Below are 57,671 nucleotides of genomic sequence, written 5' to 3' on the forward strand. Positions count from 1 at the left end.
ATTATAGCATAGTTTTCCCGACATGGCAAAGTGCAGTGACTTTTTGATACCTTTTATATTGTTCTTCCCATAAGGGGCGTTCCTGCGGATGGTATTCTGTGATAGAAAAAGAATTCTTAAGAAGCCGGGCAGCTTCTTTTTCATTTTCGATATATCCTAAGGAGCGGAACTGAATGAGGGCGTTTCCGATGGCAGTTGCTTCTATGGGACCGGTGGCAACGGTTTTGCCGGTAGCATTAGCGATATACTGACAGAATGCTTTGTCTTGTGAAGCGCCTCCTAAAAGATGTACAGTATCTGTTTTATGCCCGGTGATCTGCTCCAGTTTTTCTATACTTTCTCTGTATTTAAAAGCCAAAGATTCCATCACTGCACGATAAAATTCTCCGGGGCGTGTGAGAGGAGGCTGCTTAGTTTTTATACAGTATTGGTTTATCGCTTCCTCCATATTTTCGGGGGAAGCAAAAAGACTATCATCCGGATCTATCAGGCAGGCAAATGCGGAAGCTTCGTCTGCAGCTTTGAGAAGCGTAGCATAATCGTCGGGCAGACCGTTTCTTTTCCAATAACGGCGTAGCTCCTGAATCAGCCACATTCCCATGATTGTTTTTACAAGTTTGACTTTTCCAAAAGCGGCGCCTTCGTTGGAAAAGCCGTTTTGATAGACGGTGTCTGTAATGACGGGGTGATCTGTCACCATACCGATAATGGACCAGGTGCCTGAATTGATAAAAATATAGTGAGGATCTTCTGCGGGCACTGCGTGAGCGGCAGAAGCTGAATCGTGCTGTGCTGTGGCGATCAAGGAAAGTTTTTTGCCGGAGGGGATACCAATCTGGCGTTTGATCTGCGGCAGTACATCCCCTTTATGTGTACCTGTCATCACAATTTCGGGAAAGAGTGAAGGGGACAGATGTAGTTTCATCAATATTTCCGGGCATAACTGTTGGTGTGCAAGATCATATAATTGTGTGGTGGAAAGGCTCGTATATTCCAGACTTTTTTGTCCTGTAAAAAAATATCCCAGCACATCGGCGAGCATAAGGAATACATGCGCATTTTCGAAAATCCTCGGATTACGACGTTGTATGCCCAGGATCTGGTACACCGTGTTATACCACATATCTTGTACTCCTGTTAAGGAGAAAAGTCCTCCTTTTTTAAAGAGAAGCACAGCCTTTTGTATCATTCCTTTCGCCTGTGCGTCTCTATATTGATAGGGAGGAGCGATGCATTCATCTTCTCCGTCCAGAAGCGCAAAGTCCACACCCCATGTGTCGATCCCAAAAGCTTCAGCAGAATCTGTTATGCGAAAAACTTTTTGCAGTCCGGTTAAAATTTCTTGGAATAAATAAAAGAGATCAGTATAAATACGGTCTTGTATGTGGATCCCTTCATTAGAAAAACGATGGACCTCTTCTAGATGAAGCGTATTATCTAGAAGTGTTAGCAGAATGACGCGTCCGCTGGATGCGCCCAGATCTACGGAAATTACACTTTTTTTCTTCATGGATAGTTTCCTCTTTTTTATTTCTGTGGTGTTTTTGATATGGATTTATAGAGTTCTGAAACAGAGTGGAACTTTTCTGCTTTTCCCGGGACAGGAAGCGCGCGTTTTTGTATGACAGTATCCAATTGTGCCACTGCTTTTTCAGGTATTGGTTTGAAATTGCCCAAAAGCTCTGCGATTACGACAGATTGCGCCATACATTCCATCATCTGCATCATCTCTACACCGTCTGCCGCGCCGTTAGGACTGCACATCAAAGCACCGTGGTTTTCCATAAGGAAACCGTTTGAATCTTCGATCACCTGGTCGAATTGCAGGGAGAGGGCTTCTGAAACCGGTGTTTCGTAGGGAACCATCAGAAGAGGACCTACCTCAAGTACCGGTTCCGGGAGTACAGGTTGGGCGAGCAGTGAAGACTTGGCGATCGCAAATCCTGTGAGAACAGGAGGGTGTGCGTGAACAACAGAACGGATGTCAGGACGTTTAGCCATGATACGCACGTGAAAAGGGGTTTCGCCGGTAGGTTTTTTTCCCTCTGGAGCGAAAACCGTCTCTCCATTCCGATTGACGATACAGATGTCTTCAAAACGGACAAGGCGTTTTGGTGTCTTTGTAGGTGTGATCAGGATAAGATCATCTTCTGTGCGCAGGGAGAGATTCCCTCCTGCAGAAGTAACGTATCCTAATTCCGCAAGTCTATGGCTTGCGTCTATCAGTTCAGTGATTTCTTTTTCGTATTTTATTTGCAAATGGTTCATAGTAGATTCCTTTCTTAATCGAAATATAATAAAAAAGTTTGTGCCGGAACGCATTCACTTCTTCTGGAAGTGAGGGGGACGCGGATGAGGCGGCATTCCGGCACAAACTTTTTTATTTCAGAGGTTCTGGTCCTAATTCGACTTCTCCTAATGTTTTTACTTCAAAACCGTTTTTCTTAAATTCTTCGTAATCAAAAGCTTCCAGTTCATCATAAGCGAGTTTGTGGAATTCATAGAAGTTTTTCCAGTCTTCATAACCATCGCCCAAATTGTGCTCTAAAAATGCGTCGGCCATTGCGATTCCGGTCTGCGGAGCTACATAATGTGCGCCCATTGCCATTACGTTACAGTCGTTGCCGGTGATACAGCGCAGTGCAGAAGGAACACTTTCTACAACAGCTGCGTGTACGTGCGGACATTTGCTGGCTGCAATATGGATGCCCATGCCAGTACCGCAGAAGATCAGGGCTCTTTCAAATTCCCTTTCTGCGATTTTAGCGCCGACTTTCAGACCGATGCGATGGAACATCTCTGGATTTTCTTCGTCTTCTGTCTTTACCCCGATGTCTGTAACGGTCCAGCCCTTTGCCTTTAAATGTTCTACAACTGCATTTTTCAAAGGAACTCCTGCGATATCCGCGCCTACTAAAATTTGTTTGTCTTTTACTGTTTTCATAAAGATACCTCCTTATAGTTTTTATTTTTATTAGTTTCTTTTTTCAATTGCTGTGATCATATCCAGGCGATTCTGGTGGCGTCCGCCTTCGTATTTGGCGTTTAACCATTCGTCTACGATCATTTTAGCCAGTTCGATCCCTACGACTCTTGCGCCAAATGCCAAGATATTCGTGTTGTTATGCTGTTTTGAAAGTCTGGCAGAATAAGGTTCACTGCATACACATGCCCGTATACCATTTACTTTGTTGGCGCTCAAGGATATGCCGACGCCTGTTCCGCAAATAAGGATGCCGCAGTCCACTTCGCCGGTGGCTACCAGATTGGCCACTTTTTCACCGTAAACAGGATAGTCGCAGCGTTCCGGTGAATGTGTGCCTACATCTGTGACAGCGATACCCTGCTCCTGCAGATATTCTTTAATCTTCAATTTCATTTCAAGGGCAACGTGGTCGTTTCCAATTGCGATTTTCATAATCTGTTCCTCCACTGTTATGATCATATATTGTTTTTGAATATACCGCACATAGCATCCTGCTCAATACGTTCCAGCATACTATAAGCCATATGAAGATCGCTTCCAGATACGACTACGCCATGTAAAGGCATGATACAGCCGATCGGATAGGTTTCGGCAAGTTCTCTTCTGTTGTCCCAATACTTGTAGATTTCTTCATGCAGGTTTTTCGTGTATGCTTTTGTGTAAGGGATACACTCTACGGGGCCTCGTTTCATTGTGGCTTCCGTAATGTTTGGTATCGGCTTGGATTGTGCCACATATACCATGCAGTACTGCGGATGTGCGTGGATAGTAGCCTTGATATTGTTGAATTTTGTAAGGAGAAGGACGTGCATATATCCTTCCCGGGAAAGCTTTCCGGTTCCTTCCAGAATATCCATATTGGAGTTGATCAGAAGAAAATCTTCCGGCTGCAGTTCGCAGAAATGCCTTTCTGACATCAGGGAGGGAGAGATAAGGATACGGTCATCATCTACCCGCACGGCAAAATTTCCTCCCGCGGCATTGGTGAGGCGCCGGTCCCACATATAATGTGCGACTTTGCACATATCCTCACGGTCTTTTAAATAAGAAATTCCAGCCATAAATATCATCCTTTCTGAGTGTGAAACATAAGTTATTGTATATATTCCAAAAAGCGCTGTGTGTTTCTGTTGTCTGTAGTGCGAAAACCGACCGGATGAGGAGATTTCGTATACATTCCGTGAAAATCGCTTCCTCCGGTTGCCAGCAAGTCATAAGAAGCGGCAATCTCCAGACAGGTCTTTGTTACATCTTCCGAGTTCTTATAGTGCATACATTCGATCCCATGGATTACTTTCTCGCGAGCAAGACGGCGTATAAGGTCCACAGAATCGAATTGTCCGGGATGTGCGATCACAACGATTCCTTCTGCCTGGTGCATCACGTCGATCACTTCCAGAGTATCCGGGTAGTGGATCGGAACATAACAGGAGCCCTGCTTTCCTATCAATTCACCGAGCAGAGGACCGAAAGGGTGGTTGGTGATCCCTGCGTTTGCCAACGCCATCATAATATGGGACTCGAAAATAGATGCGCTGTGCCTGGAAAGATCAAGCACATCCTCTGTCTGCACGGCAGGATAAAGTTTTTGGATTTTTTCGGCCATTGCAAGTTTGGCTTCCCGGCGCCGTCTTGAGGTTTCATCTAGAACTGGCTCCAAAATAAGCGGTTTTTTTGGAGCGTAGCATAGAACATGAACCGGACGCCCGGTAAAAGGATCTTTTGTTGTACATTCCACGCCGGGAACGACTGTAAGAGAAGTTCCATCTGCATAAGTGCAAAGGCGGGAAATGCCGTTCATGGTATCATGATCTGTCAGAGCGATCAAGTCAAGTCCCTGGCGCAGTGCATATTTCCCGATCTGCTCCGGAGTGGCGGAACCATCTGAAAATATGCTGTGACAGTGAAGATCACCTTTCATAAGAAACACATCCTTATTTTTCTTTTAACATAGCGAAGAATTCATTCTCCAGTTCTTTTGGCGCATTTAGGTATTGATACAGATCGGGATTTTTCAAGAATTCTGTATATACCGGAACGTCTTTGTAAATTCCCAGTTTTGGACTGTCTGTCGGTACAACGATCTTAGGTTCGCATGCAAATGTGTAATTTGGATTTTTCTCGATCTGATACCCTGTCTCTGTGTGGTATACATAAGCGCTCATTCCGTGGCTTTGTTTTACACTGTCGTAGTAGTTCATACTGTTGACGGAGACGAGGTTGATAAATACCAGGGTTCCTTCACCGATATTTACTGTACAGTGTCCGTAATCCGGTGGGATGACAACGGTCTCTCCGGCGTGTACTTCGGCGAGAAGAAGATCGTTTACGGTCATAGGGCCTTCTTTTTTGTAATCATCGACACGCTGCATAACAAAGAGCGCAGTTCCACTGATCACCTGATATAGTTCGGGGAAGCTGAATGTTTCACCGGGGATTGGAAGGTGAAAGTGACCAGCGGTCTTTTTACATTCTTTTCCGGCATATCCCGGCAGGATAACGGTAGAATCATAGCGTAGAGCTACATCAGAAAAGGCTGTGCGTGTCTTATCGCTTACGATCGCTTTGTAAAAATCGTAGTATGGATCATCTGTCTTTTTGTAGTCCGGATCAGCCAGCAGACCTTCCATTTTGTCGGAATATTTGCGGGAGTAGTCTTCCCAGCGTATATCAGAAGAACTGCTTACAAGTTTTCCTGTTTCTTCATCTAATGCGATCGGCATGCCGAATAAAGTTAAATCTTTCATTTTTTCCTCCTAATTTTTGATACTTTGTCGGGCGAAGCCTGCCCGCCTGTAAGGCATGAATTGCGGGATGCCCGAATGGGTATACTTTGTCGGGCGAAGCCCGCCCGCCTGTAAGGCATGAATTGCGAGATGCCCGAATGGGTATACTTTGTCGGGCGAAGCCCGTCCGCCTGTAAGGCATGAATTACGGGATGCCCGGATGGGTGTATTTTGTTGATACTATGATAAATGCGTACTATGCATGGCTTTAAAGCTCTTGATAGAATTTTACGGCCTTTGGATATTCTTCCGGTGTATAAGCATTGAATAATCCGGAAGTTCCCAGTACGAGGATGTCAGCGCCGGCCTCGACCAGTTTCGGAGCAGTTGTTTCTTTGACCTGTCCGTCTACCATGATCTCTACGTCTTTTCCTGCGTCTTTGAACATGGCGCGTATCTTGCGTATCTTATCGATCGTAGCAGGGATCAGTGTCTGTCCTGCAAATCCCGGATCTACTGTCATGACACAGATCAGATCGATGAAATCCAGCATATAGGTAAGCTGAGAAATGTCTGTAGCCGGATTGATAGCAAGACCTGCTTTTTTCCCGAGAGATCGTATCTGTTTGAGAGCACGGATAGGATGTGTGAGTGTTTCAATGTGCATCGTGATATATTCGGCTCCACATTCCGCAAAGTAATCGATATATTCTGTCGGATTGGTGACCATGAGATGTACATCCAGTGGTGTGGATGATATTGCTTTGATATCTTTCATAAGATATCCGTTTAAACAGAAATTGGGAACGAAGTGACCGTCCATGATATCAATATGATAGAGGTCGACCCCGGCCTTATCCAGACTTTCGATTTTTTCTTTCAGTTCCATTGTGTTGATACACATAACGGAAGGTGATACTTTGTTCATTGTTTGTCCTCCTTAAAATGTTTATGATTTAATTTATTCCACATATAAATCCCTGCGCCCAATATTCCGGCGAAGGGATGATTGGACCCTTTTATGAAATCCAGCGAATCCGCCGGATAGGGTTTTCTGGTGTAAGTGTAGATTTTCTGGCACAGCTCCTGGTAGGGGAAATCCTTCATATGGACAACGCCGCCGGAGAGTATGATGTGTACGGGATCTAAAATATTGATCTCTGTAGACAAGGCTATGGCCATGAAATCCAGATATTCATGGAGTGCAGGCGTTTGCTTATAATAGGTAAAGATGTCTGCAAATGGAATAGCAGGCATGTATGTATCATGTAGCCGTTCTAATGCGCGGCCGGCACAGAAAAGTTCGATACAGCCTTTATTTCCACAAGGACAGGATGCGGCCTTTCCATAGACGGGAATGTGTCCGAGTTCTCCTGCCACGCCATTCTTTCCGTCTAAGAAACGTCCGTGTATAAAAATCCCATTTCCTAATCCGGTCCCTACATAGAAGGAGACGATACAGTCGGCATTTTCTAAGTGCTTTTGCCGCATATCATAAGAAAGCAAAAGCAGCACATCATGTTCTGCTACGACAGGTACGTGGAAAACTTCCTTAAGGGGCGCTGCTATATTCAGATCTGTAAAGGAAAGCAGGTTCGGACAGGATATGACCTTTTCCTTTGCGTGGTCTACTGTTCCGGGGAAACCGATACAGATTCCCTTCATATGATAAGAAGGGTAAGAAACAGTAAAATCTGAGATGATCTGTCCTAAGATCTCTATCGGTGAGCCGGTTTCAAACATGCTGCGGCTGCTGTATTTTAAGGGCTCTGCTATGAGAGTACCATCTTGTAAGATTCCGCCGATCCTAAAATTCGTTCCTCCTATATCAATACCGATCACATAGTCTTTTGTTTCAGCCGATATGTTCATAAATTTCCTCCTTCCTTCTTTCATTCGTGCACATTATAACACCTTACGGAAGGATAAACAATAAAAACGGGCAATAAACAGTCAAAAACGGAAATTATAACAAAAAACATAGAAGGGAAATGTGAAAAATTCACAAAAACAAAAGACATAAGCAAAAAATACTTGAAAAAATGCATAATAAGATTTATTATTAAGCCATAAACAAAAATAAACAGCACAAAACAAAAATAAAACAACAAAAACGTGTGTGATTTTGAGAAGGAGTTGTCATAATGATATGCACCGTAACCGTTAATCCGGCAATTGATAAGGTAATCTACCTTACACGGTTCAACAGAGATAATACGAACCGAATCAAAGAGACCAAGGAAGTTCTCGGAGGGAAGGGGACACATGTATCTGTAAATTTAAGTATTTTAGAGTGTGTGAACAAAGCATTTGGCATCGACTTTGGAGAAACGGGACGCAGGATCGAAAGTCTCTTGGAAAAAGAGGATATTGAAATGAAGTTCCTGCATTATGATGAGGGCGAGTCGAGAATGAATTACGCACTGATCGAAGAAGACAAGACATGCACACTTATCAGTGAAAAGGGAAAAATTGTTTCAAAAGAACAATGCCAAGAATTAATAAGGAAAATATACGATGAAGTATCGGAGGGCGATATTCTCATTTTATCGGGAGATGCGTCCAATACAGAAATTCCTTTGATCTATGCAAATATAATAGAAGCGGTGGCTGACAAGAAAGTAAAAATCTTTTTAGATGCCAGTTCTGAAAATCTGACAGGTTCGTTGAAGTGGAAACCTTTTCTGATCAAGCCGAACGAGGATGAATTGTCTCAGATTTTAGGAAAAGAGATAAAGGGAGAAGCGATGATCCTGGAAGGACTTCAAAAGCTTTCACATACGGGGATTTCGTGTATTGCAGTATCTTGTGGAGGAAACGGTTCTTACATATGGTATCAGAATGAGATATACAGAGTACATCCGCTGAAAGTGAATGTGATGAATACGATCGGATGCGGAGATGCATTCCTAAGCGGGATGGCCTATGGTTTTGAGAAAGGATTGGAGTTTACAGAGATCTTGAAAATCGCGGCTTCTGTATCCTCTGCGACGGCAGAGTCAAACAGCACGGTTGGATTTGACAGAGAAAGAGCCCGTGAGCTTAGAAAAAGGGTGAAGATCGAAAAGCTGCAGATGCATGATAAAGCGACGATCAGAGAGAACATTATATGTCGGCGAGACATTTAATGCATAAAAAATTATAAGAAAAGGAGAGAAGTATTATGAAAAACAAAGTAGTACGCAGAACCTTAAGCGTTCTGGCTGTCAGCGCAATGGTGCTTGGCATGGCAGGATGCGGCGGCAACAGTTCATCCGGAGGAGACAATGCTTCCAAAGAAGGCGGCAGTGATGAAGGAAAGACGATCGGTATATCCATGTGTGCGATCGAGTCACAGATGTGGGCAGAGTATCAGGATTCCATGCATAAAGCATGTGATGAGGCTGGTGTGAAGTATGCGGAGTCTATCGCAGAGAACGACGTACAGAAACAAAATCAGCAGATCGAAGACTTTATCTCTCAGGGTGTTGACGCGATCATTATCGCACCGGCAGACGGAGACGCAGTCGTATCAGCTATCCAGAAATGTAATGAAGCCGGAATCCCGGTTATCATGGCGAACCGCGCGGCTGGAGAAGGCGCAGAAGTATTCGCTACGATTTCTTCCGATAATAAAGAGATGGTAAAACGTGAGATTCAGTATGTGGCAGAGAACGCTCCGGAAGGAACGAAATATAAATGCCTCGAACTGGTAGGAAGCCTGACGGATGTCAATGCGATCGCAAGACAGGAAGGTTTTGAAGAAGCTATCGCAGAATATCCGGATATGTTCGAACTGGTTGCTACAGTTCCGACAGAGTGGAAAGGTGACCTGGCTCTGACAGGTGTACAGAATGCATTTGCATCAGATGATGACATCAACTTTATCTTCAGCCCATCCGATGCGCTTCTTCCATCTATTCAGTCAGGTTTACAGCAGCTTGGCAAATATGCAAAAGTGGGAGAAGACGGACATATCACACTTGTTACATTTGACGGCGCTGCAGATGCGGTAAACGCGATCCGTGAAGGATATGTAGATGTTGTTTCTGTACAGGACGCTACAGAACAGGGCAAGCTCTGTGTACAGGCTGCGCTCGATGCGATCGACGGAAAAGAAGCTTCTGATTATACAGATCCAGGATTTGAAGTAAGTACTGAGAATTGTGATACAGATTATGCAGATTTCAAAGGATATTGATCCTCTGCTGTCTAAATAGCAAAAGTGGAAGTGCCTCAAAAGGTTTCCTTTTGAGGCACACTCTATAAAAAGATTAAGGTGGGTTTCAACGTGAGTATAAAGAAGAGTTTAAAATCTATTGATGCGATTTTCTGGTTTGTGGGAATCTTTTTTATCATTTCTCTGATCTTCGTACCCGGCTTTGCACAGTTTTCTGCGATTAAAAGCCTGTTGAGCCAGACTTGTGTCCTGATGGTTTTGGCATGCGGCGTACATCTTACCGTACTAAACGGAGGTGTGGATTTTACCAGCGCGGCACTGCTTGCCCTGACTACGGTCGTGGGCGGTTCTATCATCAGTACAGGCGGCGCTCTGGGCGGAAGCGGTCTGGCAATTTTTCTGGGGATCGTGGTCATGCTCTTGTTAGGAGTAGGCTTTGGTATTATCAACGGTTTTTCGGTCGTTACTTTTAAAATGCCGTCTTTTATCGTAACAATGGCAACGCAGATGCTTGTAAACGGGCTTGCGGTCGTATATACGGGCGGCTCCAGTGTGACGGGAATGCCGGCGGCATTTGGCAATTTTGGAAACGGCAGTTTTTTTGTTGTACCGTATATTTTGATCATAGCAGTGTTGGTAGCAGTATGTATACATATTCTTCTGACGAAGACATTGCTTGGAAGACAGCTGTACGCGGTGGGAACGAATCCCAAGGCGTCTTTGATATCCGGTATTTCTACAAAAAAGACGATCTTTAAGATTTATGTTATCAGCGGATTATGTGCAGGGATCGCAGGCGTGATTGAATTGGCTTATATGCAGAGCGGTTCAGTTAACTATGGAAGTACGATGTTTAATGACATCATGGGCAGCATTATCGTAGGCGGCACAAGCCCGCTTGGAGGAAGAGGTAAAGTTATCAATACGGTAATGGGCGCGTTTCTTATCACAATGATAGGCAGTGTGCTGAATATCCTGAATGTACCGTATTATATGATTACTTTGATTAAAGGTCTGATCATTCTTGTTGCTGCAAGTCTTGATTTGGTTAAGACGAGAAAGAGCCTGGCGCAGTAAAGTGTGTCCGTAATAGGATTAAGACTACAGATTGGAAGTGAATAAGATGAGTGAAAATATTTTGGAATTAAAAGGGATTACAAAATCATTTGCGACCGTCAAGGTGTTGAAGGATATTACCTTTTCTTTAAAGAAAGGCGAGATATTAGGACTCGTAGGAGAAAATGGCGCCGGAAAATCTACGCTTATGAATGTGCTCGGAGGAATCTACCAAAGAGACGGCGGTGACATACTGCTGGATGGTAAGAAATTTGAACCACTCAATCCCAAAGTGTCCAGTGACGCAGGAATCGCGTTTGTTCAGCAGGAACTGAATTTATTTACAAATTTGACGGTTATGGAAAATCTCTTTATCACAGAGATGAAGAAAAGCAAGATTGGAAGTATCAATAAAAAAGAAATGAAGAAAATTGTCCGGGAAAAGATGGAGGAGCTTGGCGGAACAGGAATCTCACCGGACGATATCATAGGAAATCTTTCTATGGGGCAAAGACAGATGGTGGAGATCACCAAGTCGATCATGAAAGATTCCAGGATCATCATATTTGACGAGCCGACGACGTCTCTGTCAAATAAGGAAAAAGAAAAATTGTTTGAAATCATGCACAAAATGCAGGAACAGGGAAAATCTATTATTTTTATTTCTCATATCTTGGAAGATGTGTTTGCATATACGGATGAGATCGCAGTCTTGCGTGACGGAGAAATTATCTCCCAGAGGAAGACGAAAGAGGCAGATCCGAATACGGTCATCAAAGAGATGGTAGGCCGTGAACTTACGAATATTTATCCTGTTTGCGAAAAAGAAATCAAAGATATTGCATTTGAGGCGAAGAATATTTGTCAGAATGGAAGATTTGACAATCTCAATCTCCATATCAGGGAAGGCGAGATCGTGGGTATGTTCGGACTGATGGGAGCCGGGCGTACGGAACTGCTTAGGTGTCTGTTCGGGTTGGATGAGATGGATAGCGGCGAACTGTACTATAAAGGGAAAAAGATCGCGCCGATCAATCCGCAGAACTGTATTAAGAACGGTATGGCGTTTATTACAGAAAACAGGCGTGAAGAAGGACTTTTGATCCCGAAGACGTTGAAAGAAAATATTGTACTTTCCAGCTTGAGAGAACATAAAAAGAATGCATTGTTTATGAGTGCGGCAAAAGAAAAGGAAAGCACGGATAAGATGGTAAACAGTCTGAACGTAAAAACCTTTGACCCAGGAAAACAGACGGCGGGAACACTTTCCGGAGGAAATCAGCAGAAGATCGTATTTGCAAAATGGGTTTTGCGGGAGCCGCAGATCTTTCTTTTGGACGAACCTACCAGAGGTGTGGATGTCGGAGCTAAATATGAGATCTATACGATCATACAGGAATTGGCAAAAAAGAATTCTTGTGTATTGATGGTTTCTTCAGAAATCGAGGAACTGATGGGCGTATGTGACAGAATCCTGGTTATGAGCAACAACAGGATCACAGGTGAGCTTACGAAGGATGAATATGTTCCGGAAGAGATCATGAAATTTGCAGTGGGAGGTGTCAAATAATGGAGAAAGCGAAAAAGCAGCCGTCTACAGTCGGGGCAGGTAAGAGATTTGTCGATCTGTTCTGTACATACGGGTTGTACTTTATTTTCATCGTGCTGATCATATTTTTTGCGGTACAGCGGCCAAATTTCTTCTCCGTGAGCAATTTCCTTTTGATCTTGAAGTCATCTTCAGTTTTGGGCATTGCTGTTGTGGGTATGTTTTTTGTTCTGATCGTAGCGGGGATCGATATATCCGTATCTATGAACATGTACTTTTCCGCAGTAGTCGGGGCAACGGTTTTGAATAGTTTGGGAATGCCGCTGATTGTATCTTTTCTGGCTGCCGGTTTAAGCGGCCTGCTGATAGGATGTATCAATGGCTTCTTTGTGGCAAAAGTAAAGATTGTTCCCTTTATCGTAACATTGGCTACGTATTCGGTGGCAAAAGGGTTGGGGCTGTTCTTTACCAATCAGCAAATGGTATTTTTGGATAGTTCGGTCATGACACTGGCAAACGCAAAATTATTTGGAATATCTGTGTTCGTATTTATTTTCCTAGCAATCGTCTTGATCGCACATTTTGTATTGACTTCTACACAGTTTGGACGACAGCTGTTTGCCTGTGGGAATAACCTGGTTGGGGCGAACAAAATGGGAATCAATGGTCCAAGAACAGTCTTTCTTGCCTATGCGATCTGCGGAGCCCTTGCAGGTATCGCAGGAATGCTGAGCGCCTGCAACTTAAGTGTGATCAATCCAAACTTTGCCCAAGGAGATGAATTTGTTGTTATCTCATCATCTGTCATCGGCGGAGCCAGCCTCTTCGGAGGAAAAGGAAGGGTACTTCCCGGAGCGATCATCGGTATTGTAATGATCCAGGCGATTATCAACGGACTCACTATGATGGGCGCGTCTGCATATTCCTATACGATTTTCAGAGGAATCATTATTTTTATCGCAGTTATGGTGGATAGCATTAAATTTAGTGGTGAGATAAGATAATTATGCCGCAAATCCTTTTTATGCTGTATAATGTTAAGTATCAATTTTAAGCTATGGGAGAAATGCGGATGAGAAAGAAAAACTATAGTATTGAACGGAAAACAAAGATACTTAAGACCCTGGAAAAGGATGGGAGAGTAGAAGTGGAGACGCTTGCGAAAGAATTAAACGTCAGCAAAGAGACGATACGCAGGGATTTAAGAGAGATGGAACAGGAGGGACTTTTAAAAAGGACCCACGGCGGTGCTGTAAGTATAAACAGTACACAGCAGTCTCCGGAGTATCCATATCTGATGCGTGAGATCCAATGTCTGGAAGAAAAAGAAAGGATTTGTAAAAAGGCGGCATCGTTAGTGAAGGACGGAGATACAATATTTATCGACAATAGTTCTACGAATATCTCTATTTTGAAGAACATCAATCCGGAGTATTCTGTAACTATCATAACAAATTCTATACGGCTTCTTCTTGAAAGTACAAGATATGCCAATGATAATTTTGTTTTTATCTCTTTAGGAGGAATGTTCCGTCATAAGAATTATTCCTGTGTAGGAGATATTGCTAATGAAATGTCAAATAAATTCCGGCCGAGCAAGGCATTTTTGTCTTGCTACGGTGTGGATACAGAAGGCGCGCTGTTTGACAGCAGCATGTATGAGATCGAAGTGAAAAGAAATTTGATCCGTCATGCCGGAGAGGTGTATATTACAGCGGATCATACAAAGATCGGGCGTAAAGGCGGCGTGCAGCTTTCAGAAATATCAAAGGCAGATTATCTGATCTGTGACCGCGCGCTTACAGAGGAAGAACAGAAAAATTTGGATATGCAGAATGTAAAAGTATTGGTGGCAGATATTTGAGAAAAGGACATGTCGGGATTGGAGAGACATGAAATATCTGGGATTTGACTTAGGCGCCAGCAGCGGGAAGATGATGCTGGGGGAATTAGATGGAGCACGCTTAAAGGCAGAAGTGATCCATCGTTTCCCTAACCGCCAGATCCTGGCGGCAGGCGGTTTGTACTGGGATATCCTCAATATATATTCAAATTTAAAAAATGGAATAGAAAAAGCAGTTTATGAGTCAGGCGCGGAGAAGTTGACACTGGGACTGGATTCCTTCTGCAATGATTTTGGTCTTGTCGATCGAGAAGGCAGGCTTGTCAATCAGGTATATTGTTACAGGGATGAGCGTACAAGGCGCAAAGCACAGGAAATCTACGCAAAAGTCTCCCAAAAGGAACTCTATATGGAGACCGGAAGCCAGACAGCGTTGTTTAACACAGTGATACAGATGGCGGCTATGGTGGAAGAAGGAGAAGGGTATCTCCTTGAAAAGTGCAGGCATGCCCTGATGCTGCCAGATCTGCTTGCATATTTTCTGACCGGAAGGATGCAGACAGAATATACGCTGGCCTCCGTGACGCAGATGTTGGACTGGAGGACAAACAGCTGGCATAGCGGGATTATGCGGCGGCTTGGAATTCGGGAAGATATTTTTCCTAAGATCGTGCCGACAGGTACCTCGTCAGGTGTCTTAGAGGGAACTAGGGTACCGGAGTTAGCCGGCGCTTGTGTGCAGGTCGTCTCAGTCTGTGGACATGATACGGCTTCGGCGATCGCTGCTCTTCCGACGACAAAGGAGCATGTTGCCTATATCAGCAGTGGAACCTGGTCTATCGTGGGGACAGAGGTGGAAAAGCCAATCCTGACGGAAGAAGCATTTCGTCTTAATATTGCGTATGAAGGTGGGATCGATTATCGATACCGCATGATCAAAAATGTGATGGGATTGTGGATCTTGCAGGAGTGCCAGAGCGATTATGCAAGGCGGACAAGAGAAGAATGTTCCCATGCCTATACTGCATACGAGGCGGAGAAGGCGCCGGCGAGACGCTATATGATAGAGCCGGATGATGCGAGCTTCTATATGCCAGGGAATATGCTGGAGAAAGTGGCGCAGTATTGTGAGAAGACTGGACAGGGAAGACCAGAGACATTTGGGGAGATTGTGCGTGCCGTGATGGAAAGCCTTGCTATGAAGTATCGGTATATGCTGGAAAAGATGGAAGAGATCCTGGGTTATCGCCTAGAGGAGATTTATATCCTGGGAGGCGGAGGCCAGAATCGGCTGCTCGATCAGCTTACGGCAGATGTCTGCGGCAGAGTAGTCTATGCGGGTCCTTATGAAGCTGGGCTTGTAGGAAATTTAATGGTGCAGATGCGCAGTGTTGGTGAAATACAAAGCTTGAAAGAGGGACGCCAGATGATCCGGGACTCATTCGAGATCGCAGAGTTTGTGCCGCAGAAGCATGAACTGTGGGAAGAAAGCTATAGTCAGTTTAAAAGGCTGCTTGAAATGTGAGAAGGGGATGCTGGTGACAGCCTGAGGGCTCGAGCCATGCATTCCTTTTTCTCATTCAGCAGCAATGCGGCGGATTGACCCGCCGCATTTTGGAAAGGAGTGCGTTAAAATGGAAAAAGAAATCTATGAAAAATTAAATAGAGTAAGAAAATTGATGTGTGAGGAAAATCTAGAAGCAATCCTTCTTACTTCTACGCCGAATTTCTTCTGGATAACAGGCGGAAAAAATGGTTTTGTAGATAAGGCAACACAGGATGCGGCTGTGAAGGTACTGATCACAGCGGATAAAGCATATGTCATCTGTAATTCCAGTGAAAGATATCGGGTGATGGAAGAAGAACTGACAGACGAAAGTTTTACATTGATCGATTTTTTGTGGCATGAGGATGAGGCAGAGATTTTAAGACCGTATCTGGAAGGAAAACGGGTGGGAAGTGATTCGGGAATCTACGGAACAGAGAAAATCGGAGATAAAATACAGAAATTAAGATATGTGCTGACAGATGAGGAAGAAGCGCGCATGCGGAAAATCGGATCAGAATGTGCACAGATTTTGGAAGACTGTGTGCGGGAGATCCACCCGGGTGAGACAGAATTGGAAGCGGCTGGGCGAGTGACAGGAAGGCTAGTGGCAAAGGGATACCAGGTACCGGTCTGTCTGGTTGCTTCTGATGAGAGGATGTATAAGTATCGCCACCCGCTTCCCACAGAGAAAAAGATCGAGAAATATGCAATGATCGCAATCTGCGGACAGAAGTACGGTTTGACGATCTCCATCAGCAGGATCATAAGCTTTGGACCTGTCCCTGAGGAAATACAGAAGAAATATGAGGCACTGCTGAAAATCGACGCTGCATACATTGCACATACGCTGCCCGGTGTCCTATCTAAAGATGTGCTGGAGAAGGGATATGAAGCGTATAAAGAACAAGGATATGAGCAGGATTTCCATTTACATCATCAAGGAGGTGCTCTAGGGTATCTGACGCGGGATTACTGTACGAATGAGAGGACAGAGGAAGTAGTCTATGCACATCAGGGATATTCCTGGAATCCGACGATCGCGGGAGTGAAGCTGGAAGATACGTATATCATCCAGGAAACCGGACAAGAGATTGTATCAGATACAGGAAACTGGGTGTATCGTGAGATTACTGTAGATGGCAGGACTATCCGCCGCCCGGATATATGGATCCAAGAAGTGAAATAGAAAAGAGGGGAAGGCAATGTCTATAGAAACGGAAAATTACAGGATCGTGAAAGAGCAAGAAGAAAGTTTAAGATTCGGCCATTTTGATAATGAGGATGCATGGAAACTTGGAAATATCATTGTAGAACAGGCTCGTGCCAAGCAGGTTGCTATTGCGGCGGAGATTTGGATAAACGGTTATCAGGTATTTCGTTATGGATTTCAGGGAACGAATTCGTTCAATGATATTTGGCTTAGAAGAAAGGTAAATACAGTGAATATGCTGCATCGCAGTTCTCTGCGAGTACACTATATGCCTTATGTGGGAGAAGACGATATTTATGCAGACGGGCACTTGGATGCATCCGTATATGGCAATATGGGCGGAGGGTTTCCAATCTTTGTGAAAAATGTAGGTGTTATCGGCGTTGTGGCAGTATCCGGGCTTACACATACGCAGGATCATCAGATGGCGGTGGATGGGGTTGCCGCTATGTTGGGGATTTATGATCTGGAGAAGGTAAAGGAGGAAGAATAAATGGGGAAATCCTATAGAGAAGAATTAGTTGGCGTATTTGGGTATCCAGTGGATGAAAATCCGACGGTTGTAGTGGCGCAGACGGCATTTGAAGACCTGCAGGTACCATATCGATATCTGACCGTGGAAGTAAGGCCGGAGGATCTAAAGGATGCGATCCGGGCTCTGCCTGCATGGAATATGAAAGGGATCCATCTGACGATCCCACATAAAGTAGAGGTATTGAAATATCTGGATCATGTGGCAGAGGACGCGAAGATCATGGGGGCGGTCAATACAGTCTATGTAAAAGATGGAAAACTATATGGAGAAAATACGGATGGAAAAGGCTTTATAAAATCCCTTGTAAATGCGGATATAGCACTGGAAGGGAAAAAAGTCTTTATGCTGGGTGCCGGAGGTGCGGCTAGAGCGATTGCGGTAGAACTTGCCAATGCAGGCGCAAAAGAGCTGATCATCCTGAACCGCTCCAGAGCCAGAGGGGAAGAACTGAAGGCATTGCTGGAAGAACATACAAAATTGCAAGTGGAGTATCGGGAGTGGGACCATACGATGCCGATCGACGAGGATACAGATATTTTAGTGAATACGACAAGTATTGGATTGTATCCGGAGGTGGATGCAAAGCCGGATATTGTATTTGATACGATCTTGCCGCATATGGTCGTCTGTGATGTGATCCCCAATCATCCCCATACACAGCTTCTCAAAGAGGCGGAGAAAAGAAATGCCAAAACCATAGATGGACTGGGAATGCTGATTAATCAGGCGGTAGAAAGTATCCGTATGTGGACAGGAAAAACGGCAGATGCTGAAAAGATGAAAAATGCGCTTGCGAAAGAATACGGGATCGCAGACGTGCATTATTGATGACAGGAAAATGAGGATGTTATGAAAGAAAGAAGATGGATAGGCATCGTACTGATCATAGCAGGCATGTATTTTGGCGCTACCGGACTTTCAGGCGCAGTATTGCCTTTGCGCGCAGGAGAGGCAGTAAGCGGTCTGGTAATCTTTACAGGGATTATAGGGATCCTGGGAATTGCCATGATCATAATCGGTGGTATTTTATTTATGAAGAAATGACAAAGGTACACTATTCTCTATTTTAGATTAGGGTATAATCGACAAAAAGACAAAGGGTATCCCTTATGCTATTTTGGGCTTGGGGGTATCCTTTTTATATTGTGCTTTTAAGACGTAAAGTATATAATATTTAAAACAAGAAAAGGGTCATTTGACCTTTTTTGAAAATAGGAGAAATGGTATGATCAGTGCAGTTGTATTTCAAAATATTCCAGAACGTCTGTATAAAAACGCAGTCCTACTGTATATAAAGAAAGGGGGCATACTCGTTCAAAAGGGAGCAAAAACGGAATATGCATATTATATAGTAAATGGAAAGGCTTATGTGCAGGCAGACTTCCTCAATGGAAATGTATATCAGTTTTCTTATCTGGGAAAGGGAGACTATGTTTCCGATGTGGAAGTACTGGCGGGAACATATATCAATGCAGCTACCTTGATCGCGGCGGAAGATATGCATGTTTTGAAGATCCCGGCCTCGGTTTTCGCGGAAGAACTAAGGATAAATAGAGAATTTTTGTATGATATAGCAATGAATATGGCGAAAAAAATGTACAATACCAGCTGTCAGCAGGGACAAAATCTATTTAAAAAGGGCATTTTTAAAGTCGTGGTGTATCTGCTCCGCTGCTATAAGACAGAGGAACTGGAAGGGGATACAGTAAAAATAAGAAAAACAAGACCTGTGATCGCAAGTGAGATAGGGATCAGTATCAAAACATTGAACCGTTCTGTAAAACAGTTGTGCAGGGAACAGCAGATATCTACAGACAAGGGGAAGATCACGATCAATAAAAGACAGTTTCAGGCATTGTCCGCACTGGCGCAAAGAGAAAATTTGTATTGAACGTAAGTGCGGTGGAAGAAAGGAGAATGGGGTATATGTATGCAGAGAAACTATATTTGCAGTGGAAAGAAAAAGTAAAAGAGCAGGAAGAACTGCGAAGAGAATTAGAGGAAATGGATGGACACGAGGAAGAAATAGAGGAATGTTTTGGAAAAGTGCTGGAATTTGGAACGGCAGGACTTAGAGGAAAGCTGGGAGCAGGGACAAATCGCATGAATGTGTTTACAGTAGGAAAAGTGACACAGGGAATTGCGGAATATATCGCAGAGCAAGGTGAGAACTATAAGGACAGAGGCGTTGTGATCGCGTATGACTGCCGACATTATTCGGAAGAATTTGCTCAATTGGCAGCAGAGGTTTTTGCGGCCAACGGAATAAAGGTATTTACCTTTTCGTCTTTGCGGCCGACGCCGGAGTTATCCTTTGCAATCCGTCAGTTAAAGGCCGCCGCCGGTGTGAATATAACCGCTAGTCATAATCCTAAACAATACAATGGGTATAAAGTATACTGGGAGACAGGCGCACAAGTGATGGCAGATATCGCAGATGAAATGTTGGAACATATCCAAAAAGTGAACATGTTTGAGGGAGTGCGCCGCATAGGGTTTGAGGATGCGGTGAAAAGCGGAAAGATCGTTATACTTTCTGAGGAGATGGATGAAAAGTATCTGCGTCTCGTAAAAACGTTGGCAATCCATGAGGGGGAGGAACTGGCGTCAGATGTCGCGATCGTATATACTCCTTTAAATGGGGCGGGCAGCATACCGGTACAAAGGATTTTAAAGGACAGAGGCTTTTCGAATGTATCTGTCGTGGAAGAACAAAAAGATCCGGACCCGGATTTTACAACAGTTGGTTATCCGAACCCAGAGGACAGCAAAGCATTTGCTCTGGCGGAAGCACTGGGGAAAAAGACAGGAGCGGAAGTACTGATCGCAACGGATCCGGACAGTGACCGGATGGCGGTAGAGACCAGAGACGAGAATGGAAATTATATTGCTCTGAATGGAAATCAGACAGGAGTTCTCCTGATCGCATATATTCTGGAAGGACGAAAAGAGAAAAAAAGTCTGCCTGCAAAGGGCGGCATGATCAAATCTATTGTGACAGGAGATATGGGAGTGAAGATCTGTCAGGCTTATGGGGTGAAGACCTATGAGACTTTGACCGGTTTTAAAAATATATGTGGGAAAATACCGCAGCTGCAAAGAGAAGGAAGAGAATACGTATTTGGATATGAAGAAAGTATAGGATATGCGTGCAGCGAGGAAGTCCGAGACAAAGATGGGATCAGCGCCGCTATGCTTGTATGCGAAATGGCTGCGTACTATAAAAAGCAAGGAAAGACGCTCATACAGGTGCTGCGCGCCTTGTATGAACAGTACGGGCATTACAAAGAAGAACAAGTTTCTTTTGTGCTGGAAGGGACGCAGGGAACAAAGAGGATACAACGTATCATGGAAAATTTTCGAAAACAGCAGTTTGCAAAGTTCGGCGGCATGAAAGTAGAGGAAAAGATAGACTATAGCAATGGCTATAAAGAAATCGACAGGTCAGACGTGTTAAAATTTATGCTGGAGGACGAGAACTGGTTTGCAGTCCGTCCATCAGGGACAGAACCCAAAATTAAATTTTATTTCTATGCGAAGGCAAAAAATGAGCCGGAATCTTTACGCCGTCTGCAGGCAGTGAAAGAAGAAGTGCTCGCTTTTGCGAAAGGAGTGGAATAAAAAGAAAATAGTATCCACAGATCGTCCGGGGGGATGGAAATCTCTGCAGAAGGGGTTTATAATAAACGGCGTTGCAGAATAAACCAAAAACAAAAAATAGAAAGAAAAGGGACAAGGATGAAGGGGAGAGGAAAAAACAACATTTTGCTGATGGTAACAGCGTTTATTTGGGGAAGTGCCTTTGTGGCGCAAAGCGCGGGAATGGAGTATATAGGACCGTTTACATTTAACGCTGTACGGTGCCTGTTAGGGGCGGCGGCGCTGCTTCCGGTCATATGGATCCTGGATAAAAAGAAAAGCATCACAGAAAACAAAGAGGTCTCTGCTGATACAGAAAGAAAGGAAAGGCATACGTTACTTTTGGGCGGATTGTTTTGCGGATGTTTGCTGGGAGCTGCGAGTACCTTACAGCAGATAGGAATGGTGTATACGAGCGCAGGAAAAGCCGGCTTTATCACGGCGCTGTATATTCTGCTTGTACCGATATTTGGCATTTTCCTTGGAAAAAAAGCAGGATTGAAAATATGGGCAGGAGTTATTCTTGCGATTATCGGTATGTATTTTTTATGTATCACGCATGGCTTTACAATCGGAAAAGGTGACCTGCTTGTATGTATTTGTTCTGTCATTTTTTCCGTACATATTTTAGTGATAGATTATTATGCGCCGCGGACAGACGGAGTAAAACTGTCTTGTATACAGTTCCTTGTGAGCGGGCTGCTGTGTGCAGTGCCGATGTTTTTCTTTGAAAAACCTTCTCCGACAGACATAGGAGCGGCATGGCTGCCCCTTTTCTATGCAGGCGTCTTGTCCTGCGGGGTAGCTTATACTTTGCAGATCCTTGCGCAGAAAAATACAGATCCCACGGTGGCCTCCCTGATCTTGAGTTTGGAGTCTGTCTTCGCGGCGCTTACTGGCTGGCTCGTACTGGGAGAAAAATTATCAGGACGAGAAGTGTTCGGGTGTACGCTGGTCTTTGCCGCGATCATACTGGCACAGCTCCCCGCAAAGAAGACAGGTGATAAAGAAAAGACACAACCATGGAAAAATAGAGGCGAGAAAGTATGTGGAGAAAGTACGGAATAAAGAAAGAACAGCTGTTGTTTGATGATCGTGCCCTGGCGGCACTGATCATACCATTGATCATAGAGCAGCTTCTGACTGTGCTGGTTGGAATGGCAGATTCTGTTATGGTGGCAAATGTGGGAGAAGCGGCCGTATCAGGGGTTTCCCTTGTAGATAATGTGATGATCTTGTTTATTTATTTGTTTGCGGCGCTGGCATCCGGCGGCGCAGTCGTTGCCGGACAGTATTTAGGACAGAAAAACCGACAGATGGCGTGTAAGGCGGCGACGCAGATGCTATGGTTCGTAGCATTTATAGCGCTGTTTGTCATGGCGGGGATCTATCTGTCGAAATGGTTTATCCTGCATATCGTATTCGGACAGACAGAGGCAGAAGTTATGCGGCAGGCGGAAATATATTTGCTGATCGTGACGGCATCGATTCCCTTTATTGCTATTTATGATTCCGGAGCGGCAATCTTCCGCATCATGGGAAATTCTAAAATATCTATGCAAGTATCCATTTTGATGAATATCGTGAATGTGTCGGGAAATGCGCTGTTGATCTATGGCTGCGGCTGGGGCGTGGCGGGAGCGGCGGTTCCGACCTTGCTGTCGCGTATGCTGGCAGCTATCTTGATCACTGCGTTGCTTGCGCAGGAGAAAAGAGCAGTGCATATAGAAAAAACGTTTCGTTATGTGCCGGATTGGAGAATGATCAAAAGGATCCTGGGGATCGGTATTCCCAATGGTCTGGAAAACAGTATGTTTCAGATAGGAAAGATTTTGGTGCTGAGCATTGTTTCGACGTATGGGACAACTGCGATAGCGGCAAACGCCGTAGGAAATGTGATAACAAGCTTCCAGACGCTTCCGGGACAGGCGGTGACACTGGCAATCACCACTGTGATCGCTCGCTGTGTGGGAGCGGGGGACTATAAGCAGGCGGAATTTTTTACTCGAAAACTGGTCGGGATCACCTATGGGAGTCTGCTGCTTGTCAATCTTGCTGTATTCCCTTTTATCCCGTCTATACTTTCTGTCTACCACCTTTCCTTACAGACAGCGGAGACAGCGCGGCAGGTGCTGTCTTTCTTTACGGTAAGCTGTGTACTCATCTGGCCTGTATCTTTTGCGCTTCCGGCAGTTTTAAGAGCGGCAGGGGATGCAAAGTTTACCATGTATGTGGCGTTAAGCTCCATGTGGATATGTCGGGTCGTGTTAAGCTATGTGTTGGGAACTTGTCTGGAAATGGGGCTGATGGGGGTGTGGGTTGCCGGAGTTGTAGACTGGTGCGTCCGGTCGATTCTCATGGGGCTCCGGTATAAAAACGGAAAATGGAAAGAAATACGGGTCATATAAACAGCATCAGCATATATATTGTTTTCTGTATTGCAGCGGAGTCATACCGGTATATTTTTTGAATATCCGTTCAAAGTATGTCAGATTGTCATAGCCTACAGCCTCGGAGACAGCCGAGATGTTTCTGTCGTTTTGTACAAGAAGGCTGCGGGCTTTCTGGATCCGCTGCGTGTGCAGATATTCCAGGACAGTAAAACCGGTACATTCTTTGAAGATACGGCTCAGATAGCACTTGTTCATGTAAAAATGCGCTGCTACGGAAGACAGCGTCAGCGGTTCGTCATATTGTTCCGCAATATACGCCGCGATCGCTTCCGCTTGTCTGTGGCGAGGGTTTTTAGCTGTTGGAACTGCGGATGCAGAAGAAATGTCCGCGTGTCTGAGAGCAAAGATGAACAGTTCTGCGATCTTATTTTGTATGAGCAGGCGCCAGCCGTCTTCTTTCCTTTGTATTTCCCGGCTGACGCAGAGAAGTAAGTTTTTTATAAAATGTTGTTCTTCTGTATGTAAAGGCAGTATGATACAGTCTTTCCGGAAAAAGGAAGAAAGCTTTATCTCTCCGGTCGAGGAAAAAATGTGATGCAAAAGGGCGTGGGAGATTTCTAAAAGTATCCGGTCATGGTGAGCTTCTTTGACAAGACCGGTCTTGTGGATGACATTACGTTTGATAAAAAGAAGCGTTCCGGGAGTGATATGATACATTCTTGTCCCTATAAAGTAGTAACGTTCGCCTTCCAACAGATAGTAGACTTCATAATCATCGTAATGAATGTGCACATCCGGCATAGTGTAGTCAAAGTCCCGCACAATACGACTGATGGAAAAACCCTCCATGGATCCTTCAAAAAGTATGTGTTTCATAGGCTCTCCTTTCTATTTGTGGCAAGAAGAAGTAAATATTGTATGTAAAATATGCGAATAAAGCAATATTAGTTGAGATTATTATACAATATTTTACTATAATGTCCAGTGTAGATAGATATTTCCGGGATATGCCGGAACACTTGAATGTAGAAAGGTGTGTGTGTTATGATTTATAAGGAAAACAAAGCGGAAGAAGTACAGATCGCGTATATTGGAGGTGGATCCAGAGGCTGGGCATGGACATTTATGACAGATCTTGCCCTGGAACCGGATATGAGCGGAACGATACGCTTATATGATATAGACCGAGAGGCAGCAAAGGCAAATGAAGTGATCGGGAATGCAGTCAGCGCCAGAGAAGACGCAAAAGGGAAATGGGAATACCGGACTTGTGATTCCCTCGGTGAGGCTCTTACAGGAGCAGATTTTGTGGTGATTTCTATTCTTCCGGGAACTTTTGATGAGATGGAAAGTGATGTGCATATGCCGGAGCGGCTGGGCATCTATCAGTCTGTAGGAGATACAGCAGGTCCCGGCGGTATGATACGCGCATTGCGGACGATCCCTATGTTTGCAGAGATCGCAGAGGCAGTGAAGAGATATGCACCGTCTGCATGGGTCATTAACTACACTAATCCAATGTCCCTATGTGTAAAAACGCTGTATCATACATTTCCGCAGATCAAAGCATTTGGCTGCTGCCATGAAGTATTCGGGACACAGAAGGTGCTCAAAGGAATTGTGGAAGAAGTCTATGGAATACAGGATGTAAAACGAGAGGATATTCATGTGAATGTGCTCGGTATCAACCATTTTACATGGTTTGACTATGCTTCTTATAAAGGTATCGATTTATTCCCGGTATATAAGGCATATGTGGATGCACATTTTGAAGAAGGATATGAAGAAAGAGACATGAACTGGCTCAATGCTTGCTTTAAATGCTCCCATAGAGTAAAATTTGACCTGTTCAGAAGATATGGACTGATCGCCGCGGCGGGAGACAGACATCTTGCGGAGTTTATGCCGGGGGATGAATATTTGAAAGATCCGCGGACAGTGGAGGAGTGGAAATTTGCATTGACTTCTGTCGCATGGAGAAAAGAAGATCTAAAAGATCGTCTGGAAAAGAGCAAACGCCTGTTAAACGGAGAAGAACAGGTGGAGCTGCAGCCGACGGGCGAGGAAGGGATCCTTTTGATAAAAGCGCTTTGCGGACTTACTCGGATGGTAAGTAATGTAAATATCCCGAATCATGTTCTGCAGATAGGCAATCTCCCAAGCGAGGCCGTGGTAGAGACAAATGCGGTATTTGAGCGGGATACAGTGCGGCCGCTGTTTGCAGGTGATCTTCCGGAAGATATAAAAGCGCTCATGCTGCCGCATATAGAAAATCACGAAAGAATACTAAAAGCTGCGCTTACCTATGATAAAGAAGCAGTTGTACAAGCGTTTCTGCACGATCCGCTCGTGCAGGGAAAGAAGTGTCAAGAAGAGGATATACGGCTTTTGGCAGAGGATATGATCCGTGCGACTTTGCGGTATCTTCCAAAAGAGTGGGCGAAGTAGAGAGGAGAAATACATATGCAGAAGGTAAAACAATGGCTGCTGAAACTGCCGATACGTACAGTACTTACGATTTTATTGTTCCCGTTTTTCCTTCTGCTGGTGTTCTGCTGTGTTTCTTTTTACATTTCAGGTGTGACACATTACACGAGCATGGTAAAAGAAAACGCAGAATCTCTTGTGACGCAGAGCAGGAATTATTTGAGTGATGATATGACCAATATCCAGGAGGTGGCAGAAAGCCTTTTGGATGAACGTGTTTTTTATACAATGGAAGAAAATATCAAAACGGATCAAGATCCAATCGAGCCGAGAGAGTATTTGCAGCTGTCGAATGGGTTTACAAATTTCCTTCAGCATTACTCTACGTATGTGGAAAGTATGGGTATGTGGCTGTCTGATAATTCCATTTATTACTATCAGTCTAATACGGGAAACTCTTTGTCAATCATGCGGGATGTAGAGTATAGGCAGTTTTTAGGAGAAAATGCAGAGCTTTGCTGGATCAGCATGTCGGAAGTGCTGCCAGATCAGATTGCCCGGCAGCTCCCTTATCATTTTGCCATGGCGCAGACACTAGGGACTTCAGACAGTCAAGTTAGCGGAGTGGTATTGATTGGGATACGGGATGAAATGATATTTAATCAGATCCAAAACAGCAGACCGACACCAAACAGTGAAATGGCGCTTATCCGGCAGGATGGGGAGATCATGGAGAGCAGAACGGATACAGAAGAGACAGATACAGCGCTTAGTATGCTGGATGAAACAGAGATAGAAAAGATACGTAAGGAGATCAGCCAGGAACAAGGGGAGGAAGTACGTTCTTTTGCAATAGATAAATACTATGTCATTTATACGCCTATTGAAATGAAAGATACGGGGATACTTGCGGTGGTTCCCAAGAATGAGCTATATATTAATTCACGGGAATTTACGCATATTTTTATATTCTTTGCGCTGGCGGTCATCCTCATATTTATCATATTGTATTTTGTAATCCCGCGATATTTCTCTCAGCCGATCCGCAAACTTTTAAAGCAGATGAAGAAAATACGGGAATTGTCAGACGGACAGCGGATTGAGGTGAGCGGATACCAGGAGATCAGTCAGATTGGAAACGGCGTCAATGAGATGATGGACAGGATACAGAATCTGACAGAATCTATTCAGAGGGAAATGAAGGCAAAACAGGCGACACAGCTGCAGTACCTGTTTGCCCAGATCAATCCGCATTTTTTGTACAATACTTTAGATTGTATCAAGGAATTGTGCGCGTGCGGAGAAAATGAAAAGGCGGAAGAAATGATCGAGCAGTTGGTGGTATTCTATCGGATCGGCGTAAGCAAAGGAAAATCCTATATTACGCTGGAAGAGGAATTAAAGCACATATCTGCGTATTTGTCTATTTTGCAGACAAGGTTTGAAGATTTTCAATTTTGTATCATTATACCGGATGATTTAAAGCAGGCAAAGACATTGCGGATGATATTACAGCCGATCGTTGAGAATGCAGTGTATCACGGTATACGTCCTTATCGCACAGATGGCACTATCCAGATTACTGTGAGGCGTAAAGAAGAAGATATAGAAATCTGTGTAGGTGACGACGGCGGCGGTGTCGCAGAAGATGTTCTGATGAAAGTAAGGCAGTCTCTGGATGAGCCTATCTGCGAGTATTCTGAAAAATCTTATGGGGTGTATGGCCTGAAAAATGTACAGGACAGAATACAGATCGCATATGGCAAACAATATAAGATACGAGTCGAGACAGAGATCGACTGTGGAACAGAAGTGATTCTTACAATACCGTATGAGGAGGAACACAAATGACCAAGATAGTATTCGTGGACGACGATGCGATCATCAGACGGGGGATTGAGGCGAAGATCGACTGGAAGGCAAACGGCTGGGAATTGATCTATACAGCAAGGGATGCGATGGAAGCGCTGGATTTTATAAAGGACAATCAGCCGGATATCATACTGACAGATATTAAAATGCCAGGCATGAACGGGATCGAAATGGCCACGATCGCAAAGGACTATTATCCGAATATTAAGTTTATCTTCATCTCCGGATTTAAAGATTTTGAATATGCACAGCAGGTACTGAAACTTAACGCGGTAGATTATCTGACGAAGCCGGTGGATCATGACCAGCTGATCGAAGTGATCAAAAGGGCAGAAAATCTATACAAAAGTGAGCGTAAGACGAGTGAGATACTGAATGAAAAATATCCCCAGATCAAACGCAATTATATATCCAAGCTTATGCGTGAAAATTTCCAGCACATGGATGATTCCTTTTTTGAGGCATTTGACATCAATATCAACAATGGTTATGGAATCGTGGCGTTTATCGATCTGCATTACAGTGAAGATATTCCTTATGAATCGGTACAGGATAAGATCGAGCATTATTGTGAAGTCCTGACAAATGGATTTAAGGGGAGTTTTTTCTTCTGTATGGATAACCTGCAGATTTTTATGATCTATACGGGCAGCGATTCTGGCGGAGAATCGGAATTTTTTGGAAAATTGGGAGATCTCGAGGTTGCAGTCAACCAATTCGCCCAGATTCAGCTGGGAGGAGATAAAGCGTCCTTTTTCTATGGAAGCCTGATGCATTCTCTGTATGAACTGTATTCTTCCTATCAGGCGGCGCTGCAGAAAATGAATTCAAATGTGGACAGCCTGGTTTTAGAAGTACGGCAGTATATCGAACAGAATTATGCGGATTGTGAACTGTCACTTGTGAAAATCGCGGATCATTTTAATATCAATCACTGTTACCTGACTAGTGTATTTAAGAAGAAATTTGATATTAACCTGTATGACTATATCATCCGCATACGGATGGAAAATGCGGCCCGGCTGATCGTAGGAAGCGATTTGAAAAATTACGAGATCGCAGAGGCGACAGGGTATAAAAATCCGCAGTATTTCAGCATTAGTTTTAAAAAATATTACAATTGTACTGTCACACAGTATAGGGAAAAACATAAAGAGGTGTAAAAATGGCAGAAAATAAGATATGGTGTGCTATAGGAGATTCTTTTACATATCTGGACAGCCATCTGGATGAGACAGGTTATCGCCTGAAAAAGGGGTATCTGACCCGGACAATGGAAAAACTGCGCTATCCGGCAGAACTGATCAATATAGGGATCAACGGTTCTTCTACGGCGGACTGGCTGAAACAAGAACTGGTCTGCGCAGATGTGTACACAGTGCTCCTGGGAACAAATGATTGGTTTAGTGCTCACACGCCATTGGGGAGTAAGGAAGAGTATTGTGCGGGAAGAGAAGGGAGTATTCTTGGAAATTTAAGAGTTCTAATAGAGCATATCCGTATTTTGAATAAGGCGGCGCCGATCATTGTGATGAATCCTGTAGAGAGAGGTGATTTTGTGTATATTGCCGACCACACGAACCATGCACATGGCAGTTATGCGCCGGAAAATGGATTGTGGCTCTCAGAAGTCGCAAAAGCCATTTATGAAGTTGTGTCAGGCGATAATATTTATACATTGGATCTGCATAATAAGGCCGGCTTTACACCAGAGAATGCCGTACATTTTAAACGGGTAAGAAAGGCAGGAAAAATCGTCGATCTGCCCTATCCGGAATATACAGCTGTTCCGTATCATCCACAGGAAGATCCATATCCTTATCCAGAAGAAGCAGTCAATATGACTTATGACGGTCTGCATCCGTCCGATAAAGGCTGCGAGAAGATCGCGGAATTACTGGCGGAGAGATTAAATGAAATAGAAATTTAGGAAAGGATTATCTGTAAATATGAAGAACGGGATGGAAGAGGTGCTTAAGGGAAAAGGAGAAAATTATATTCTGCCGTTTTTGTGGCTGCGTGGGGAAAATCGTGAGAGACTAGGCCTGGAAATGAAGAGGATCCATGATAGTGGGATAGGCGCTGTCTGTATAGAGTCACGGCCGCATCCGGACTTTTTAGGAGAACAGTGGTGGGAAGATACAGGATATGTGATGAAGCTGGCGAAGGAATACGGTATGAAGGTCTGGTTTCTGGATGATTCACATTATCCTACAGGATACTGCGCAGGCAAACTTACGGAAGATTCTCCGTATGTGAAGCAGTATATATCTCATTATATGGTGGATGTCGTGGGTCCTGCCAAGGAGCTGTCTTTCATGGTAAAGCTGGAAAAAGGGGAGAGGTTTTTAGGTGCGCTTTTATTGGAGCGGGACAAAGAGGCGCAATTTTCCTTCAGCAATATAAAAGATATATCGGATAAAATACAGGGAGATTTTATTTGTACGGAGATACCGGAAGGCTTTTATGCCGTGATGATCATTAAAGTGACAAAGAAAAGTACCGGGCGTGAGAAATATTTGAATGTAATTGATAAAGAGGCAGTACGCTTTTTTATCGATACAGTGTATGAAGCGCATTATGCGCACTATAAAAAGGAATTTGGAAATACATTTGCAGGCTTCTTTTCGGATGAACCGGGATTTGGAAATATCGGCTGGGAACACGAACATGCGATTTATCTGGGACGTTATGATATGGATCTGCCATGGTGTGAAGAGTTGGAAATAAAACTAAAAGAAAGATGGGGAGATACATATAGGGTCTCTCTTGCCTCGCTGTGGGGGGAGACACCGGAAGCTCCACGACTGCGCTATGATTTTATGGATCTGGCAACACAACTATATGCAGATAATTTTTGTGGGCAGATAGGAACATGGTGCAGGGAAAAAGGCGTAGAATACATGGGACATATCATTGAAGACGGAGGGATGCACGCAAGACTTGGAGGTGGCGCGGGACATTATTTCCGTGCTTTATGGGGGCAGGATTATGCAGGTATTGACGTTGTGCTGCAGCAGATCCGTCCACAATTAGATGATACTGCTTTTTATCGTGTTGGCGGCAAACAGTTTTATTATGGAGAATTTTATCATTACGGACTGGCGAAACTGGCGCTTTCTCTTGCCTTTCTGGATCCCAAAAAAGAAGGAAGAGCCATGAGTGAAATATTTGGGGCTTATGGATGGGCTGAAGGGCTGAAAATGATGACCTGGTTGGCAAATCATATGATGGTAAGAGGAATCAATGTATTTGTTCCACATGCATTTTCCATGAAGCCATGCCCAGATCCGGACAGCCCGCCGCATTTTTCAGCAGATGGAAAGAATCCGCAATTTCCGTATTTTAAAAATCTGATGACATATATGAACCGTGTCTGCCATTTGATCCAAAATGGAAGGCGCAATGTGTCGATAGGAGTGCTTTACACGGCAGAGGCAGAGTGGATGGGAGATAAGCAGCCTTTTGAAAGAGCAGGGAAATGGTTGACAAGAAATCAGATAGATTATGATGTGCTCCCGATGGATCTGCTGACAAGGGCAGAAGTGGAAAACGGGAGTATAAGGATCAATCAGGAAGTACTGCGGCTTTTGGTCGTGCCTTCCAGTGAGCATCTTCCGGCACATTTTTTAAGCTGGATGAAACAGGCGCAAGAGAAGGGGCTAAAGATTGTCAGAACAGCAGACAAATGGAATACGGAAGGACTAGATGAAAAGAATCTGCTTCACTTGATCCGGCAGGAAAAGTTAGATGAAGTAGATGTAAAAGCGGAAAATTACGCGCCATATCTAAGAAGTTACCGGTATTTCAGAGAGGAAGGAGAGATTCTGCTTTTATTTAATGAGAATACGATCGAAACATTGGATGTTTCTTTACAAATTCCTAAATCAAGAGAAAAATATATCGTAGAGTATGATGCCTGGAAGAACACATTACTGCAGACAGACAACAAGAACGAAAAACTCAGGTTACAGTTTGCCCCGGGAGAGATGCGGATCTTCTTTTTAGTGGATGTGGACAGGAAAAAATGCACACTAGAGGAAATGCCAGAAATAAAGCAAAACAGAGAACTTTTGCGTGTGAAAAAAGAAGAAACTATTTCTTTGGCAGATTTTCAATTGTATCTCGAAGAGGAAGGAACAAAAAAACCGATCGCATATGATATGAAACAAAAAACAGGCAATGTGACAAGTGCAGGAGAGAAACCGGATTTTTGTGGGAAAATGATCTATCGCACTTCTTTTTCCTGTAAAAAGACAGAGGAGAAGTGTGAGCTGGATCTTGGAGAAGTATATGAGACAGCAGAAGTCCTGGTGAATGGAAAATCGGCAGGTGTACGCCTGACAGCGCCATACTGCTTTGACTTAACAGATATAGTCAGAGAGGGGGAAAATCACCTGGAGATCAGAGTTGTCAACACATTGGTACATCGGATAAAAGATTGGCAGTCCATGAGTATGCCGGTAGAACCATCAGGATTACTGGGGCCTGTAAAATTACGTCAAATTATATAAGATTGAATTGACGAACTGCCTTTTAACTTCACGACCAGAAGGCAGGTTCCGCCATTAGATTTCAGAAGAAAAGACGACTTCATGCTGTTATATATCTCTGATCAGAAGAAAATACATACTTCTGATCAGAGATATATAACGGCGTGAAGTCGATTTTTTTATGTTTTGAATATAAACGTAATCTTCTGACATGCCGCAGGTATTTGTTCCAGGGGTATCCGGGGTGTCTGCCGCCTGCCGGTTTAAAAATATTATACTAAATTTCTAAATTTATTAAATTTACGTAAAGGGAAAAGAATGTTTAAATATTAACAGGATGAAACATGTAGATATGTTCGGGTGACGTCGGGGGATATTTTCAGGGGGAGCCCGTAATACATACCTTTCGGGCGGGAAGGTTTTGCTTGATAAGGTATAAACATAGGAGAGAAAGGTGAGAGAGATGAAAAAGGTAAAACAGAGTACTGTACCTGCTGTGAAACAGAAAATAGTATGGACTCCCTATTTGCTGATACTTCCGGCAGTACTTTTGATTGCAGGCGTTATGCTTTACCCGCTCTGTAAGACATTCTATTTAGCATTTCAGCATTATAATCCTGCGATGCCATTCGCAAATGGATTTGCGGGTTTGGAAAACTTCATAAAGATCTTTACTACAGAGGAATTTTATTCTTCTCTGTGGGTATCCTTAAAATGGGTGGCCGCATTAGTGCTGCTTCAGCTGGTCTTTGGTATGATCGTGGCGCTGATCCTGAATCAGAACTTTAAGGGACGTGGTTTTTTCCGTGCATTGGTATTCGTACCGTGGGCGATGTCAGGTGTGCTGACGGCTGTATTGTTCAGTTTGATCTACAACCAGAACTACGGGGTGTTAAATGACCTGCTCATGAAAATAGGGCTGATCAGTGAGCCGGTAGCATGGCTGGGCAATCAGCATCTGGTTCTTGGTTCGGTCATCGTTGCCGAGCTGTGGAGAGGGATCCCCTTCTTTGCTATCAGCCTTCTGGCGGCAATGCAGGGCTTGCCGCAGGATGTATACGAGGCGGCTAAGGTAGACGGAGCGACAAAATGGCAGTCATTTAGATTTGTGACATTGCCGCTTTTGAAAGATACGATCGTACTGACGACACTGCTTCGTACTATCTGGGAATTCAATAGTGTAGACTTGATATTCAGTTTGACAAATGGAGGACCGGTCGGAAAGACGACGACACTTAGTGTATTGATTGCAAACCAGGCTCTGACCACAAACAACTACGGATACGGTTCGGCGATTTCAGTAGTCAGCTTCTTTATTTTGGCGATTGTCGCGATTATTTATATGAAGGTATCTGGTTTTGGGAAAGGAAGTGATTCATAATGAAAGAGAAAAAAAGAGATATTGTCTTTTTAAGATGGCTTCCATTACTGCTTATTTGTACATATGTAGTGTTCCCGATCTATTGGGCAGTCAACACGGCATTTAAAGAAGAATCAGAAATTCTGGGAAAGAGTGTTACCTACCTGCCTAAGAACGGTACAGTGGCAAACTTTGTGGATGCCTGGACGAATGTAGGGTTTGATAAATACTTTTTCAACAGTTTGAAAGTCAGCAGTATTTCCGTTATCTTTATTGTCATTATATCGATCATGGTAGGATACGCACTGAGCAGATATAAATTCAAATTTAAAATGGCTTTTTTAGGGCTGTTGCTTGCCGTACAGTTTATCCCGGCGGCCGTATTATTGGTACCGTTGTTTAACATTTTTAACGGCTTGGGATTGGTCGGTTCCCATATTGCCCTGATCCTTGTCAATGTCACCTTCCAGACACCGTTTTGCTGTGTTATGATGAGAGGGTTTGTAGAAGGTGTTCCGTATGCATTGGAAGAAGCTGCGATGATCGATGGATGCAGCAGGATCCGTGGGATTTTCAAAGTCGTGATTCCTATGTTGGTGCCTGGGATCGTAACAGTTGCCGCATTTGCGTTGATCGGCTGCTGGAATGAGTTCTTGTTTGCGATGATGTTCTTAAACGATCCGAATAAATATACGGTTCCGATCGGACTGAAGATGATGCAGGGCGAATATGGTATACATTATGGTGCAATGGCGGCAGGCGCGATCATCGCGATGGCGATACCGGTTCTTTTGTTCGCCTATATACAGAAATATCTTGTAACCGGCTTGAGTGCCGGAGCTGTCAAAGGTTAATACCGGAAGTGGTTTAACATAATTTCAAAAACGGAGGTAAAGAAATGAAAAAGAGATTAGTAGCAGTATTAATGACATGTGCTATGGGAATGACTCTTCTTGCAGGATGCGGAAGCGATTCATCCAAAGGCAAAGATGACTCATCCAAGAGCAGCGATGGAAAAGTTGAAATTACATTCTGGGACAATTACGCAGATACGATCCATACAGAAGTTTATACCCAGTTGATAGAAGATTTTGAAAAAGAAAATCCAGACATCACAGTAAAATATGTTCCATTGCCATCCGATCAGGCAAAATCTAAATATGATGTAGCAATTCAGTCTAATTCTACACCGGATTGTGGTGTAATCTATCAGTACTGGATGAATGATTTCGTTATCCAGGATGCTCTGGCTCCACTTGATGAGTATTATGGAGACAGCGACATGCTTCTGGATACATTCGTAGACAGTATGAAGAACACAGCTCCGGACGGAAAATTGTACAGTCTTCCATTTTATGTAGTTCCGCCGGCATTGTGGTACAACACAGAGTTGTTGGATGCGGCAGGACTGAAAGCTCCGACAAACTGGGATGAAGTATTCGAATATGTAGAAAAACTGACAGATAAAGAAAATGGCGTATACGGCTTCTCTATCCGCGGCGGCGCTGGAAGTTCACAGCAGTTAGAGCAGATGCTGTATCAGTATTCCGGAATCACAGAAATGTTTGACGAAGATGGAAATTCTACGATTAATGATCCAAAACATGTAGAATTCCTGGAGAAATTCGCAGCACTTTATAATAAATATACACCAGAAAGTGATATTACAAATGCAAGTACAGAAATGATCTCTGCATTTGATTCCGGTTCTGCGGCTATGATCTTCCATAACATTGGTTCTTACGGACAGCACAGAGATACATTGGGAGAAGGTAAATTCGGCGCAGCGATTGACTTAAAAGCAGAAGATGGTTCCAGCGTTATGGTTTCTAACGGCGTGGCTTCCTTGTCTGTATTCAAGAATTCTGAACATCCGGAAGAAGCTTATAAATTTATCAGCTATTTAGCAGACCATGCCGGAAACAGTTTGTACAATGAGAAACTTGGTTCTATTCCATGTAACAAAGAAGCACTGGCAGATGAGTGGGTACAAAATTCTGCACCGGTTAAAGCAGCGGCAGATATGCTTTTAAACCCAGAGACAAAGATTGCGACACTTCCGGTAGAAGTAACAGGATACTTTGATCTGCATACAAATACACAGGCAACAGATTTCCAGAATGTACTCCTTGGAAATGAAACAGCACAGGAATATCTGGACAAATGGGCAGAGCAGATGACAGCTTTGAAAAAGACATATGATGAAAATGTCGTAAGTAAATAAGAAATATCTGAGCAAGCAGCGGCATGAGGTTATATCAGCCGAAAGTTGTGGGAGGTTTAGCAAGACTAGACCTCCCACATTCTATAAAGATACAGAGATGTAAAAACGCCTTTTGATATTGCGAATAAAGAAAAATAACAGTATAGGAAAGGAAAGTAAGGAATGGACTGGTTGAAAGAATTTGAAGATCCGGGCGTATTCTACAGAGTGAAACCATTCTGGTTCTGGAACGGGGATATTACAGAAGAAGGAATAGAGAAGCAGATAAAAGAAATGTATGAGAAAGGGATCGGAGGGTTTTATCTGTCTCCGCGTCAGGGACAGACGGTGCCTTATCTTTCAGCAAAATGGTTTTCTCTCGTAAAATATGCATGTGATAGAGCAAAAGCATACGGACTCGAAGCGTGGCTGTATGATGAATACCCATATCCGAGTGGTATGGGAGGCGGAGAAGTTTTAAAGCTGCATCCCGAAGCCGAACATAAGATTTTGTGCCATGAACGATTTGATGCGGCAGGACAGACGGAGATCAGCAAGGAGTTTGAAAATGGGGACATACTCTACGCAAAGGCATTCCCGGTACGGAACGGAGCCCCAGATTGGGATGCAGGCATTGATCTTACAAAAGATATCGGCGTACTGCAGACAGAGGAAATCTATCAGATCACAGGACTTACCATGTATAATAATAAACGGTTCTTTTCTGCGGGGCCTCAGAGCGTCCTTTCTGTCATACTGCCGGAAGGGGAATGGACAGTGGAAGTCTTTTATCAGAAACCGATGGGAGACTTTAAGTTTTATGGAGGCTATTTTGATCCTTGTCACAAAGATGCAGTGGAGACATTTATTCATCTGACCCATGATGCCTATAAAGAAGCATTGGGAGGAGATCTGCCTGCACAGGTTAAAGGGATCTTTTCTGACGAGGTAGGGATGCTAAGTCCAATCCCTTGGACAGACAGACTGCCAGAGGCATTTCAGGAAAGAAAAGGATATTCCATACTGGAAAATCTGCCTGCTTTGTCTGATCCGTCCTGGGAGGGAGCATACAGGATACGCTATGATCTATATGACGTGATCCATCAGATTTTTGTAGAAAGCTATCACAAACAGATTGCAGACTGGTGCGATGCAGAAGGAATACAGTATTGTACAGAAGTACCGTTTATGCGTCTGTCCACACAGCGTTACAGTCATATTCCCGGAGGCGATACCGCGCATGAGAAGGCAGGAAGAGAGCTGGAATGGATCTATGAAAAATATCTGTGTGCGTTTCGCTACAGCGCAAATGCAGTTGCTTCTCTGGCACGGCAGCTTGGCAGGAAACAATGCCTAATCGAGAGTTTCCACAGTGTGGGCTGGACAATGACGCTGCAGGATGCGAAATGGATGCTGGATCGTCTGGCGGCGAGCGGCATTAATCTGTATGTATTTCATGCTTTTTATTATACGATTGAATCTATCCATAAACATGACGCGCCGCCGTCCCAATTCTATCAGAATCCGTATTGGGAACATTACCGCAAATTGGCGGATTATGCAGCGAGACTGAGTGCTTATGTCACAGCCACAGAAGAAAATACGGAGATTGCCGTGCTGGATCCGCTTCCTAGTCTATGGGCGCTTCTTGGCAATCCGTTCCAGGGTTTTCCATACATGGGAGAGTCGGAAGAAGAAAAGAAACAGTGCGACATGCTGCGTGATAATTGGGTCTTTACGACGAAAACACTTCTTTTGCATCAGTTTCAGTTTAATCATTTGGATTCCGAGATGCTTCCGGATTTTGTGGTAGAGAACGGAAAACTGAAAATGGGGAATGCTGCGTATAAGATCGTAGTTGTGCCGCCGGCATTGTTTTATGAAAAAGCTGCTTTTATGAAGCTTAAAGAATTCGTAGAAGCGGGAGGATATATGCTCTTTCTTGGCAATCTTCCCTATTTGTCCTTGGATAAAGAGACAAGCGACAGGGAAGCGGCAGATATGTGGCTGCGTCTTCTTAATGCATATCCGCAGCAGGTAACATTTTTGGAAGCAGAGGGAAGCCTGCAAAGTGCAGGTATTGAAGCGGAGTTTATAAAGAAAGTAAGAACCATCGCGCAGGAACCTTTGGAGGTTGTGTTGGCAGATGAGAAAGAAAGGAAAAATTTCATCACGTCCATACGAAAGGACGAAGAGGGAAAGCTATATCTGTCTCTGGTAAATCAGGGCAAGAGATGTGCGCATGCAGTTATAAAAAATAGAGCCGGCACGAAATTTGCGGTAGAGGAATTGTCCATAGAAGAAGGAACGGTAAAAGCGAGAGGAAAGCTGGAAACAGAGAAGACTGTAGAATTTCATCCATACCAGAGCAAATATTTATGTCTCAAACCGGTGCATGAAGAAAAGACAGAGACGCCGGAAGCACCGGAGAAGAAAAAGCTGGTCATCTCCACAGAGCAGCCGTTCGAGGTCAGTTTATCTGGACTGAATGTGTACCGACTTGCAAAATTTTCTATTTCAAGAGATGGAGAAAATTGGTATCAGACAGAACCGATGACGTTGATCGAACAGGCGGCGGCATTTCCGCTTCTTGGAAAGGATGATTACAAGTATGAGAGTACATTCGGAACGCCGAAACATATCCATATGAATCTCCCATTGTCCGTTACGTACCGTACTGCATTTGAGATGGAAGAGAAAACAGAATGGATAGAACTTTTACTGGACAGACGGGCGATCACCGGTGAATGGCAGATAAAGATCAATGGGAAAGAACTGGACAAAGAGCAGTTTTATCATCGCTTTATCAATGATGAAAATAACCGGCTCATCAATATAACGGATTATGTAAAACAAGGCGAGAATATACTGGAAGTTTCTGTGACGGCACAAAAAGAAGAAGACGGACTGCGTGATCCTCTGTATGTATTGGGAAAATTCGGCGTGAGTGAGAAGCACACGCTGACTAGTCTGCCGAAGGAAGCAGTCTTTAACAGCCATTACATAAAAGGCTTTCCATATTACAGCGGCAAAATGACGCTGAAACAAAAAATCGTACTTCACCCAGAGGAACTGCCGGAAGAATTTGTACTGTCATTTGACTTTGGAGATTCCTGCATGGACTGCCTGGAAGTAAAATTAAACGGAGAATCATTGGGAGTACGCGCATTTACTCCTTACCAATGGAATTGTAGGAGAGCGTTTGTAAAACAGGGATACAATGAGATCGAACTAGTAAGAGTGAACACACTGGCAAATATGTTGGACGGCACGTATTTTGATTATGAAAAGCATGAATTAATACATATATAGGAGGATAGATATGGATTATATCATTACAGAATTTGGCGCTGTGGCTGACGGCGTTACGAACAATCAAAAGGCAATTCAGGATGCAATAGATAAATGTACAGTGGCAGGCGGCGGAAGAGTTGTCGTGCCCAGCGGACATTTTTTGAGCGGTACGATTGTTCTGAAAAGCAATGTAACACTGCATCTGGAAGAAGGAAGTGTTTTGATCAGCAGCCTGAACAAAGAGGATATCATTGATTTTGCGAGGAATGTAGATGATCCGAATGAAGATATCGGGTGGGAAGGCGGATGTTTCTTGTGTGCCTTCCATGAGAAAAATATCAGTATTACAGGTGCAGGAATCATTTACGGACAAGGGGATAAGGTATTTTATGACGATAACGCGGATGAAGGTCTCCATGAGTGCCCTAAGAATGTGAGGATAGAAGAACGTCCGCGGACCACATTTTTTGAAGATATTGAGAATCTGACTGTACGGGGCGTGACTTTTCAGGACGCGGCATTTTGGACCTTGCATATGGCAGGCTGCCGTCATGTTATTGTAGATGGGATCCGCATTTTAAATGATGTCAGAGGCGCAAATAACGACGGGATTGATCCGGATACATGCCAGGATGTGGTGATCACGAACTGTATCGTGAAAGCAGGAGATGACGCGATCGTTGTGAAAAATTCTGCGCCGATGGCGAAAAAATATGGAGCTTGTGAGAATGTTACGATCAGTAACTGCGTGCTGTATTCTCATGATTCAGCACTAAAAGTAGGAACGGAGACATGTGAGGCTATCCGGCATGTCATGTTGAGTGACTGCGTGTTCAGAGACTGCTCAAGAGGCGTGGGCATCTGGGTGCGCGACGGCGCAGTGATCGAAGATATTCATGTGCACCATGTGTCAGGAAATACAAAACGCTATGCGGATTGTCCGAAGAGAGCGTTCGCTCCGCGTTGGTGGGGAAAAGGCGAACCTGTATTTATCAGCGCTACGCCGAGAAGAAAAGGTGAACATCCGGGATATATCCGGAATATTTCTTTTGATCATATCTATATGACAGTAGAAGCGGCTTTATTTATCGCAGGGGAACCGGAATGTGAGATAGAAAATGTGACGATCGAAAACATGGATCTGACAATGAGAAGCCAGGGGACACAGAAAGCTGATCTGTTTGATGAACAGCCATCTGTCAGAAATGTATATCCTCATGATATACCGGCAGTTTATGCGCGCAGTGTGAAAGATTTGTCCGTCAGCGGAAAGGTAAGAAGAGAGGGCTGCTATAAAGAATATCCGCTTACAGAGCTTGTGCAGTGCAAAGACGCACAAGTATGCGTGAAAGAATACTAGGATAAAAGAGGCACGTCAGAAAAGAAAGCAGAGAAAAGGGAGGCGCACAATGAAACAGGTCATCCGTGCACAGTACCGAGCAGCGTTAAAAACAGATATTGCAGAGAAAGAATTGCAGAAAGCAGTTCTTTCCTGCCGTTTAAAAATGGAGAAAGAAGTACAGAAAGAGAAACTGCTCACAGGCGGTATGTTCCGGTATAAGAATATGTTGTTTTTATATATGGAATGTATCGTAGATACAGAGACAGATGCAGCGAAAGAAGTATGCGAAGGGCAAAAATATATAGAGCAGCTTCCGGAATTGTGGTTTACTGAGATGGCGCCATTTCTTCATACATGGCCGGAAATAACAGGTGAAAAGAAATGGGCGTATATGTATCCGGTATTCTGGTTTGATACACCGAAAGATCTGGAGACATGGAAACGAAAAGAAAAACCGGATAAGTGTTGCGGAAGAATTGCGGTGTTGTATCCTGATAAATTATTTTCCTATGTCTGCCATCATCAGGCGATCGTAAACGAAGGACTGCTTGTGGGAGACCGCTATCAGATGATCTCCCTGCATGAAAATATTTTATTTTCCTATTTTGAGACGCCAAGGGACAGAGAACAGGTCAATATCAAGCATACAGCAGAACCGCCACAGGAAATCAAAAAATGGGAAGAGGCAGATCCGGAAAGTCATTTCTATCATTTTCCAGAAGCAAAAGGAGAAAATTTCCTGGTTATTGAAACAATGATTTCTGTTTAAGAAAATCGACTTCACGCTGCTGTGTATTTCCGATGAGAGGTAAAAAACACTTTTGTTTGGAATTTTGTAGCAGTGTGAAGTCGTTTTTTCTGAAATTTTATTTCCTCAGGAATTCCCGGACAGTTTCTATATCCGTTTCCAGCATTTCCGCTATATCCTCAGCGGAATATCCCTTTTGAACTTTCTTTTCTATCTGTTCCTGTAATTTTTTCAGTGCTCCCTGTGCCAGCCCCTCTTTTAATCCGGAAGCGCGGCCTTCTTTCAATCCGGAAGCACGGCCTTCTAAGATTCCGGCTGCATGCCCTTCCTCACGCGCCTTATTCTGTTCCATGATCTTTTCTTCCCAAGCCTGCATATATCTCACTCCGATCTTTTCACTGGATTTGATCGCCCGGATGCGTCTTTGGATGTTATGGATCCGCTCACTGGCACAGGTCCTGCTCACTTCTTCTGTGGTGTGCTCCATATACTTGAGGAGTTCTACCAGTTCTTCTGACACCCCTTCGGTATTCGTTCCATGGGTATTGAGGAAGATACGGACAGCGTCGTCTTTTAACGAAAGCTCCGGTACTTCCTCACACTGCATACGGAAGGTATAGCGGTACAGTCCGTATCCGAACAGGTCAAAGGGACAGATCAGGATGATATACACGGGATTTAACTTCTGAAAGCCCACCTCCCCCGGAGCCAACAGATTCGAGTCGATCAGCGCCTGATAGAAGCGGCTCCGTTTCGGAAGGTTTCCCGTGTTCTCTTTCTGGACTTCTGTATTATATACCGTGTCCTCTTCATCCATGGCCCATACATCCAGCCGCACATAACGGTTTAAAGGATGGGAGCGCTGTTCCTTCTCCGTCTGGGGCAGCAGTTTTAATACAACCTCTCTCCCTAAGATGATCTCCAGTATATCCCGCATGGTATCCGGGTCGTCCGCCGCCTGCGCGAATAAAAAACGATCCAGCAGGTTCAAATCCTTCAATGGCTTTTGTTTTAGTTTCATCTGTACTTTTCTCCTTTCATTATAGGGAAAAGCCTGCCGGTTTACAACACTTTTCCCTAAATAGCCTGTGACGTAAAATTTCTCCGGCACAAATATGTGATTTTGTTTCTTTGGGTAAATGTTTGCGAATATCCCGGATAAAGATCCGGATATATTGATGATCCGGCAACCGGATAAAACAGAATGATCTGTATAGAGCAGATCATCAGACGGTGCTTTTGGAAAAACACAAAACTTTTTTTTCTAGATGCGCATCTAAAAGAGACTCTTACCTTAACACAACAGAGTATAGACTACAACAAAAATAAATATAAATTTAACTGACAAAAGAAATATGAAGTCAAATGGCAAAAGGGCGCATGAAATGTGTATTTTGCATCGCTCGTCAGGGCTTTGCCGAAATTCCTCGCTCACGCAAAACATACATTTCATGCATGCACTTTCGCCGCTTAAGTTCATGTTTCTGTTTAAAAAAATTGACTTCACGCTGCTGCGCATTTCCGCCAGAAGGCAAAAAACACTTCTGTTTGGAAGTCTGTAGCAACGTGAGGTCGTCTTTTTTTCTGAAATTTAATTGAGGAATCTGCCTTCTGATAGTAGAGTGAAACTTCTGATTGGAAGAGACAGCGAAGAAACACTATGTCAGATAAGCAGGGCATTGACAGGAGCGTTCCGAATACAGTTCGCCTGGTTCTTAGCGCAGTACATCTGCGTGTTCCAATGGACACGTCGATGTTCTGTGCTTAGAACCACTCGAACGGATGAGGTAAAGCGGGTCCTGTCCTGTGTTCTGACATAGTGTTTCTTTGCGTACCTTCTATATAAATTTTACCTTTTCTCTATAAGGCAGTTCGTCAATTAAATTTCTATTTACTGCATAAATGTCTGAATGACATGGAGTATCCCGTCTTCATCATTGGATCGGGTGATAAAATCTGCGCTGTCTTTTACGATAGACTGCGCATTTTCCATAGCGACGCCCAATCCGGCATATTCAATCATGGAAACATCATTATAACCGTCGCCGCAGCAGACCATCTGTTCCGCTGTCAGTCCGATACTGTTTAGTAATTTCTGTAGGGAATATGCCTTGTCAATATGCTGCGGCATGATTTCCAGGAAAAATGGTTCGGAGCGATAAATATTTAAGAAGCTGTGATATTGCGCTTTTAATTGGGACATACATGTTTCCAAAACAGCAGGTTCGCCGGGGATCAAGAGCTTATTTACAGGAAAAGACAAGGCAGAGGGAAAGTCGTCCGCCACACGTACCTCCATTTTATTAATGAAGGCTTCCGTTTGTGTATATTCGTTTGGGGCGATACCGGAAATAATGGTATCTGCATCATAGGAAACGATATCCAGTCCGGGAAAATTTCGAATAAACCGGTAAATAGGCTCAATGACTCCGGGAGGGAGTATTTTGTTATAGATGGTCTTTCCTGTGGAGCATTGGGTGATACGTGCCCCATTGAAGGAAAGGATATAACTTCCGTATTTTTGTAATTCTAATTTTTCGGCAAGCGGCAGGACCCCATTGATGGGGCGGCCGCTTGCAAGAACGACTTTTTTGCCGTTTTCCTGTATATGAAGAAGCGCCTGACGGGTAGGTTCAGTAAGTTCTTTTTTGGAGTTAGTCAGGGTACCGTCAAGATCCAGGACGAGCATCTGATAATCCATTCTTTTTACCTCATTTCTCTTAAATGTTCAACAATTTCAGGAAATTCCATTCCATGGGAGGCTTTGACGAGGACCGTATCATTTTTCTTAATGATCGTATTGGCCTTTTCCAGAAATTCTGCTTTTGTTTTAAAGTAGTAAACAGTTGTTTTCGCGTTTTCAGAGTGAGTAAAATTTTCTGCTCCTTTTGCCATATATGCAGAATGTTCGCCTATACAAATGAGGACGTGGATACCGTTTTGTACGGCGTAAACGCCTACCTCCGTATGCATTTCGTTGATCGCAGGACCTAACTCAAACATGTCCCCCAAAATAGCAACGGTACGAGTGACTGCCTTGGCAAGTACGGAAAGAGAAGATTTCATGGAGGCAGGATTCGCATTATAACAGTCGTCGATGATCGAGAGGAATTCTGTCTGGATCAGATGGTTTCTTCCGGCAAGGGGCGTTAAACTTTCAATCCCCTTTATCATTTCCTCCTCTTTCATTCCAAGCGCCTGTCCTACAGCGATTCCTGCGAGCGCATTGTATACCATATGTTCTCCGGGGATGCGGATATGGGCGTGAAAGGATATGCCTGGGGTGGAAAATCTTGCGGATGTACCGTGTAATCCCTGGTCGTCTATATGATCCGCATGATAAGGCAGTGCGGCATCAAGACCAAAATATACCGGAGAAATCCCATTCGCAGGGACAAAGCTTTTCAGTTTATCATCATCTCCATTGACTATAATGGCACCGGAAGGATCCATATATTCTAACATTTCTGTTTTAGCTTTCAGTATACCGTCACGGGATTTTAGATTTTCCAGATGAGCGCAGCCGATATTGGTAAAGACACAGATATCCGGACGCGCAACTTTTGCAAGGCGGCGCATTTCGCCAAAATCGCTGATCCCCATTTCGAGCACAGCAATCTCATGTTCTTCTTTCAAACGAAAAACAGTAAGAGGAAGACCAATCTCATTATTAAAATTGCCTTCGGTTTTCAGTACATTGAACTTCTGAGACAAGATGGAAGCAATCATTTCTTTTGTGCTTGTTTTGCCCACACTGCCGGAGATGCCTATCACTTTGATATCCAGGGAGCGGCGGTAATGTTCGGCTATATCTTTTAGGGCCTGCAGGCTGGAGGAGACAAGAATATAGGGAAAATCTGCGTGTTCCAATTTGTGTTCTGATACTGCGCACAGAGCGCCTGCTTCCATCACCTGCGGGATGAAAGCATGTCCGTCTGCATGTGCTCCTCTTACTGCGATAAACAGGCTGTCCTGTTCGACTTTTCGGCTGTCGATCACGACACTTTTGACTTCTTTCAGAGCGGTCTTGGGGCTGCCGAAATAGGTACCGCCGCAGGCGGCGGCAATTTCTTTTAAAGACATATGTTTCATAAGGTTAAGTCCCTTCTGTGTTCATTTCTTTTAATGGTTCTGCACAAAGTATTAAAAAAGTTTGTATTTATCAAAGGCGTTGTTACGATCTAAGTGGACATCTTTCAAAAACCAGATGATCCAAAGCAAAAATATAGGAATGGCAATCCATTGCCGGATAAGTGTAAGTAAGGCTCCTGCGAATAAAAGCAAGGCAAGCTGGAAGTAGAGATTACGAATATCACGACATATGTGTGCACGGTCATACTGCTGCTGTTCTTCTTCTGTAAACGTATTAAAACCGGAAACAAAACGCGCCATATTTGCTTTGCCAAAAGCAAATATGGATCCCAGGATACACATGACAAGTCCGAGAAGAAGACAGGTGATCGTAGCAATATGTGTTTCTATAAAGTGTTCCATTGTAAGCCTCCTTTTCAGATAGAAAGTATAATGGAAAGTATAGATGTGTGTATCAGTTAGAAGGTATATAACGTGCTTCTAAAGACTTCTGTATGATCAGTTCACATAAATCTCCATACTCAATGCCGGCTGCTCTTGCCTCTTTGGGCAGAAGGCTTGCGGCAGTCATTCCGGGGAGTGTGTTTATTTCAAGACAATACAGTGCTCCTGCTTCATCTAAGAGAAAATCTGCTCGGCTGTATACATTTAATTTAAGCGCGTGATAAGCTTTTACAGTCAGCTCCATCATTTTCTTTTCGATCTCAGGGCTGATATCGGCCGGACAGACCTCCTTAGAAGCGCCGTCCTGATATTTGTTGGCATAATCGAAAAATCCTGTTTTGGGAATGATCTCAATAGGCGGCAAGGCTTTGCCGTCGATGATGCCGCAGGCAAATTCGCGGCCTTTGATATAAGATTCTATAACGACTTCCTCTTCATAGCAAAAGGAATTTTGAAGCGCTTCTTCATATTCTTTTTCCGTATGTACGATGTATACCCCGATACTGGAACCGCCGGAACAAGGTTTTACAACGACTGGAAGAGAGAGCCCGAATCGTGCGAGCGACTTGTCTTTATCCTTTTTGTGCAGGCATCCTCCGCCGGGGGTATCTACTCCTGCCTGCAGGAATATTTGTTTTGTTAGACCTTTATCCATAGCGACGGCGCAGCCTAGAGAATCAGGACCAGTGTAACGAATTCCAAGAAGATCAAAAGTTGCCTGGAGCTTACCGTTTTCACCTTCTCCGCCATGCAGCCCCAGGAAGGTAATGTCTGCCATGCGGCACAGTTCAATGACATTAGGACCCATAAAACATGCAGATTTGTCGGTACGGGAGGCTTTGACAGCCGCTATATCAGGTTCTGTAGTGCGGATGCCTCCTGCAATCTCCAATCCGTGTCCGGGCAGAGTAAAGACATCCTCCAGATTGTCAGGTGGAGTTTCTAGTCCCAGAAATACATCGAGCAGATAAGCGTCATGTCCCTTTTCTAATAATGTTTTACAGATTCCGGCGCTGGACATAAGAGAAACATCACGTTCCGTGCTTAAGCCTCCTGCCAGTACAATGATTTTCATAATAATGGTTTCCTTTCTTTATACAGAGTGTTGATCGATCCAGATTTACCAGTCTAGACACTTAAAGAGTCTAACAGTTTAGTTTTCGTATCGTAGAGCCTTTGAGACAGATCTACATATACCTTGTGCGGATAAAATAATCGTTTTGTTTCATCCCACAGAGTATCTTTTTCCTGACGGCAGTAGTCTGCGATCTCCATAACAGAAGGAGACGTATAGACACATTCGCCGTGTATGAATACAGGTTTTAGAATTTCACGCATTGTATAGCTGCCTCCGGGCAGACGTGTTTTCTTCCATGTTGCATTTGGATCAAATAAAAGAAGTTCTTCGGAGGTATCATATGTTTCTTCGGCAAAGCATATCAGATCGGCGCGGATTTTCCCGGTTTCTTTATCATAGATGCGGTATATGGTCTTATTGCCGGGATTCGTGATTTTCTCTGTATTCTCTGAAATTTTGATTTTAGGCACAAATTCCCCATTTTCATTTTGAATAGCAGCGAGCTTATAAACACCGCCGAAAGACGGGCAGTCTTTGGAGGTGATCAGATTTGTACCTACGCCCCAGGAAGTGATAGCGGCTTCCTGCATTTTCAGATCATGGATCAGTAATTCGTCCAAGTCGTTGGAAGCGGCAATCACAGCGTCAGGAAAACCTGCCTCATCCAGCATTTTACGCGCTTTTTTAGAAAGATATGCCAGATCTCCGCTGTCAAGACGGATCCCGTAGCTTTTGGGCTTTATGCCGGCCTCTTTCATTTCTTTAAATACCCGGATCGCATTGGGAACGCCGGATTTCAAAGTATCATAGGTGTCCACCAGAAGTGTACAGGAATTGGGGTACAGTCTTGCATATTCTTTAAAAGCTGTGTATTCATCTTTAAAACTCATGATCCAGCTATGGGCATGAGTTCCCATTACAGGTACGTCGAACATTTTGCCGGCAAGGACATTGGATGTGCCGACACAGCCGCCGATCATAGCGGCGCGCGCACCGTAAAGTCCGGCGTCCGGTCCCTGTGCCCTTCTCAGACCAAATTCCATGATACCGTCACCTTGTGCGGCAAAGACAACACGGGCTGTTTTGGTAGCGATCAAACACTGATGATTGATGATATTTAGGATAGCGGTTTCGACAAGCTGCGCTTCCATAATAGGCGCAATGACCTTGAGAATGGGTTCTTTTGGAAAGATGACCGTTCCTTCGGGAACTGCATAGATATTACCACTGAAATGAAAACCACTTAGATAATGCAGAAACTCTTCGCTGAAGATTCCCAGTTTTCTTAAATAGTCTACGTCTTCATAGGAAAAATTCAGATTTTTGATATATTCGATGACCTGCTCCAGGCCGGCCATGATGGAGTAGCCGCTTTTGTTTGGATTCTCACGGAAAAATACATCAAAGACAACCGTTTCATTTTCCTGTGTCTCAAAATACCCCTGCATCATGGTCAGTTCATACAGGTCTGTCAGTAATGTCAGATTATGCGCACTCATAATTTTCTCCTTTTTTATAAAAACCAGCTGTCTTGCGGCAGACAGCCATAGAGTAATCGGGGAGCCGCACTTACTGCGGCTTTGCCCTTGACGCATATTATAGCATATATATAAAGTAAAAAACAGGTATCAATCAAAAAATTGATACCCGTTCTTTTACACCAGTTCCGCATTTTTCTCTATCGTTTCCCGGATCACATTCTGCACATAACTGCCGATATGCTTTTTAGTCTCTTTATCGAGATCATCCGGATAAATAGGCTTGCCGTATTCGAGCACAACATGGACTTTTCTGATCTTGGGAAATTGATTCTCAAAAATTGCCGCTGTATTGTTCATGGAGATCGGTATGATCGCGCACCCTGTCTTGGTAGCAATCTTAAAGGCGCCCTCTTTGAAGGGGAGCAGACTTAATTCTTCGCCTTTGTTTCTTGTACCCTCCGGGAATATACAGATAGAAATCCCTTTTTTGATATAGTCGATTGCAGTCAAGATTGTTTTTAGCCCTTCTTTTGGATTTTCTCTGTCCAGAAAGAGACAATATAAAAAGCGCATCCAGGTAGACAAAAGCGGGATGTGCTCCATCTCTTTTTTGGCCACATAGCCGGTGAGACGCTTGCAGCGACTGTATGTAAGCAGAATATCAAAGAAACTTCTGTGGTTGCCGATAAAAAGTACAGGTTCATCCGGGATATTTTCTTCTCCGATGATCGTTGTCTGAACGGAGGTCATTTTTAGGATCATTTTAAATCCCCACTGCACGATACGCAGGGAGCTGTAGTCTCTCTTTTTACGGCTGCACTTTCCGATGATCCACTCTGCCAGAAATACAGGGATCGATAAGATGAGATAGAGTACGAGAAAAATCACAATACAGATAAAACGAAACATTTCATACATCCTCTTTTCTTTAAAAATGTCACATTTAAAACAATAGTAACGTAAATATAGATGCTTTTCAAGCATAATTATATATTATTATAAAATAAATTTATATAATTTTACATTATGATAAGGAGGCGTATAATAAAAAACAGATATAGGAAACATATGGAAGAACAAGAGGAAAATGAAAAAGGAAAGGATGAGGATGATGGTCTACGATATACTTATAATCGGAGCAGGACCGGCAGGCATCAGCGCAGGCATTTATGCGGTGAGCAGAGGAAAAAGAACAGTATTGCTGGAAAAGGAAGCAGTGGGAGGTGTGATCGGAAAAGTATCTACAGTCACACATTACTCTGCTTTGCTTCCAAATGAGACGGGATCTTCTTTTGCAGAGCGTATGAAAGAGCAGGCTTTGCATGCAGGAGTGGAAATCCGGTATGAAAATGTAACAAGGGCAGAACTAAACGGAACCATAAAGAAAATTTATACAGAAAAGGGACGTTACGAGGCTAAAAAGGTAATTCTTGCAAACGGCACTACTCCGAGAAAGCTCCATATCCTTGGAGAAACAGAATTGGCAGGCAGAGGGATTGGTATGAACGCTGCGAAATGCGGAAAAAACTATACCGGCAAGAATATATATGTTGTAGGAGGTGCGGACGGCGCTGTAAAAGAAGCACTATATCTGGCGCAGTTTGCAAAGAAATTGACGATTCTCCATTTTGAGGAACGCCTGGGCTGTATTCCGGAATTTTTAAATAAAATAAAAGAGACGCCGAATATATGTGTGCGTACGGGCTTTAGACTGCAGGCTGTATATGGTAAGGAACATGTGGAAAAACTAGAGATCAGAGGAGAACGGGATGGGCATGTGGAAACGATAGAAGACGATGGATGCGGAATCTTTGTCTATGCGGGCGCCGTGCCCAACACCGGACTATACGGAGATATTACCCTTGCAGACGGCTATATTGTGACGGATGAAAAAATGGGTACAAATCTGCCGGGCGTATATGCGGCAGGGGATATCCGAGCAAAACAAGTGCGCCAGGCAGCCACAGCAGTTGCAGACGGGGCAATCGCAGCGATCAATGCTGCGGCAGAATAGATATAAAGAAGAAAAATCTTTTGACAGCAGGGTATAATCCTGCTGTTTTTTTAATATGATAATAGAGAAAATATGCCGCGGAGAATGGAGATGGGAAAGAAAACATGTAAGTATATATGGCTTTTCTTCCTGGCGGTGCTTTTTCTGACGGGGTGTGTATCCCGGATACAGAAAACAGAAAAATTACAGGATCTTTCATTTACAGTATTGGATAAGGAGGCGGTGCCGGAGGAGTTAAAAGAGATGATCGAAGAAAATAAATCAAAGCCATTTAAACTTACCTATGCGGATCAGGGATACTTGTATATCGCACAAGGATATGGAGCACAGAAAAAAACGGGATACAGTGTAGAGGTCCTGGCGCTTTATGAGACGGAGAATGCTGTTTATATACATACCAACCTGCTTGGACCGGAGAAAGGAGAACAGACAAAAGAAGCAGCCACATTTCCTTATGTGGTCGTACAGCTTAAATATATAGAAAAGAATGTGATGTTTGATTAAGGAGGCAAGTATGGAACTGATAAAAAAGCAGATACATTATAATCAGGAAGGAAAGCATACGTTTGACCAGTTTGTGCTGGATGAAGATTATAATGTGCCGGACGCAAAAGAGGATGTGCGGCAGATCATTCAAAATATAGGAACGATCAAGGTGGAAGACATTCGGATGGTGGAAAATTATATCCGAGTCACAGGGAAGTTTTATTTCCAGATCTTATATTTGACAGATGCAATGGAAGCAAGACCGGGGGTGTTGGAAGGCAAACTCCCTTTCGAGGAAATGGTATATGCGGAGAATGAGGAGGGAGCAAACTATTATATCGAAAATATCCGGGATGAGTTCACAGTATCTGTGGTAAATTCCAGAAAAATCGGATTGCATGTAATGATTGAGATGGAGATAGGAAAAGAGAAGTTAGAAGACGAGGAGACAACTGTTGATGCAGAGAGTACAGTGCCGATCTATAAAAAAATGAAATCGGTAAATCTTCTAAAACTCAATACGACTAAAAAAGATACATACAGAATAAAAGAAGAGATCACACTGCCCGGTACAAAAGAGAGCATAGGCGTACTGCTCGTATCCAGTATAAGCAGCAGAAAGTTAGAGATCAGACCGGAGATGGATGCTCTCCTGATAAAAGGAGAACTGCTTGTATTCTGCCTGTATCTGTCAGAGGATGAAAAGACAGACTGGATAGAACAAAGTGTTCCTTTTGAAGGGCGTCTTGCCTGCGACGGAGTAGAAGAAGGCATGTATTATCACGTGCAGCATACGTTGGAAGATACGCTGGTAGATGTCCGTATGGATGAAGATGGAGAAATGCGGATCTTAGGGATTGAGGGTACCATCAATCTTCGGCTCAATATCTATGAGGAAGAGGAAATGGAATTGCTTGCTGATATGTACGCACTAGAGAAAAAATGTGAGTTTGAGACGAGGGAAGTAGTATACGAGGAACTCCTGATGCAGAATCATTCTAAATGTAAGATCGGGGAACGTCTTGAACTTCCGGAATTGAAAGATAATGTGCTGCAGATATGCCATAGCGAAGGAAATATTCAGACAGAGCATATAGAAAAAACAGATGAGGGGTTACGGATAGAGGGGATTTTACATCTGTCGTTTTTATATCTGCGTGCGGACGACAATATACCGTTTGGCAGCTGGCAGGGAATGATCCCGTTTTCTTACCTTATGGAATGTCCGGGGATCCCAGAGGATGTGAGATATAATTTATCCTATCATGTAGAACAGTTGTTGGTAACATTAGCAGGAAGTGAAGCTGTAGAAGTAAAGGCTGTTCTTGCATTTGATGTCTTCCTTAGAAAACCGATTCCTATGCAGGTCATCACAGAGGCACATCTGATAGAGACAGATGCCGAAGCGATGGAAAACCGTCCGGGGATCGTGGGCTATATCGTCAAAGCAGGAGATGAACTGTGGGATCTGGCAAAAACATATATGACGACGGTGGAAGGGATCAAAGAGGTCAACGCATTAGAATCAGATACGATAAAAGCAGGAGATAAGCTGTTGATTTTTAAAGAAAATATGAGTATACTATAAGTATTATGTATACAAGATACAAAGAAAAACAAACGATAACAGACAGGATCTGAAAAGTACAAGACGGAGGAAGCTAGATGAGACAGATAGAGTTAAAAGCGCTTGCCAAGATCAATCTTGGGCTGGATGTACTTGGAAAAAGGGAAAACGGTTATCATGACGTGCGCATGATCATGCAGTCGATTTATCTGTATGATGATGTGAAGATAGAAAAAACAGAAGAAAGCGGTATATTTCTGGAGACGAATCTGCATTTTCTTCCGACGGACAGCAGTAATATCGCTTATAAGGCGGCACAAATGTTGTTGGAGGAGTTCGATATCAGTCAGGGCGTGAAGATCGGACTGAATAAGCATATACCTGTGGCAGCAGGGCTGGCAGGCGGCAGTTCTAACGCGGCGGCAGTACTGTTTGGAATGAACCGCCTGTTTGCGTTGCATTTGACACAGGAAGAGCTGATGGAAAGAGGCGTAAAATTAGGAGCAGATGTTCCCTACTGCATTATGCGTGGGACGGTACTGGCCGAGGGGATCGGTGAACAGCTGCATAAACTTCCGGCTATGCCCAAATGTACAGTGTTGATCGCAAAACCGCCGGTCAGCGTGTCTACAAAAATGGTATATGAGGCATTGGATGCGAAAGAGATTCTTGTACATCCTGATATTGATGGTTTGATACAGGGACTGGAACAGGGCTCGCTTCGCCGGGTCGCTTCCTGCATGGGGAATGTGCTGGAAGACGTGACTATACCGATGTATCCGGTGATCGATAAAATAAAAGAAGAGATGCAGGCATGTGGAGCGCTCAATGCTATGATGAGTGGCAGTGGTCCTACTGTGTTCGGATTGTTTGAGAATCGGGCAGATGCAAGAAAAGCACAGGCAAGGATCAGGGAAAAAGCACTGGCAAAGCAGGTGTTTGTGACGAATATACACGGAGTAAGGGGGAAGCAGGATGGAACCGAAATTTGAAGTAACAATGAATGAGTATCTTCCTTTAAGAGACGTTGTGTTTAATACATTGAGACAGGCTATCTTGCGCGGAGAGTTAAAACCTGGAGAGAGACTAATGGAGATCCAATTGGCAAATAAGCTGGGCGTAAGCCGCACGCCCATTCGGGAAGCAATCCGAAAATTGGAACTGGAAGGACTTGTTTTGATGATCCCGCGAAAGGGAGCGGAAGTCGCGGAAATCACAGAAAAAAATCTGCGAGATGTACTAGAGGTGCGCTGCGCACTTGAAGAATTGGCCGTACAGCTCGCCTGTGACAGAATTGATAAGCAGGGAATACACAAGTTGCAGCAGGCGGCAAAAAACTTTGCGTCTGTGCTGGACAGTGAAGACATTACAAAAATAGCAGAGGCGGATGTTGCGTTTCATGATATTATCTATATGGCGACAGAGAATCAGAGACTCATCCAGCTCTTGAATAATTTGCGGGAGCAGATGTACCGATACAGAATCGAGTATTTGAAAAAGAAAGAGTATTATCCGCGGCTTTTAGCAGAACATCAGGATATCATCCAGGCAATCGCAAACAGAGAACATGAGCGGGCAACGAAGATCACAAGCCAGCATATTGACAATCAGGTAGAGACAGTGGCAGACACGCTGCGTCACAAGTAAGAGATATTTTTGTATAAATACAGCAGATATGTCCATACTCTTTATATCAGTTAGATGGAAGGAGAATACATATGGACAGAACGTATATAGAGAAACATGCAAATCAGTTGATTTTTTTTCTGGCTATCTTAATTGCTACGATCGTGACTGCGGCGGCTATAGGCAGAACGCGGACGGCGGAAGCGGCAAAGAGACAGGAACATCTTGCAGAGGAGGTCTTGAGATTCCATGTTCTGGCAAACAGTGACAGTCAAAGAGACCAGGAACTTAAATTGAAAGTGCGGGATGCAGTGCTTAAATGGATGGAAGGCGAGCTTCCCAAGGCGCTTGACGTAGATGAGACGGCAGGCTGGCTTAGGAGGCACACGGATGAACTGGAAGAGATCAGTAAAAAGACTCTTTTGGAAAACGGTTCGGACGATACCGTGAGCGCCGCAGTGACGACCTGCTATTTCCCAGATAAGACATATGGGGATGTGACATTTCCGGCGGGCAACTATGAGGCGCTCAGGCTAGAGATTGGAAATGCCAAAGGGCATAACTGGTGGTGTGTTCTGTATCCGGATCTATGCTTTCTAGATACGACGAATGCGGTGCTGCCGGATGAAGGAAAGAAAAAATTAAAAAATGTACTAACGGAGGAGGAATATTCTCAGATCACAGCAGAGACGAAGTTTCGGATCAAATGGTATTTCTGGGGAGACGATAAATGACAGAATTTTTAGTCAGACATTTTGTAAAAGATTATAAAGAAGTAGAGAAGGTGTCCGTGCGGACGGCATATGGAGTGCTCGCCAGCATTGTGGGCATCTTCTGTAATGTGTTTTTGTTTGGAGTGAAGTTTATCATCGGTATTTTGACGGGGAGTGTTTCCGTTACGGCAGATGCCTTTAATAATCTGTCCGATGCGGGATCTTCTGTGATCAGTTTTATCGGAGTGAAGATAGCCAGTAAGCCGGCAGATCAGAGCCATCCATTTGGGCATGGAAGAATGGAATACATAGCGGCCTTGGTAGTGGCTTTTCTGATCCTGCAGGTAGGGTTCACCTTTTTGAAAGATTCCTTTGGGAAGATTCTGCATCCGGCAGAGTTGGAATTTCAGATCGTATCTGTACTGATATTGGTCTTGTCTATCGGTGTGAAATTGTGGCTTGGACTGTTTAACAGGAAACTGGGTGAAAAGATCGATTCAAAGGTGATGAAAGCGGTATTTGCGGATTCTATGGGAGATGTGGTCACAACGAGCGCTACGATCCTTTCCCTTATCGTTTTCGGCTTCACGCAGATCAATATAGATGGTTTTATAGGAGTCGGCGTAGCTCTGGTGGTCATGTGGGCAGGTATTGGGATCGCGAAGGATACGCTGGAACCGCTGATAGGGGAAGCTATTGATCCGGAAGTCTATGGGAAGATCAAAAAGTTTGTGGAGAGTTATGATGGAATAGAAGGTACACATGATCTGATCGTACATAATTACGGACCGGGAAGAAGTATGGCGTCTATCCATGCAGAAGTGCCCAATGATGTGGATATTGAGCAGTCTCATGAGATCATCGACAGGATTGAACGGGACGCCGCGAAAAAGATGGACATTTTCCTTGTGATCCATATGGATCCTGTGGAGATGAAAGACGAGAAAGTGCTTATCCTAAGGAAAAAAACAGAAGAACTGCTAAAAGAGGTGGATCCTGCATGCAGTATCCATGATTTCCGTATGGTACATGGAGAAGAACAGACCAACCTAATCTTTGATATGGTGATCCCGATCGAATACGACGAAGACAGACGCAACCGGATTCCCTTGGAACTAATGGAAAAATTACAGAAGTTAGATCCCCGTTATCAGTGTGTGATCACGGTGGATTATAATTATGTCGCAAAAGAATAAAAGAAAATTTGGAATGCTAAGAGAAAAGAAAGAAGGAAAAACGCATGTATACGTTTGACAGTAGAGTACGCTACAGTGAAATAGACCATCAGGGCACTATGACCCTGCCGGCATTGATCAACTATTTCCAGGACTGCAGTACCTTTCAGTCAGAAAGCCTAGGGCTTGGGATGAAAGCTTTAAGAGAAAAGAAGAAAGCCTGGGTACTGTCATACTGGCAGGTTGTGGTAGAACGTTTCCCAAAACTGGCTGAGAAGATTACGACAGGGACGTTTGCTACGGAGTTTAAAGGATTGTATGGGAACCGTAATTTTTTCATGCAGGATGAAACAGGCAAAAGAATCGCCTGTGCAAATTCTATATGGGTATTCATGGATATAGAGAAGGGACGTCCGGCTCGTCCAGAGGAAGACGACATCCTTCCTTATGGGACAGAGGCACCTCTGGATATGGAGTATGAAGGGAGAAAAATTAAAATACCCCAGGAATGCAAGAGCCTGGAACCATTTCCAGTGAGAAAATATCATATTGATACAAATGAGCATGTAAATAACTGCCAGTATGTGCAGATGGCTCTGGAAGTCATACCGGAGGATACACCCGTACATCAGCTGCGGGTAGATTATAAAAAATCTGCCGTTTATGGCGATATGATCTATCCTAAAGTAGCCTTTGAAGCAGACAGGACAGTAGTAGAATTGTGTACGGCAGACAGCAAACCATATGCAGTTGTAGAACTAAAGGGAAATGAGAGGAGGATATAGATGCGATTAGGAGAAAAACAGATGCTGACCGTGGTGAAAAAAGTAGACTTCGGGGTATATCTGGGAAATGAAGAACAGAGAGTTTTGCTGCCGAAAAAACAGGTTCCGGAAGGGGTGGAACCGGGGGATCCTGTGGAAGTATTTTTATATAAAGATTCTGCAGACAGATGGATCGCGACGACCAACGAACCTAAGATCACGTTGGGGAAATTAGCCGTTCTTGAGGTGGCGGATGTAGGAAGAATGGGGGCATTTTTAGACTGGGGACTGGAAAAAGACTTATTCCTGCCTTTCAAAGAACAGACGGCAAAAGTAAAAAAAGGAGATGCCTGTCTTGTCAGTCTGTATATCGACAAGAGTGAGAGACTGTGCGCCACAATGAAAGTATATCCTCTTCTGCGGACAGATTCTCCTTACAAAAAAGATGATCAAGTGACGGGGATCATTTATGACACAAGTAAAGAATTTGGCGTTTTTGTAGCGGTGGATCATATGTATTCTGCCCTGCTCCCAAGGAAAGAAGTTTTTGGAAATCTGCGGGTCGGACAGGAGATCACGGCGCGGGTGACAGCAGTAAAAGAGGACGGCAAATTGGATCTGAGCATAAGGGCAAAGATTCCCGAGCAGATGGATAAAGATGCGGAGAAAATTCTTGAGGCGATCAATCGGTATGGCGGGGAGCTTCCCTTTACTGATAAGGCAGATCCGGAGAAGATCAAACAGGAATTCGGTATGAGTAAGGCGGCGTTTAAGAGAGCTGTGGGGAGACTCTTGAAGCAGGGGAAAATAGAAATATTGGAAAATAGTATAAGGGGATAGTGAGGAA

52 protein-coding genes are annotated in these 57,671 nt (G+C 43.9%); 35 read left to right on the plus strand and 17 right to left on the minus strand.

Annotated elements, in window-relative coordinates; all coding sequences use genetic code 11:
* Position 1: 1 nt before the first annotated feature.
* From WKT01_RS07550 to alsK, 9 genes are all read right to left on the minus strand, one after another.
* Positions 2-1,510, minus strand: a complete 1,509-nt coding sequence (locus WKT01_RS07550) for a rhamnulokinase (RefSeq protein ID WP_270395046.1) — start codon at positions 1,508-1,510, stop codon at positions 2-4.
* A 17-nt stretch (positions 1,511-1,527) separates the two neighbouring features.
* Positions 1,528-2,268 carry a class II aldolase/adducin family protein gene (locus WKT01_RS07555; protein ID WP_162858203.1) on the minus strand — a complete coding sequence of 247 codons (741 nt, stop codon included), beginning with the start codon at positions 2,266-2,268 and terminating at the stop codon, positions 1,528-1,530.
* 112 nt (positions 2,269-2,380) lie between these two features.
* A complete protein-coding gene (locus WKT01_RS07560) occupies positions 2,381-2,944 on the minus strand; it encodes an RpiB/LacA/LacB family sugar-phosphate isomerase (RefSeq protein WP_059066416.1) in 564 nt (187 codons plus the stop codon).
* 30 nt (positions 2,945-2,974) lie between these two features.
* A complete protein-coding gene (gene rpiB / locus WKT01_RS07565) occupies positions 2,975-3,418 on the minus strand; it encodes a ribose 5-phosphate isomerase B (protein ID WP_059066854.1) in 444 nt (147 codons plus the stop codon).
* Between the two features lie 23 nt (positions 3,419-3,441).
* Positions 3,442-4,047, minus strand: coding sequence for a class II aldolase/adducin family protein (locus tag WKT01_RS07570; protein ID WP_059066417.1), 606 nt, complete (start codon positions 4,045-4,047; stop codon positions 3,442-3,444).
* 32 nt (positions 4,048-4,079) lie between these two features.
* A complete protein-coding gene (locus WKT01_RS07575; RefSeq protein WP_059066418.1) occupies positions 4,080-4,907 on the minus strand; it encodes a PHP domain-containing protein in 828 nt (275 codons plus the stop codon).
* A 13-nt stretch (positions 4,908-4,920) separates the two neighbouring features.
* The gene (locus tag WKT01_RS07580) at positions 4,921-5,733 is read right to left on the minus strand and encodes a glucose-6-phosphate isomerase family protein (RefSeq protein ID WP_117974479.1); all 813 of its coding nucleotides are present in this window, start codon (positions 5,731-5,733) and stop codon (positions 4,921-4,923) included.
* 247 nt (positions 5,734-5,980) lie between these two features.
* The gene (gene rpe, locus WKT01_RS07585) at positions 5,981-6,640 is read right to left on the minus strand and encodes a ribulose-phosphate 3-epimerase (RefSeq protein WP_059066420.1); all 660 of its coding nucleotides are present in this window, start codon (positions 6,638-6,640) and stop codon (positions 5,981-5,983) included.
* A complete protein-coding gene (gene alsK / locus WKT01_RS07590) occupies positions 6,637-7,584 on the minus strand; it encodes an allose kinase (RefSeq protein ID WP_059066421.1) in 948 nt (315 codons plus the stop codon). Before alsK ends, rpe begins: the two co-directional genes overlap by 4 nt.
* Positions 7,585-7,856: 272 nt before the next feature.
* Here alsK and WKT01_RS07595 point away from each other — a divergent pair, with 272 nt between their 5' ends.
* From WKT01_RS07595 to WKT01_RS07665, 15 genes are all read left to right on the plus strand, one after another.
* Entirely contained in the window at positions 7,857-8,840 is a 984-nt protein-coding gene (locus WKT01_RS07595) for a 1-phosphofructokinase family hexose kinase (protein WP_117974481.1), read from the plus strand.
* Positions 8,841-8,875: 35 nt separating this feature from the next.
* Positions 8,876-9,892 carry a sugar ABC transporter substrate-binding protein gene (locus WKT01_RS07600; RefSeq protein ID WP_059066423.1) on the plus strand — a complete coding sequence of 339 codons (1,017 nt, stop codon included), beginning with the start codon at positions 8,876-8,878 and terminating at the stop codon, positions 9,890-9,892.
* 90 nt (positions 9,893-9,982) lie between these two features.
* Positions 9,983-10,948 (plus strand): ABC transporter permease, encoded by a 966-nt coding sequence (locus WKT01_RS07605; protein WP_059066424.1) that lies wholly within the window; start codon positions 9,983-9,985, stop codon positions 10,946-10,948.
* 46 nt (positions 10,949-10,994) lie between these two features.
* The gene (locus WKT01_RS07610) at positions 10,995-12,497 is read left to right on the plus strand and encodes a sugar ABC transporter ATP-binding protein (RefSeq protein ID WP_059066425.1); all 1,503 of its coding nucleotides are present in this window, start codon (positions 10,995-10,997) and stop codon (positions 12,495-12,497) included.
* Positions 12,497-13,480, plus strand: a complete 984-nt coding sequence (locus WKT01_RS07615) for an ABC transporter permease (protein ID WP_059066426.1) — start codon at positions 12,497-12,499, stop codon at positions 13,478-13,480. The genes WKT01_RS07610 and WKT01_RS07615 overlap by 1 nt, the downstream gene beginning before the upstream one ends.
* A 68-nt stretch (positions 13,481-13,548) precedes the next feature.
* On the plus strand, positions 13,549-14,340 hold the full coding sequence (locus WKT01_RS07620; protein ID WP_059066427.1) for a DeoR/GlpR family DNA-binding transcription regulator: 792 nt from the start codon (positions 13,549-13,551) through the stop codon (positions 14,338-14,340).
* A 28-nt stretch (positions 14,341-14,368) separates the two neighbouring features.
* Positions 14,369-15,844: a rhamnulokinase gene (locus tag WKT01_RS07625; protein WP_117974483.1), complete on the plus strand. Its 1,476-nt coding sequence runs from the start codon at positions 14,369-14,371 to the stop codon at positions 15,842-15,844.
* A 109-nt stretch (positions 15,845-15,953) separates the two neighbouring features.
* Positions 15,954-17,054 carry a M24 family metallopeptidase gene (locus WKT01_RS07630; protein ID WP_270395038.1) on the plus strand — a complete coding sequence of 367 codons (1,101 nt, stop codon included), beginning with the start codon at positions 15,954-15,956 and terminating at the stop codon, positions 17,052-17,054.
* A 16-nt stretch (positions 17,055-17,070) separates the two neighbouring features.
* A complete protein-coding gene (locus tag WKT01_RS07635) occupies positions 17,071-17,571 on the plus strand; it encodes a heme-degrading domain-containing protein (RefSeq protein WP_117974487.1) in 501 nt (166 codons plus the stop codon).
* Positions 17,572-18,441: a shikimate dehydrogenase gene (gene aroE / locus WKT01_RS07640; protein ID WP_059066431.1), complete on the plus strand. Its 870-nt coding sequence runs from the start codon at positions 17,572-17,574 to the stop codon at positions 18,439-18,441.
* A gap of 21 nt (positions 18,442-18,462) precedes the next feature.
* Positions 18,463-18,657 carry a hypothetical protein gene (locus WKT01_RS07645; RefSeq protein WP_059066432.1) on the plus strand — a complete coding sequence of 65 codons (195 nt, stop codon included), beginning with the start codon at positions 18,463-18,465 and terminating at the stop codon, positions 18,655-18,657.
* Positions 18,658-18,838: 181 nt separating this feature from the next.
* Complete coding sequence (locus WKT01_RS07650) at positions 18,839-19,504, plus strand: Crp/Fnr family transcriptional regulator (protein ID WP_117974491.1); 666 nt, start codon at positions 18,839-18,841, stop codon at positions 19,502-19,504.
* Positions 19,505-19,539: 35 nt separating this feature from the next.
* Positions 19,540-21,234, plus strand: a complete 1,695-nt coding sequence (locus WKT01_RS07655) for a phospho-sugar mutase (protein ID WP_117974493.1) — start codon at positions 19,540-19,542, stop codon at positions 21,232-21,234.
* A gap of 117 nt (positions 21,235-21,351) precedes the next feature.
* Positions 21,352-22,320, plus strand: a complete 969-nt coding sequence (locus tag WKT01_RS07660) for a DMT family transporter (RefSeq protein WP_117974561.1) — start codon at positions 21,352-21,354, stop codon at positions 22,318-22,320.
* Positions 22,299-23,660 carry an MATE family efflux transporter gene (locus WKT01_RS07665; protein ID WP_117974495.1) on the plus strand — a complete coding sequence of 454 codons (1,362 nt, stop codon included), beginning with the start codon at positions 22,299-22,301 and terminating at the stop codon, positions 23,658-23,660. Before WKT01_RS07660 ends, WKT01_RS07665 begins: the two co-directional genes overlap by 22 nt.
* Positions 23,661-23,666: 6 nt before the next feature.
* On the opposite strand, the gene WKT01_RS07670 is transcribed toward WKT01_RS07665, so the two are convergent.
* Positions 23,667-24,521, minus strand: coding sequence for a helix-turn-helix transcriptional regulator (locus WKT01_RS07670; RefSeq protein ID WP_117974498.1), 855 nt, complete (start codon positions 24,519-24,521; stop codon positions 23,667-23,669).
* Between the two features lie 168 nt (positions 24,522-24,689).
* Here WKT01_RS07670 and WKT01_RS07675 point away from each other — a divergent pair, with 168 nt between their 5' ends.
* The 11 genes from WKT01_RS07675 to WKT01_RS07725 all read left to right on the plus strand — a co-directional run bounded on the left by WKT01_RS07675 (position 24,690) and on the right by WKT01_RS07725 (position 41,405).
* The gene (locus WKT01_RS07675) at positions 24,690-26,093 is read left to right on the plus strand and encodes a family 4 glycosyl hydrolase (protein ID WP_059066437.1); all 1,404 of its coding nucleotides are present in this window, start codon (positions 24,690-24,692) and stop codon (positions 26,091-26,093) included.
* A 15-nt stretch (positions 26,094-26,108) separates the two neighbouring features.
* Complete coding sequence (locus tag WKT01_RS07680) at positions 26,109-27,923, plus strand: cache domain-containing sensor histidine kinase (protein ID WP_059066438.1); 1,815 nt, start codon at positions 26,109-26,111, stop codon at positions 27,921-27,923.
* Positions 27,920-29,107, plus strand: a complete 1,188-nt coding sequence (locus WKT01_RS07685) for a response regulator transcription factor (protein WP_059066439.1) — start codon at positions 27,920-27,922, stop codon at positions 29,105-29,107. Before WKT01_RS07680 ends, WKT01_RS07685 begins: the two co-directional genes overlap by 4 nt.
* A 2-nt stretch (positions 29,108-29,109) precedes the next feature.
* Positions 29,110-29,874, plus strand: coding sequence for an SGNH/GDSL hydrolase family protein (locus WKT01_RS07690; protein ID WP_059066440.1), 765 nt, complete (start codon positions 29,110-29,112; stop codon positions 29,872-29,874).
* Positions 29,875-29,893: 19 nt separating this feature from the next.
* Positions 29,894-32,458, plus strand: coding sequence for a glycosylhydrolase-like jelly roll fold domain-containing protein (locus WKT01_RS07695; protein ID WP_059066441.1), 2,565 nt, complete (start codon positions 29,894-29,896; stop codon positions 32,456-32,458).
* Between the two features lie 442 nt (positions 32,459-32,900).
* Positions 32,901-33,818, plus strand: coding sequence for a carbohydrate ABC transporter permease (locus WKT01_RS07700; protein WP_117974563.1), 918 nt, complete (start codon positions 32,901-32,903; stop codon positions 33,816-33,818).
* Positions 33,818-34,651: a carbohydrate ABC transporter permease gene (locus WKT01_RS07705; protein ID WP_117974500.1), complete on the plus strand. Its 834-nt coding sequence runs from the start codon at positions 33,818-33,820 to the stop codon at positions 34,649-34,651. Before WKT01_RS07700 ends, WKT01_RS07705 begins: the two co-directional genes overlap by 1 nt.
* A 44-nt stretch (positions 34,652-34,695) precedes the next feature.
* Positions 34,696-36,021 (plus strand): ABC transporter substrate-binding protein, encoded by a 1,326-nt coding sequence (locus WKT01_RS07710; RefSeq protein ID WP_117974502.1) that lies wholly within the window; start codon positions 34,696-34,698, stop codon positions 36,019-36,021.
* 162 nt (positions 36,022-36,183) lie between these two features.
* Positions 36,184-39,312, plus strand: a complete 3,129-nt coding sequence (locus WKT01_RS07715) for a glycosyl hydrolase (protein ID WP_340311901.1) — start codon at positions 36,184-36,186, stop codon at positions 39,310-39,312.
* A gap of 10 nt (positions 39,313-39,322) precedes the next feature.
* Entirely contained in the window at positions 39,323-40,654 is a 1,332-nt protein-coding gene (locus WKT01_RS07720) for a glycoside hydrolase family 28 protein (RefSeq protein WP_270395026.1), read from the plus strand.
* 49 nt (positions 40,655-40,703) lie between these two features.
* Complete coding sequence (locus WKT01_RS07725) at positions 40,704-41,405, plus strand: hypothetical protein (RefSeq protein ID WP_340311903.1); 702 nt, start codon at positions 40,704-40,706, stop codon at positions 41,403-41,405.
* 97 nt (positions 41,406-41,502) lie between these two features.
* On the opposite strand, the gene WKT01_RS07730 is transcribed toward WKT01_RS07725, so the two are convergent.
* From WKT01_RS07730 to WKT01_RS07760, 7 genes are all read right to left on the minus strand, one after another.
* The gene (locus WKT01_RS07730; RefSeq protein ID WP_340311904.1) at positions 41,503-42,405 is read right to left on the minus strand and encodes an Rpn family recombination-promoting nuclease/putative transposase; all 903 of its coding nucleotides are present in this window, start codon (positions 42,403-42,405) and stop codon (positions 41,503-41,505) included.
* Between the two features lie 870 nt (positions 42,406-43,275).
* On the minus strand, positions 43,276-44,085 hold the full coding sequence (locus WKT01_RS07735; RefSeq protein ID WP_340311905.1) for a Cof-type HAD-IIB family hydrolase: 810 nt from the start codon (positions 44,083-44,085) through the stop codon (positions 43,276-43,278).
* Positions 44,086-44,090: 5 nt separating this feature from the next.
* Complete coding sequence (locus WKT01_RS07740) at positions 44,091-45,476, minus strand: UDP-N-acetylmuramoyl-tripeptide--D-alanyl-D-alanine ligase (protein WP_340311906.1); 1,386 nt, start codon at positions 45,474-45,476, stop codon at positions 44,091-44,093.
* A gap of 51 nt (positions 45,477-45,527) precedes the next feature.
* The gene (locus tag WKT01_RS07745) at positions 45,528-45,878 is read right to left on the minus strand and encodes a DUF3784 domain-containing protein (RefSeq protein ID WP_340311907.1); all 351 of its coding nucleotides are present in this window, start codon (positions 45,876-45,878) and stop codon (positions 45,528-45,530) included.
* 52 nt (positions 45,879-45,930) lie between these two features.
* Positions 45,931-46,995: a D-alanine--D-alanine ligase family protein gene (locus WKT01_RS07750; RefSeq protein WP_340311908.1), complete on the minus strand. Its 1,065-nt coding sequence runs from the start codon at positions 46,993-46,995 to the stop codon at positions 45,931-45,933.
* A gap of 53 nt (positions 46,996-47,048) precedes the next feature.
* Complete coding sequence (locus WKT01_RS07755) at positions 47,049-48,497, minus strand: nicotinate phosphoribosyltransferase (RefSeq protein ID WP_340311909.1); 1,449 nt, start codon at positions 48,495-48,497, stop codon at positions 47,049-47,051.
* A gap of 156 nt (positions 48,498-48,653) precedes the next feature.
* On the minus strand, positions 48,654-49,388 hold the full coding sequence (locus tag WKT01_RS07760) for a lysophospholipid acyltransferase family protein (protein ID WP_059066451.1): 735 nt from the start codon (positions 49,386-49,388) through the stop codon (positions 48,654-48,656).
* Positions 49,389-49,590: 202 nt separating this feature from the next.
* Here WKT01_RS07760 and WKT01_RS07765 point away from each other — a divergent pair, with 202 nt between their 5' ends.
* From WKT01_RS07765 to WKT01_RS07805, 9 genes are all read left to right on the plus strand, one after another.
* Entirely contained in the window at positions 49,591-50,493 is a 903-nt protein-coding gene (locus tag WKT01_RS07765; protein ID WP_059066859.1) for an NAD(P)/FAD-dependent oxidoreductase, read from the plus strand.
* 90 nt (positions 50,494-50,583) lie between these two features.
* Complete coding sequence (locus WKT01_RS07770) at positions 50,584-50,997, plus strand: protease complex subunit PrcB family protein (protein ID WP_059066452.1); 414 nt, start codon at positions 50,584-50,586, stop codon at positions 50,995-50,997.
* Positions 50,998-51,007: 10 nt separating this feature from the next.
* On the plus strand, positions 51,008-52,567 hold the full coding sequence (locus WKT01_RS07775) for a DUF3794 and LysM peptidoglycan-binding domain-containing protein (RefSeq protein ID WP_059066453.1): 1,560 nt from the start codon (positions 51,008-51,010) through the stop codon (positions 52,565-52,567).
* A 77-nt stretch (positions 52,568-52,644) separates the two neighbouring features.
* The gene (gene ispE / locus WKT01_RS07780) at positions 52,645-53,538 is read left to right on the plus strand and encodes a 4-(cytidine 5'-diphospho)-2-C-methyl-D-erythritol kinase (protein WP_059066454.1); all 894 of its coding nucleotides are present in this window, start codon (positions 52,645-52,647) and stop codon (positions 53,536-53,538) included.
* Positions 53,522-54,193: a GntR family transcriptional regulator gene (locus WKT01_RS07785; RefSeq protein ID WP_059066455.1), complete on the plus strand. Its 672-nt coding sequence runs from the start codon at positions 53,522-53,524 to the stop codon at positions 54,191-54,193. The genes ispE and WKT01_RS07785 overlap by 17 nt, the downstream gene beginning before the upstream one ends.
* Before the next feature lie 71 nt (positions 54,194-54,264).
* Positions 54,265-54,906 (plus strand): stage II sporulation protein R, encoded by a 642-nt coding sequence (gene spoIIR / locus WKT01_RS07790; protein ID WP_059066456.1) that lies wholly within the window; start codon positions 54,265-54,267, stop codon positions 54,904-54,906.
* Positions 54,903-56,081 carry a cation diffusion facilitator family transporter gene (locus tag WKT01_RS07795; protein WP_117974506.1) on the plus strand — a complete coding sequence of 393 codons (1,179 nt, stop codon included), beginning with the start codon at positions 54,903-54,905 and terminating at the stop codon, positions 56,079-56,081. Before spoIIR ends, WKT01_RS07795 begins: the two co-directional genes overlap by 4 nt.
* A gap of 44 nt (positions 56,082-56,125) precedes the next feature.
* A complete protein-coding gene (locus WKT01_RS07800) occupies positions 56,126-56,845 on the plus strand; it encodes an acyl-[acyl-carrier-protein] thioesterase (RefSeq protein WP_059066458.1) in 720 nt (239 codons plus the stop codon).
* Entirely contained in the window at positions 56,846-57,664 is an 819-nt protein-coding gene (locus WKT01_RS07805; protein WP_059066459.1) for a CvfB family protein, read from the plus strand.
* Positions 57,665-57,671 lie beyond the last annotated feature (7 nt).

Origin of the sequence: Mediterraneibacter sp. ICN-202921 (assembly GCF_037890075.1) — a bacterium.
Taxonomy (GTDB): domain Bacteria; phylum Bacillota; class Clostridia; order Lachnospirales; family Lachnospiraceae; genus Mediterraneibacter; species Mediterraneibacter massiliensis.

Bases quoted from the DNA above. Each gene is read 5' to 3' on its own strand.
- WKT01_RS07755 (WP_340311909.1), bottom strand. From the start codon at position 48,497: ATGAGTGCGCATAATCTGACATTACTGACAGACCTGTATGAACTGACC.
- WKT01_RS07570 (WP_059066417.1), bottom strand. From the start codon at position 4,047: ATGGCTGGAATTTCTTATTTAAAAGACCGTGAGGATATGTGCAAAGTC.
- WKT01_RS07680 (WP_059066438.1), top strand. From the start codon at position 26,109: ATGCAGAAGGTAAAACAATGGCTGCTGAAACTGCCGATACGTACAGTA.
- WKT01_RS07765 (WP_059066859.1), top strand. From the start codon at position 49,591: ATGGTCTACGATATACTTATAATCGGAGCAGGACCGGCAGGCATCAGC.
- WKT01_RS07580 (WP_117974479.1), bottom strand. From the start codon at position 5,733: ATGAAAGATTTAACTTTATTCGGCATGCCGATCGCATTAGATGAAGAA.
- WKT01_RS07660 (WP_117974561.1), top strand. From the start codon at position 21,352: ATGAAGGGGAGAGGAAAAAACAACATTTTGCTGATGGTAACAGCGTTT.
- WKT01_RS07595 (WP_117974481.1), top strand. From the start codon at position 7,857: ATGATATGCACCGTAACCGTTAATCCGGCAATTGATAAGGTAATCTAC.
- alsK (WP_059066421.1), bottom strand. From the start codon at position 7,584: ATGAACATATCGGCTGAAACAAAAGACTATGTGATCGGTATTGATATA.
- WKT01_RS07625 (WP_117974483.1), top strand. From the start codon at position 14,369: ATGAAATATCTGGGATTTGACTTAGGCGCCAGCAGCGGGAAGATGATG.
- WKT01_RS07785 (WP_059066455.1), top strand. From the start codon at position 53,522: ATGGAACCGAAATTTGAAGTAACAATGAATGAGTATCTTCCTTTAAGA.
- WKT01_RS07575 (WP_059066418.1), bottom strand. From the start codon at position 4,907: ATGAAAGGTGATCTTCACTGTCACAGCATATTTTCAGATGGTTCCGCC.
- WKT01_RS07735 (WP_340311905.1), bottom strand. From the start codon at position 44,085: ATGGATTATCAGATGCTCGTCCTGGATCTTGACGGTACCCTGACTAAC.
- ispE (WP_059066454.1), top strand. From the start codon at position 52,645: ATGAGACAGATAGAGTTAAAAGCGCTTGCCAAGATCAATCTTGGGCTG.
- WKT01_RS07655 (WP_117974493.1), top strand. From the start codon at position 19,540: ATGTATGCAGAGAAACTATATTTGCAGTGGAAAGAAAAAGTAAAAGAG.
- WKT01_RS07695 (WP_059066441.1), top strand. From the start codon at position 29,894: ATGAAGAACGGGATGGAAGAGGTGCTTAAGGGAAAAGGAGAAAATTAT.
- WKT01_RS07700 (WP_117974563.1), top strand. From the start codon at position 32,901: ATGAAAAAGGTAAAACAGAGTACTGTACCTGCTGTGAAACAGAAAATA.
- WKT01_RS07645 (WP_059066432.1), top strand. From the start codon at position 18,463: ATGAAAGAAAGAAGATGGATAGGCATCGTACTGATCATAGCAGGCATG.
- WKT01_RS07635 (WP_117974487.1), top strand. From the start codon at position 17,071: ATGTCTATAGAAACGGAAAATTACAGGATCGTGAAAGAGCAAGAAGAA.
- WKT01_RS07800 (WP_059066458.1), top strand. From the start codon at position 56,126: ATGTATACGTTTGACAGTAGAGTACGCTACAGTGAAATAGACCATCAG.
- WKT01_RS07745 (WP_340311907.1), bottom strand. From the start codon at position 45,878: ATGGAACACTTTATAGAAACACATATTGCTACGATCACCTGTCTTCTT.
- WKT01_RS07795 (WP_117974506.1), top strand. From the start codon at position 54,903: ATGACAGAATTTTTAGTCAGACATTTTGTAAAAGATTATAAAGAAGTA.
- WKT01_RS07555 (WP_162858203.1), bottom strand. From the start codon at position 2,268: ATGAACCATTTGCAAATAAAATACGAAAAAGAAATCACTGAACTGATA.
- spoIIR (WP_059066456.1), top strand. From the start codon at position 54,265: ATGGACAGAACGTATATAGAGAAACATGCAAATCAGTTGATTTTTTTT.
- WKT01_RS07775 (WP_059066453.1), top strand. From the start codon at position 51,008: ATGGAACTGATAAAAAAGCAGATACATTATAATCAGGAAGGAAAGCAT.
- WKT01_RS07730 (WP_340311904.1), bottom strand. From the start codon at position 42,405: ATGAAACTAAAACAAAAGCCATTGAAGGATTTGAACCTGCTGGATCGT.
- WKT01_RS07685 (WP_059066439.1), top strand. From the start codon at position 27,920: ATGACCAAGATAGTATTCGTGGACGACGATGCGATCATCAGACGGGGG.
- WKT01_RS07805 (WP_059066459.1), top strand. From the start codon at position 56,846: ATGCGATTAGGAGAAAAACAGATGCTGACCGTGGTGAAAAAAGTAGAC.
- WKT01_RS07770 (WP_059066452.1), top strand. From the start codon at position 50,584: ATGGGAAAGAAAACATGTAAGTATATATGGCTTTTCTTCCTGGCGGTG.
- WKT01_RS07670 (WP_117974498.1), bottom strand. From the start codon at position 24,521: ATGAAACACATACTTTTTGAAGGATCCATGGAGGGTTTTTCCATCAGT.
- WKT01_RS07615 (WP_059066426.1), top strand. From the start codon at position 12,497: ATGGAGAAAGCGAAAAAGCAGCCGTCTACAGTCGGGGCAGGTAAGAGA.
- WKT01_RS07710 (WP_117974502.1), top strand. From the start codon at position 34,696: ATGAAAAAGAGATTAGTAGCAGTATTAATGACATGTGCTATGGGAATG.
- WKT01_RS07715 (WP_340311901.1), top strand. From the start codon at position 36,184: ATGGACTGGTTGAAAGAATTTGAAGATCCGGGCGTATTCTACAGAGTG.
- WKT01_RS07675 (WP_059066437.1), top strand. From the start codon at position 24,690: ATGATTTATAAGGAAAACAAAGCGGAAGAAGTACAGATCGCGTATATT.
- WKT01_RS07650 (WP_117974491.1), top strand. From the start codon at position 18,839: ATGATCAGTGCAGTTGTATTTCAAAATATTCCAGAACGTCTGTATAAA.
- WKT01_RS07760 (WP_059066451.1), bottom strand. From the start codon at position 49,388: ATGTTTCGTTTTATCTGTATTGTGATTTTTCTCGTACTCTATCTCATC.
- WKT01_RS07720 (WP_270395026.1), top strand. From the start codon at position 39,323: ATGGATTATATCATTACAGAATTTGGCGCTGTGGCTGACGGCGTTACG.
- WKT01_RS07750 (WP_340311908.1), bottom strand. From the start codon at position 46,995: ATGAAAATCATTGTACTGGCAGGAGGCTTAAGCACGGAACGTGATGTT.
- rpe (WP_059066420.1), bottom strand. From the start codon at position 6,640: ATGAACAAAGTATCACCTTCCGTTATGTGTATCAACACAATGGAACTG.
- WKT01_RS07725 (WP_340311903.1), top strand. From the start codon at position 40,704: ATGAAACAGGTCATCCGTGCACAGTACCGAGCAGCGTTAAAAACAGAT.
- WKT01_RS07665 (WP_117974495.1), top strand. From the start codon at position 22,299: ATGTGGAGAAAGTACGGAATAAAGAAAGAACAGCTGTTGTTTGATGAT.
- WKT01_RS07705 (WP_117974500.1), top strand. From the start codon at position 33,818: ATGAAAGAGAAAAAAAGAGATATTGTCTTTTTAAGATGGCTTCCATTA.
- WKT01_RS07550 (WP_270395046.1), bottom strand. From the start codon at position 1,510: ATGAAGAAAAAAAGTGTAATTTCCGTAGATCTGGGCGCATCCAGCGGA.
- WKT01_RS07610 (WP_059066425.1), top strand. From the start codon at position 10,995: ATGAGTGAAAATATTTTGGAATTAAAAGGGATTACAAAATCATTTGCG.
- WKT01_RS07600 (WP_059066423.1), top strand. From the start codon at position 8,876: ATGAAAAACAAAGTAGTACGCAGAACCTTAAGCGTTCTGGCTGTCAGC.
- WKT01_RS07560 (WP_059066416.1), bottom strand. From the start codon at position 2,944: ATGAAAACAGTAAAAGACAAACAAATTTTAGTAGGCGCGGATATCGCA.
- WKT01_RS07630 (WP_270395038.1), top strand. From the start codon at position 15,954: ATGGAAAAAGAAATCTATGAAAAATTAAATAGAGTAAGAAAATTGATG.
- rpiB (WP_059066854.1), bottom strand. From the start codon at position 3,418: ATGAAAATCGCAATTGGAAACGACCACGTTGCCCTTGAAATGAAATTG.
- WKT01_RS07740 (WP_340311906.1), bottom strand. From the start codon at position 45,476: ATGAAACATATGTCTTTAAAAGAAATTGCCGCCGCCTGCGGCGGTACC.
- WKT01_RS07620 (WP_059066427.1), top strand. From the start codon at position 13,549: ATGAGAAAGAAAAACTATAGTATTGAACGGAAAACAAAGATACTTAAG.
- aroE (WP_059066431.1), top strand. From the start codon at position 17,572: ATGGGGAAATCCTATAGAGAAGAATTAGTTGGCGTATTTGGGTATCCA.
- WKT01_RS07690 (WP_059066440.1), top strand. From the start codon at position 29,110: ATGGCAGAAAATAAGATATGGTGTGCTATAGGAGATTCTTTTACATAT.